Consider the following 57,671-nt stretch of genomic DNA (forward strand, 5'->3'; position numbering starts at 1 on the left):
GGTGGGTCCGGGCGAACTCGAATCGCCGACCCCTACCATGTCAAGGTAGTACTCTAACCAACTGAGCTACGGACCCAAATTTTGTGTTCTTGCATCGATATGCGTTAAAGGAGTGGTGGGTCCGGGCGAACTCGAATCGCCGACCCCTACCATGTCAAGGTAGTACTCTAACCAACTGAGCTACGGACCCATTCCTTTAGAACGCGAAGGATAATAACCAGTGTTTTTATACCGTGCAAGTGTAATTTTTCTATTTTTGAACTGTTTGGCGTACATATCGCCTAAATGATGTTTTTTTATACTCAGCAGAGCAATTTACTAACGATTGCTACGGTTGAGAAGAAGATTTCCATCGATGGCTATATAGCGATCACATGAGTCTACCAAGTTTTGTGCCGTGAGCCCCGGCACGCCATAAACTTCGACTTTTACGCCAAAACGCTCTTTTATACGCTCTACCAGCATTTCGAAATCACCATCCCCTGAAAGGAGTATCACCGTATCAACATCTTTGGCCATTTCATAAACATCGAGCGCAATACCGACATCCCAATCCCCTTTCGCACTGCCATCCTGCCGCTGAATAAAAGGTTTAAGCTTTACGTCGAATCCAATCCCTCGAAGAATATGATGGAATTGTCGCTGTTTTGGATCGGTAGTCGCAATGGCATAAGCATTTGCACTCACCACTTCTCGACCTTGCGTGGCGATATACCAAAACTCGTTATAATCAAAATTTGCAGCGTACTTTTGTCTGGTTGTGTAATAGATGTTTTGTACATCCGCAAATATCGCGACCTTTTCCATAACGAACTCTTATTTTAACCTTACTAAAAACATGCCATATGTTAACAACCCTACGCCGTTAAACACAAAAAAAAGCCCTTTAAAAGGGCTTTTATTGGACAAATTAATGATAAATGGTTAGTTAATCCGTAATAAACGTCCTGTAAGTGGCGATATCTTGAGCACACTTTGGTTGGATTCCAACACGATCTGCTCACCCGTAATGAGATCAACCAAGCCATTGGCATTGTTCAGTTGCAACTGTTCAACAGATAATTGCTGCTGCGAGGTTGAGGTATTCAACACATACAGCACTTGCTCATCTTCATAGGTCTTAAGATCCGCATAGACATGATCGTCTAACCAAAGATTTCGACGTTCCCCTGCGTATAATGCCTTATGCTCACTACGAACTTGCATCAGCTTAGCAAGGTATGTTTTGAGTGATTGCTGGTCTGACGTTAGCGTTACATCCGTCACTCCTTCAACTTTAGCACTGGTGCGAGCCACATGATCATCACATAAACCTTGGCTTACACAATCACCAGAGACTTTCTCAGCAAAGTTTTCAACCTCATCACCAATCTCTTCACCGTAATAGAATGTGATTGGACCTGAGTAAGCGGCTAAGAAGCTGAATGCCGCTTTGTGACGCTGAACATAATCACCCAGCCCACCTCGCTGGATTAAATCACCAAAGCGCACCAAGTCATGGTTACCTAACATCAAATTTGGCATGGCATGATATGGCGATTTATCTCGGCTATTCCAGTTCGCATCAAGCACACGAGCATTATTGCTTGCTCCTGACTCCTCGACTGCCAACGCTTGTACAACCCCATAACGCAGCGGGAAGTTAAAGGCCGAAGATAAACCCGGCTCTTGGTCGCTACCGTAGGTTGTGCGCGTAATTTCATCAGCACTATTCCATACCTCACCAACCATGTACCCTAACGTTCCCCATTTTTTGCCCGCCTGCTGGTTCTGCTTTGCTGCAAGCTCGACCGCCGTACGGATATTTCGCCAGTTTTCAAGCGGTACTTGGTAAGCTTGGTCTAAACGCCAACCATCGATACCGAACTCTTTAATCCAGTACGTTGCTACTTCGGCAAAGAAGGCCTCACTCTCTGCGCTTGGATAGTTCACATACATCCCTGGATAACCTGCTTCGCTACGTAAGCTTGGCTGTTTACCACTTGGTGACGTTTTCACTCCGTTAATATGTGTATGGCCGAAAACGCCATCAAGGATGACATACAAACCTTTCGCATGAGCTTTATCCACCAACTCTTTCAACTTCTCTTTGGTGCCAAAGTTTGGATCAACATTGAAGTAGTCACATGCAAAATATCCAGTCGCATCAAGTTTATCGTCTCCGCCCTCACCTGCACACGAATCAAAGATAGGCGTTAGCCAAATTGCATTCATGTTTAAGCTTGCAATGTAATCTAAGCTGCCGATAACACCTTGTAAGTCGCCTTTGTGATGCGATGTACCATAACCCACACCATAATCATGCTTGCTATCACCATCGACAAACGACTCCATCATGACTTGGTAAATACGCAGATCACACGCCGGGTTACTGTCTTGATAACATGCATAATCAAGATTTTTGTCGACGACACCAACTTGCAGTGCATTTTGATCGAGTGCATTGAGCACAAACTCATACACACCCTGGTTTGATACGGTAACTTTAATATTGCCGTTACCTGCATCTTCTAACAGCACCGAGCCATTTGCAGTGGTAAATGAACCAAAGCCAAGATTAACCGTCGCCCAATCTTCTGAAGCAAGTTTAAACTCGTAAACTCCGGGCATGAGGTACCCTTCAAAGGTATATATGCCATCACCTTGGTACTGCAATTCGTCAGAAACTGACCAACCATTCATTGAACCTCGCAGGTACAGCTTAGTTGATCCATATGGCGCAACGTCAACTGGCTTAGTCTCCACCTCTAATCCGGAACCTTGCTCACCTTGTTGCGGCTGAACAAAAACAGCGGCGGTCAGAGCAGGAATACTAAAGCGGCCTTCGGAGAACTTAGCTTGTTTGACAATCTTATCACCTGACTCCAATAACACTGGATGAAGCTGGAAGTTCTCTGCGGTTTCAATAGCGATGCTCTGAGCCATTGTATTGGCGTTAATCGCAATCACAATCGCATCGTGAGCTTTATCAAGATCTGCTCCCGCAGAAACTCCATCGTTCACAGACATCACAATCATTCCCGGTAATGCTTCTGGGCCAGTGTTGTGGAATCTGACGCGTTTAAGCACCTCTTCTTCAGAAAGTAATTTCAGCAATGGTGTTGTTGAACGAATTTTCAACAGAGCTTTAAACGCGTCGTCTGTCCACTCGATATCTTGTGCCGTTGCTATCGTGTTTGGATTGCTGATAATTGACTGAATCGCACTCCAGTTCGCTTGATCCTTATCTGCTCTCGGTAAGCCAATGTTCCAATTATTGGTTTGCTTACTGAAATCGACCTTGTTGTACCAATCCCCACTGTCATAACTATCTCGCTCCATCGATTTCGAACGCAATAGTTCTGCCCCCATGTGTAGGAATGGTACGCCTTGACCAAGCATCACCGTCGACATACCAACAATTTGCATCCGTGCACGATCTGCCGGACTAATATCCGCCGAAGCCTTGTACTGGTTGAAGTCCCATAGGGTCTGATTGTCATGCTTAGAGACGTAGTTAATCGATTCTTGCGGATCGAGCGTATAAGCCGCTCCCTGACCACCATACTGGTAATCACGACCATATACGGTTGCGCCACTGTAGGTTTCAAGTGGGTAGTTTTGCAGGTTGCCTGCCATGCCATACCGGATCAAGTCCATACGTGACTTGAGTTCTTCTGAAAAACGCTCGCCCGCATTGGCAAAGCCAGGGTTACTCAATAAAGCTTCACCACTATCGAATGGCCCGCCACCACGGACACCATCACGTAAACGGTCGTTGTAGCTACCAATGCCCGTCCCTGCCATTGGCCATTGAGTTGCATTTTCACCACGCTGCCCGTTAGCCACCTCACCAAAGTTCCAACCTTCTCCGTAGAACCACGTATCAGGATCGACTTGTTTCGCTTTGTCGTAAATGTGTAGCATGCTGGATTTCATCAAATGGCCCATTAAATCGAAACGGAAACCATCTATTTTGTAATCCTGTGCCCACATCATGACACTATCAGCCACCAGCTTTTCAAACATGCGATTTTCCGACGCGGTATTGTCGCAACATGTTGAGTTTTCGACTGCACCAGTTAGAGGATTTAAGCGGTGGTAGTAACCCGGCACGGTTTTATCCAATACGGATTTATCGTAAAGCCCAGACGAATAAGTGTGGTTGTAAACCACATCTTGAACCACTCTAAAGCCCATATCGTGAAGTTTCTGGACCATTTGTCGGTATTCACGAATACGCGAAATACCATCCGACTCAACCGCATAACTTCCTTCTGGTGCATTGTAGTGGAATGGGTCATATCCCCAGTTAAACCCATCAAGCGGTCTTACATCTGCAAGCAGCGCTTGAGCCTCACCGGTATTTGGATCCGTTTGCTCTAAGAGTGAAAGAATCGTCGCCTCACGAGACGTTCCATCGTGACATAGCTTCGCCTCTGGATTCACACCACAAAGCTTCTCAACTGTGTCAGTTAGGTTAACGGTTTTTGCTTCGTCTTCAGGAATTGAGGCTAAGTCATAACTCGGTAACAGGTGAATCGTGGTTAAGCCCGCTTCTTTCAATTGTCTCAACTGCGTCACACTGTCACGTTCGTCTTCTAGGAACGCAAGATATTTTCCGCTGGTTTGGTTGGAGCCGTTATCATCGCTGATACTGAAATCGCGAATGTGTAGCTCGTAAATAATATTGTCTTCCGGATTATCAACCTCTGGGATAGTGTGAGAATCCCACCCGAATGGTTTGCTTTGCGGTGAATCAAGATCAACCAGTTGTGAATGCAAGCTCGATGTACTGAGTGATAACGAATACGGGTCAGTCGTCATCATCCATTCAACATGGTCTGTTTTAGGATGGTAAGCTTTAACTCGATAACGATAGAATACGTTTTCAAGCGACGCATCACCTTGATAACGCCAAATGCCGGCAGTCGGGTCCAGCGTCATGGCTATCGGTGATTCTGGGAATAGCGATTTATCCTCTTGATAGAGGTACAACTCCACCTCTTGTGCCGTCGGAGCCCAAAGAGCAAACTTAGCTTGTCCCGCTTCTAACCAACTACCTAGTTTTGCTTCATCCGCATCGTTGCTACCTTGGGTATAGAGGTCATCGACAATACCCGGGATTTGTATCCGCGTGGCAACCAGAGGTTCCCCTTCAGCATCTAAAGCAACCGCAATCAGCTGGGTCTTTAACAAAGACTTGGCTGTCGCCGCATCCACATGAAGGAAGAACTCAGTACGACCTTTAAGGTGTGGGAATTCGCTGTTGTCATTTAAGCCAGCAAAGGACAAATCGTATTTTTCAAACTGTTGGGGCTTAGTAATATCACCATTTCCTTGTTGGCGACTCCAAATCTGATAGCTGGCGGCTTCACTATGGTCAAACCACGCAATTGAGTTAAGGCTCAGCCAGTGCGCAGCGGCTCCCGTTAATGCGACTACTACCTGTTCATCTGGGGAGTATTTAAGAGTCGAACTACCATGATTGGTATACAGCGTGTTGCCTTTAACAAATTCTGCTTTTAGGTCATCACCACCAAGTGCTTTATCATTACCTTTATGAACGATGAAGTTCATGCAAGCGCCATGTTCAGACTTCAAAGGAACAACGAACTTAGCGCCATGCTCAGGGTCAATCTCACTCCATGCAAATGGATTGCCCCAATCTACCCCTTCTAGCGTATTAGCATCGATCGCGTCACACGTTGCATTGTTCCATAGATGCAATCCCCAGTCTGTATAGTTTCCATCATCACGCTTGTAATAAATTACTGCTTCACTGTAAGACGGTGCAGGCTCAGTTGAGCTGTTGTCCGGGCTGGTTGGGTTTGGGTCAATGCTGTCTGGAATCCCATCACCATCATCGTCACTTGACGCAAAATCACTTAACCCATCGCCATTTGTATCAAGGTTTTCAAAGCGGTTGGTTGGGAAAAGGTCTTGGTCATTTGTAATACCATCTCCGTCAATGTCACTATCTTCAATATCTGCAGTGCCATCATTATCGTAATCCGCAGGCACATCATCGTCTGCATAAGGGTTCGTCCCTAGGCGCTCTTCGTCGATGTTACTCCAGCCATCACCATCTATATCACTATCTAGTTCATCTGGGATCTTATCTCCATCGAGATCGGAAGGATGACTCGCTGCATCATATGGATCGGTACCTAGCTTAAACTCCATGACGTCATTAAAGCCATCATTGTCGTCATCTAAATCTGCATGGTCGCCAACACCATCGTTATCTGCATCCGCCGATTCTTGAACGTCATTAGGGAAATGATCAACTAGGTCTGCTACCCCGTCGCCGTCGCTGTCATCACTGATCACTGGCTTACCTAACTCATCAAATATCAGAGTCTTACCGAGCATGTCGCTACGGTTATGTTTCAGTTCGTTGCCAATGGCAATGGCACCCAGCTCCAATGTTTGTCGAAGTTCACTGAGGTCTTCATGTTTCAGCTCAGACGGCAATAGCTGGGCAAGTGCTTTTGCACTTCGTGCCACCACCGTTTGTTTTTCTTTAATGTAATCTTTACGTAGGCTTAGCTTAGGCAGATTTAATTGTTTTCTTAGCTTTTTAAGTGCCTTTCTTGCACTGAGCCCCTCATTCATTTGCAAGGTAATGTAAGTCGAGAAAGGCGTAATATGTTCGTAGTTGCTTGGTGCCATCATCAAGTAATCACGAGTCGACGTGACTCCGGGGATATCGCTATCGATGGAAATCCCTCGTTGTACTTTGGCAACCACAATCTGCTTTTTATCGCTGCTCTGAGAACCTGAAAGTGTGAGAGTCGCTCGGCCATATTTATCCGTAGCGGCTTTTGGCTCGAGGTCGCTCTGTAAAAAGTCTTTGTTGGTATCTAACCAGACCTGAGCATCTTGAATATAACCATCCATCACGCGCACTTGTAGCTGATCGTTACAACCAGCTAAAAGTCCAAGTGAAGCCATGGCTAAACTGAGTTTTGTTAGCTTGCTATTCATCTTTATGTCCATATTCGTTCACGTTCAAAGGGAAATGCCCTCATGTGGATGTGAAACCACCACAAGCTAACGTTATAAATATGAAGCATTTTATTTCCTCATCCTATACAACAAGAGGACAAGGCGTAGAACAAAGGGAGGAGAAATAAAAACCAGCCATGACTCACACAAGGGCCATTTTTCCGATCAAAAAACTACGCAAATAAGCCTATTTACGTGAAACAGACGACAGTTTGTAGAAGGAGTTTATGGAGAAACTGTAGGATTCAAACAAGGTGTCACATTTGCGAGAAAATCGATCTTGAGCGTAAATAATGATCTCGTTAAGTGCGGTAGTTCTACATTCCGCCGACAACGAAATGATACAAAAAGGAAGAATAGACATAAAAAACGCAGCTTAATTAAGCTGCGTTTTTTAAAAGCTTACGGCTACTTAAATACAAACTTATCCATAAGATTCACCATACGACCAATTTCCGGTTTGGTGATGGTGTCATTTGCACCAAGAGCAAGGGCTTTCGCACGGTTATCATCACTCATCAAAGACGAGAACATGATAATTGGCGTGTCACGATACATATCACTCTCACGCAGGCGTTTGACTAAGTGCATGCCATCCATGCGAGGCATTTCTACGTCAGTAACAACAGCATTTACGAGTTCATGTACTGGCAAGTCTTCTTTTTTCGCAACTTCAGCAATTTCCATCAACTTCTCGTGTGCTTCGCCACCATCTTTACACGAAATAATGTTGTAGCCCGCAGACGCTAAAGTATCTTGGATTAAGCTACGGATGAACGCTGAATCATCCACCACCATTACTGTTTTCGCATTACGTTTGGTCACCATTTGTTGGTTTAGGTCGACCGTCTTATCAACTTTAACATCGTATTTTTCCATACTCAGTTCAGGGTTGATATCCGCGATGATCTTTTCGAAGTCCAAGATCATGATGAGATTGCCATCTTTACGAACAACAGCAACCACACAGTCCTGCTCACCCGCTTCCAAAAATTGGCTCGGAGACTCAACATCGTTCCATGAAATGCGGTGAATTCGGCTAATACTGTCGATTAAGAAACCGTTGGTCATTCGGTTAAAGTCAGTAACAATAACAAATTTACGTGTCAGATCTTTACTGGTAGGAACGCCTAACCATCCGGCAAGGTCAACCAAAGGCGTTAAAATGTCGCGTGAAGAAAATACCCCGACCATATGTGGCTGAGCATTTGGGTAATCTGTCGTTTCTGGCACCTGAATCACTTCACGAACTTTTGCGACATTTATCCCGTAGTAACACGTCTTAGTGCTACCGTCCGGCAATTGTTTTTCGAGATGAAATTCAATGATCTCAAGTTCATTTGTGCCACTTTCGGTTAGTATTGTGCTGCTTGAATGACTCATACTTGTTACGTCTTAATTTAGTATTATTGTTTATATTCGGGTTGGCGAGTGAAATCCAAAGTACCATCACCACACTTTAAGTAGTTTTACTCTTAACAATCTCTCGATGCAACTACTCGATCATGCCCAGAAACAAATACTTAGGTAATCTCCCTAAAAGAACCACACGTTCTGGTAACCCACCCATGTTATGCATTGGCTTAATTAATAATCTTTATTGAATACGAAACCAAAAAACATAACAGATTGTTTGTCTTTAAAATGTAGGTTCTAGCCCGAGTCTAGTCTACCCAATCTCAACTTATATTTTTATCGGCAAGCGATTCACTTCCTTGAGCAAGAATGATGAATTATTTCCATCCCACTTAGTTCCATAGTCGCACGATAGCTCGTATAGATATTTGTAACAAAAATTAACAAACAATTAGGCCATAGACATAACGCACAGAGAAATAACCTTATGTTTTATAAGGTATATCGCATTCAAATTTGCAAATAAAACCTTAAAAAAGACATATAAACCTTTTTCTAATATTGTGACATCCATTCATAACTGCTATTGAACAAATGCAAAGATCTAATACCATTGAATGATTAACAAAATACCCACTTTATACCCCACAGCGTACTCATGGATTTGGATGTTTTCAGGCCCTCAAGACAACTAAGAAAAGACGTTTTGCGTTGGAGCAGCGCGTTACTTGCTGTCGTGTCTGCTGTTCTTGCATTGGTTAACATTGCAAGCAATCAATCCTATTCAATGGCTACCTTAGAGGTTGTATTTTGTATCTTTTCATTGTGGATGTTCTATCGTACTTACAACGCACGCTACTCGTTACTTTGGTGTAACATCTATAGCTACTTCCTAATTGGTATTGTCAGCACAGGTACTTTTCTTCGTCCGTTAGAAAGTGGCTTTTTTATCTGGTCGTGTTTGTTTCCTGTCTTATTTTATCTGTTACTCGGTAAACGCTATGGCATGTTAGCGAGTGGCATTGCGTTTACTGTTCTTCTTAGCAATATTATTTTCAAAGTATGCCGATTTGATTTCAGTAACATTGAGCTGCTTATTAATCTTCTCCTATGTTACCTCTGCATATGGATCACCTCTCATGTACTTGAGATAAAGCGGAAAACCTCCGAGGCGGCTCTCGGGCAGTTAGCATCACGCGATGCGTTAACCGGAGTTTATAATCGACACGCTTTGAGCCACAACTTTGACCGCTACCGCAGAGAAAGTAAGCAAGTCCCTCTTTCTTTACTCATTCTAGATCTCGATTTTTTTAAGGCGGTGAACGATCAATACGGCCACGATGTTGGTGATAAAGTTTTAATTCAGACAGCCTCATTAATCGACGCACAATCTGATGAACATTTAGTCTATCGAATTGGCGGTGAAGAATTTTGTATTGCATTGCACAATACTGACAGTCATGAGGCACATTTTAAGGCGGAAAAAATACGTTTTGCCATCCAACAGTTTCAGTTCAACGATGCCACTACTCCAATCCAGTTAACGGCCAGCATTGGCATTTATCAATGTGATAAGTTTGCAAATCTTGATGAAGTATTGGCTCTCGCAGATAAAGAGCTCTATAAAGCAAAACAAAATGGGCGTAACCAAGTGATGGTCTACAACAAAAAAGAGCAAGCCAAAGTGACTTGCTCTTAAGATATTGCTTGAGTTTGAATCATCTACTCGTCTTCATCAAACACGACATTATAGTTTTCCGTGTAAGTACAATGAGGCTGTCGACTACAGGTAAAGAAACGTCTGCCTTTAAACTCACCTTGGCTTGCTGTTTTGATGACCATAGGACTGCCACACCGTTTGCAAAAACGCACTTCTTTTTCCGGCTCAATCAAATCTATATGTGCCGCAAGTAAGCGTCTCAGTTTTCCCACTTGATAACTGTGTTTGATGGAGGCACCAATCAGTGGAATGTTGGCTGTTTTACAAACGTGCATCAGTAATTTTTGACGCTCAACTTTGCCTTTATTTAGTTCAACACCATCATCAAGCTCAATTGCAACACGAATGTCTAGCGAGCGAGGGTCACACACTACAAATTGAAAGTAACTCTTTGAAATACGCGAGTTTGCAATAAACCATTTCTTTTTATTGGTTTCTAATGGAGTTACAACTGTCGTCATATTCACTTTTGCCATCACTACACCGTGCTCACCGACAGCAGAAATTAGTGCGTTAAGAAATGCACTCTCTTTCATTGTTAGCAACGGGCCTTTCTTTTTGTAACTGGCGTCTTTCAGTTCGTCTTGCTTTAAATAGCGATTTTGGATGAACCAAAAGAACACGATCAGCAGAAGAACGACGATAAAAATACTTTCCATTCAGGCAACTAAACTCTCAATTCTATGAAATTACCTTAATTATTCGTTTTTCCGCGCTTTCATCAAGCAACAAATGAGGTTTTTGCGATATTATGGCTTTCCTCTCTCCATCATTGTTACTTCTAGCAACAATTCATTCAGGTTGCGTTAGCTTAATAACAATCCGCTCTTCAAGATTTAAACGGTCAAACGTATTGGTCCAATACTTCTGCATTAGCTTGTCCATCAGTCCCGACTCTTGAGCTTCCTTTAATGCTCTTTCTACTATTGGCTTATACTTTGCTGCATTACCACTTAGATAAAATTTGAAGTCCTTGTTGTATTCGAGGATCAATCGCTGTTCAATCGCTAAATAACTATGAAGGTTTGCCTCGGCAATGATTTCATTCATGCCTCTAGGAAAGTAATTTACATCGCCATCAACACTTAGTTTTGGATAGATCTCACGCCACTCTCCATCTTGAGGGTAATATGCAAGCCCGCTCGCTTGCCATACTTTGACATCAAACCATTTGACGCCAAGCCCAGCGACAAGCCCTGACGCTCTCAAATCCCCAAGGGAATGAATCGTGTTAAATACGGGTTGCAGCTCTGGCGGTATCAATAGGACTCGGCGCCCAATCAATCCACCTGTGAGTGGTACATCCACTACGGTGTATTTTTGGTCGCGTTGCTTGGTAGAAATCATCCAAGCAATATCAAGCTTGTTCCGCTCTAGCATCTTGAATGCCCGCTTTTGCGGTATGTGAGCACTGGGAACTTCAATGTGGAGCTTCAACCCTTGTGCTAACAATGCTTCGTAGAGTAATTCATGATAATAGCGGTGCCCTTTATCAAGCTGAGAAGGCATGACTAATGTTAGCTCTGAAGCCAGAGTCGAATTGGTAATCAAACATAGCGCAACAATACGAATAAATTGACCCACAGCTCCAATCATTTCCTTATAGCCCTCCGCTCACTTATTACCAATATTTTTTAACAATCGATTCATATTGGCTGGTCCCATCTTCATTAATGTCATGTTTAAGTTTATTAATCGCGTTTTGTAACGACGCCACAATTTCTTCACTGATATTGGCATTAAATGCGTAATACAACTCACCTTGTTGCAAGACATAAACAACTTCAAACTGATTAAGGTCATACCCCGCTTGGCTCAACCACCACTTGGCCACATTTTCCTCATATGCCCAAAGATCAGTTCTTCCTTTGTACAATTGATTAGCCAGTATTTCTGCGTGAGAACTTTCCACCATGGAATTGCGTGGGACGCCTAATTCCAGTAGCAACTGTTCCCCTACATCATCTCGGATCACACCGATTCGAAATTTCGCTAAATCAACTGGTGAGATGATTTTTGCGCCAAGAGATTTTTTAGCTAGCACCACAATTCGAGTGTCACTAAGCGGGCCAGCCCATTGGAACAAGTGTTCTCGCAATTCAGTTCGTGTCGTTGAAAACAAGACGGTATTATTTTTAACCAATGTAGAACGGTAACCTCGTGCCCAAGGCTGAACCGAAATAGCTTCACGTTCGATCGGAGTTCCAGCGACTTCACTTGCCTCAAGTAGTAAATCAACTGCAATTCCTTGAGTGCGACCATTTTCAACATAATTGTAAGGAGGGTATTCTTCCGTGATAAAAGTCAGCTCATTTAACTGAGCTGACAATGCCTGAGTAGACAAAGCCAAGATAAAAATACATATCCACTTTACTAAGCGCATAATAACTCCGAGAAACTCGTTCTGCTTGTTATCATTAAACTGTAGGCGGCGTTCTACTTACCGTCTAGAAAATTATCGACTTACCTTTTTATAACTACGTTCAGGTCTTCCCACTGAGCCGTAGTGAAGATCCGCTTCCAGCTCTCCAGTACTGATTAAATATTCAAGATAACGTCGTGCTGTCGTCCTACTCGCACCAATTCTTTCCCCTGCTTCATCAGCAGTTAACGGAGAGGGGTCATTAAATAACGCTCTAATCTTATCCAACGTTACACCGTCTATGCCCTTTGGCAAACGTTGTGGTTGATTACTGTTATTGCTTGATTGCAGCATCTTGTCGACCAAGCTTTGGTCAAGGTTAGACATTTCTGTCAGTTGTTGCTTTTGTAATGCGTGTTTCTTGAGTGCCGCTTCTAATCGCGGGAAAATCACCGGTTTTAAGAGATAGTCAACCACACCGCCGCGCATGGCTTGTTGTAGTGTTTCGACATCCCGAGCAGCGGTTATCAATATCGCATCACCACTATAATTTTTGCTACGAAGCGCTTGTAATATATCCAAGCCAGTCCCGTCAGGGAGGTAAACATCAAGAAGCAAAAGCTCGGGCTGAAGTACATCGAGCTGGATTTCTGCCTCAGCTTTTGTTGTCGCAATTCCCACAATTTCGAACCCACCGATTTGCTCTATATAGCGCTGGTGTAGCTGTGCAATTGCAATGTCATCTTCGATGATCATCACTTTTGTTTGCGTTGTCATGCCTGATCTTCCTTAGGCAAATATACCGTCATCCTGGTACCAAATTCCTTATTGTTTACCATTTCAAGTTCTCCATGGTATCTCTGAGCCAAATTGTTCACTAAATAAAGCCCAACGCCACGTGTACTTTTGTCTTTGCTCGATACACCACGCTGCAATAAGCTTTGAGGTTCCAGTTCTGGTGGTAAACCACAGCCTTGATCGAGCACTTCTAAAATAATTTCATTGCCGTAATCACTGATCGAAACCTCAATACTCCTGCGAGTCACTGAAAACGCCTTATCATTCTTAATTGCAGTCCTTACAGCATCAAAAGCGTTATCAATCAAATTACCGACAATCGTCACGATATCTTCTGCATTAATCCTTTTCGGTAACGGTTCTAAACGCGACCCCTCTTCTACGACTATCTCCAACCCTAACTCGCGGGCTCGCTCTGTTTTTCCTAATAACATCCCCGCAATCAATGGGTCTTTAATCGTTTCTCGTAAGAACTCAATTAGGCTCTGATAGTGCGCAGTTTCTTGGCCGATCAAGTTTTGTACCGCATCCAGCTCTCCCATTTGTACCAAACCACTGATCGTATTGAGCTTGTTACGATGCTCATGAGTTTGTGAGCGCAACATTTCCGCATACTCTTTGGTTTGCGCAAGTTGCTCCGTCAGCTCATTAAGTTCATCACGCAAACGAAAACTGGACACGGCTCCCACGACTTTGCCATCAACCACAATGGGACTTCTGTTTGCAATTAACCGTTGTTCATTCAGATAAAGATTAATATCGTGATCGGTTCTTCCGGTTTGCAATACCAACTGTAAGTCACTATCAGGCAGAACCTCACTCAATGGTCGATTAATGCAGTTTTCTTTTATTAATCCTAGAATTTGGCATGCACTTTTATTGATAGATCGTAACTTACCGTCGCCATCGATACTCAAAATTCCTTCTTTTAACGTTTCTAATGTCACGTCCATTTCGACATATAAACGACCGATTTCTTCTGGCTCAAAACCTAAGATGGCTTTTTGGAAACGACGAGAAGCATAACTAGATACAACGGCATTTGCGGCAACTACAATAAACGCCATGATGATCAAAAAGTAGAGAAACGGCTCAACCCTATCTTGTAGCCTTTCGATGAGATAGCCGACTGATACAACGCCAATGATCTGACCTTGCTGATTGTAGACCGCAGATTTACCTCGAACGGAATAACCCAAAGACCCTTTTGCTAATGAAACATAGGACTCACCATGAACTAAGGCTCGGCTGTTATCTCCCCCTTTCATTGGCTTGCCAATACGCTCATCAACCGGATGAACCAATCGAATTCCGTTTTTATCGCCAATAACAATAAACGCAGCACCAATCAAATTCGTTAAATCACGATATCGCTGCTGATATTGCTCACCACTTCCTGCTTCAATCATTTCGATAACATAAGGCGACTTGGCAAGGAATGAAGCCACACCTAAGGCTTTGAGCCCCATTTCTTCTTCTTGAGCGTGTTTGACATAAAAAAAGCCAGCAGCAACAAGGATAAGCAGCTCAAACAAACCTGAAAGTGTCATGATAATCAGCATCCGTTTACGAAAGCTGATACGGCTCCATTTCATACATCTCTCCCTACTAATGCGATAAGGCTAACATCTAATTAACAAACCACCGAATAGTTGCGTTTGAATTTGTGAGAGCTATTGAAGTGAGAGTCTACGTTTTAGCCAATATTGATGCTGTAAGGATAGAGCTCCGTATTCTGGCTTGAACCTTAGATCTCGCTCACATTAAAAACAGGGATTTTTCCGGCTAGACATGCATTCTTGTTGTATATTTATTGTACAACTTTAGTATGAGCAAATGGCTTCAGGTAAGCACACAATAAAACAATACGCTTACTAAATAACGACGTTCAGAGGGAAAAGACAATGCAGCGCGACGTATTAGGAATTTGCCTTTCAAAATCTATGTTATCAAGCAACCTCAATTCTACTTTCACTCATGTCAGAGCTTATGATTCGCCAGAAATTTTGGATGACGCACAGGTTTTGGAATCATACCCTCAGCTATCAGGCAAGGAGGTGTTGAAGTCTATGAAGCACTCGCGTTCACGTGTTTGGCGTGCTGAGTTTTGTTGTCAACGAATGAAATAAGTGAGGATAAGAAAAGCATCAATCCCGCCCTATGAGTAAAGACATGATCAAATCTTTACATCCATCAAACTCACACCGTACATACAAAATAATTATATAAACACCACAATGCATATAGAGTGCTTTGTGGTGTTTTTCTGTAATCTCAAATTAACCACTTATAGTCTTTTTCACTACTGAGACAGGTAATTAGCAGCATATTTTGCTGACATTTCACTGACAGAACAGCACCCTGTCCCTTCTACTTTAGGTGCCATGGGCTCGCTGATGCTCAAAAACATGAAAGGAAAATAAAATGAAAAAGACTACTCTAGCAATCGCACTTATGCTTGCATCTGTTGGTTCTGCTCAAGCAGCGGTTCAACTGTCAGAAGGCACTCAAGAAATCTCTGTTCAAGGTAACCTAAACCTAGATTACTCTGACGAGTACCTATTGGTTCTTGATACTTCTTACGGTTACTTCCTTGCTGATGACTGGGAAGTGGGTGGTAACCTAGGCGTTAACATGTCTGACAACAACAAACGTTTTGTTCTAGGTGCTTTCACAGAGTACAACTTCACTAACGAAACTAACTGGGTACCTTACCTAGGTGCTTCTGCTCAGTTCGCTGCGCTTAGCTACAAAGACGGTCAAGGTTTTGATGGCGGTCTAGGTGAAGATGGCGAAGGTGACTCAGCTGCGCTTAACTTTAAAATGGCTGCTGGTGTGAAATACTTCATCAACCCTAACGTTGCTCTAAGTGCAGAAGTTAACTACAACATCGCAACTGACGACGTAAACGTGACTTCAGATGGCCTATCTGACAGCTTCACTAACATCGTATTCGGTACTCGCTTCTACTTCTAATAAGAAAAAGCAGTGCAAAAAAAAGGATGCCAATTGGCATCCTTTTTTAATACTTGCTCGATTAAGAAGATTGATTCTTATCATCCGATTTTCGCAAATTACTAAGATACTTAACCCAGCTTTTAGCTTGTGTTGATGGTTTGATCGCTTGTGATTTCTTTGCTTGTGCCAATGCATCTTCAATTTGATTGAGCTTATACAAAGCTCTGGCTTTAACTAATGCAACCTCAGCGTTACGTCCCTTAACCTTATTAAGCACCGTTAATGCAGTGCGATAATGTCCCTGTTGAACTAACAATTGTGCCACGTTCCAATGGTATTTACTGTCTTGTTTTGCAGCCAGTGCCCATTGATCCGTTGCTTTATCCCACTCTCTCGCCATCTGCCAATAACTGGCTTGCTCAACAATCAATTTTAAGTCGGTTTTTGACTTATCAAGTTCTTCAATTTGACGCGCAGCTCTTTCGGGAATCCCCTTTTGGGCATATAACTGAGCCATTAATCTTAACTCTTGCTGACTAAGCGCTACACCTTGGTGTTTTGCTAGTCCAAGTGTTGCAAGCGCTTGAGCATTCTGACCAGTTTGCATTTGCAGGCCAACAAGTTGACGCCACCAATTTGCTTTTTCAGGTTGTAGAGCAATAAGTTTCTTTAGAGTTGGAATGGCATTTTTATAGCGTTTTAGCTGCAGCAATGCTCCTAGCTTCAGAGATAGCGGCTGAACTTCATCTTTGCGTTGATAAGAACGATACTTGTCAACCGCGCTCACTACTTTCGCCCATTGCTCAATCTGATAATGAGATTGAGCAATGCGCAGCCAAAGTTCATCCGCTTTTTGCTTTTCAGGGACTTTCTTTGCCAATTGATAGTAATGTGGCAATGCTTGTTGATACTTCTGATCAGATAGAAGTAAATCTGCCAGCATTTTTCGGGTCACCCACGCCTGCTCATCTTCCAATAATCCAGAATCTACCGCGTACTGAATTTGCTGTATTGCTTTCTTTACTTGTCCATCTTGCCAGTAATACACGCCTAACATGCGTGCAATATACGCTTTATCGTACCCGCGCGATGTATCAATCGACGCTAGCGTTGAAATCGCTTGCTTGATCTTGTCGTTTTGAACTTGTTGATGTGCTTTTTGAACCCTGACGGCGGTATATTGGCTTAGTTCAGCGGCCTGAGTTAAGCCTGCCGTTGCAATCAGGGAAACTCCGAGAAGAATTTGCTTAATCATTTTACCAACTTAAACTCCAACGTTACGGTTTGCCCCTGTCTAGCGACAGCCTTACCTTCTTCAATCTGAGGTTGATACTTCCAACGTCTCAGCGCTCGAATTGCATCTCGTTCAAAGAAACGTCTCGGTTTGGCGTCTACCACTTCAACATCCACCGGTCTGCCCGTTTCATCGATAGTAAAACTTAACGTAACAAACCCTTCGACACCGCGTGCTTTCGCCTTAGCCGGATATGCAGGTTCCACTCGGTACAACGGCACCACTTCTTGATTGACACCAAAATCGCCGAAGGTCGGTGCATTGATGGCAATGCCGCTAATCGCTGTATTCAAACCCAATGTCGGAATCGATGACGTTGGTGACACTTGCGATACCTTAGCTTCCATTTGTTCCACTGGCTTTTGTTCAGGGACTTCTGGAATTTCAGGTTGTTCAGGCAACGCTCGTTTCCGGCGCTGAACGTCTTGCTCGTTTTCCACCATAACCATGTTAAAGCTGAGTGGCTGACTGGCTTCTGGCGTTCGTCGATGACCGTTGTCCACCATCCATGACATAAAAACAAATAGGCCCAGCGTAATTATGGCTGCTGTTGGCAGCGCAAGAATTAACCTGTTCACTACTGTTTCTCCGCAGCAAGTGCAATATTCTTAATACCTGCACCTTTTGCCGCATCCATAACTTTGACCACGGTACCATTGTAGGCGTGTTCATCCGCTTGAATGACCAAAGAAGCATCAGGTTTATCGAGCGCTAAGTGCTCCAAGGTCGCTTGTACGCGCTCTGCATCCACAACGCGTTTATCAATGTAGATGTCGTTTGCGGCTGTAATTGCGACAAAAATACCTGCATCTTTTTGGCTTACAACATTTGAAGCCTGAGGGCGGTTCACTTCCACACCAGATTCACGAACAAATGAACTAGTGACGATAAAGAAGATCAGCATAATAAATACAATATCAAGCATCGATGTCAGATCGATTTGCGCCTCATCGTTTTTCTGTTGGCGTCTTCCGAGTCTCATCGCTGACTCCTTAATGATTTTTCTAATTTGATTTCACGTAGCTGACATGCCTTCACTAAACGAGCATGCACAAACATGCCCACAAGTGCAGCAACCATACCAGCCATGGTGGGCAGCGTTGCTAATGAAATACCAGATGCCATTAATTTAGGGTTACTGCTTCCCTGATTTGCCATCACATCAAACACCGAAATCATACCTGTTACGGTGCCAAGTAAGCCCAACATTGGGCAAATCGCGACCAATACTTTGATAAAGTTTAGGTTTTGATTCAATGCAATATGAGCTTGCGCCAACCAACCTTCTCGAATGGCTCTGGCATTCCATGAATGTTGTTCTTTTCTCTGATGCCAGTGTTCAACCCAACTCTGTCGTTGTTTAGGAAACGTTAGGAATAGATAAAGTATCCGTTCAATAACTAAGACCCAATACACGGCAACAACCACTGCTAGCCACCACAAAACGGCCCCACCCTGCTCCATAAATTGCTGCAAGGCAATGGCCCAGTTTGCCTGACTGAGCCAATGTGGTAACCACGACATGACCGTATCCATTAGGCTGCATTCCCAACCGTATTGGTATTGGCCGCAACCGATTCTCGCTCAGCTTCTTCTGCCACTAAGCCGATACCCTGTTTCTCAAGAATATTTCGAATATTTTCCGCTTGCGTACTCAAGATATTGTGAGCCAGTAGCAATGGCATTGCCGCAATAAGACCTAAAACAGTGGTTACTAGTGCCATTGAAATGCCACCAGCCATCACTTTCGGGTCACCATTACCAAACTGGGTGATCACTTGGAAGGTCTCAATCATACCTGTCACGGTACCCAGTAGACCTAGCATCGGCGCTAATGCAGCAAGGAGCTTAAGCATTGAAAGGCCGCGCTCTAATCCTGTTTGTTCATCGACAACAGCCTCAAGTAAACGCAGCTCTAATGCTTCGACACTTCGGTTTTGCTCACTTTGATAAACAGATAGCACGCGTCCTAAAGGATTATCTCCTGGCTGTGCCGGATTTTTCAGCTGACTCTTAATTTTGCTTCGAGCGGTAGCTAAAGATGCTCCGCGAACCACTGCGATAATCAAACCAATAGCTAGAAGCCCAAGAATAATTTTCCCTACGACACCTCCCGCCTGTAAACGGTCCATCACACTTGGGGTTAGTGCCAGTTGCTCAAGCATGATTCCACGCGAAGGATCAAGCACCATAGTGACAGTGTCACCTAAAAATAACCCAGAGACCGTTTTGCTCGTTGGCGCATTATCCGGCTGTTTGATGTACGCTTTTGCCTCACCACGTGCACCGTTCCATTGAATGAAGCCGTCTTCCGCAATCAGTCCAAAACTACCGACTCGTGTTGCACTGATGGACTGCTTTTTACCTTCACCATTCACAAAAGGCACTTGAACTTCGGCAACCTCAGAGCTGGCTGCAATTTGTTGTTCCATTACCTTCCATAACGCCGTCAACTGAGGCATAGATGGTAGTGATTCAGAAGCAACAATTTGATCCACCAGTTGTGTATTCTCATTGTGATCAACACTGGTTACTGAATATTTAATCTCGTCACGCAGCTCTTTCGCATTTTGACGAACCACGCCAAAAAGTTCGCCTAAGCTCCCCGTCTCTAAACGTAACTGTTCTTCGAGCCGAGCTAACTGATCTTCATTTTGACTAAACTGCTCAGCCAGCTTTTCTGTGTTGGCCTGAAAGAATGCTTTTTTCGCATTAAGTTCAGCTTTTATCTTTGCTAAGTCACGTTCAACCGTTTTAAATGAGGACTCACGTACGGCATTGTGTTTTTGTTCTACAGCGGCTTCCTGCTTCGTTTTTGTGGCAAGTTCAGCCGTTGCAGATGCATTGAGAGAAAGTACCGCCAGACAAATCGCAGAGGTTATGAGTTTTAGTTTCATGATTAGTCGAACTCCACGGCATTCAGGGAAACTGGGACAGTGATAAGGCCCGGTGCAATTTGTTTATCAGCAATACTAAATGCAGTATCTAACTCGCTCTTCATTGCACTGTCGATTTCCTGCCATTGCGATTGGTCTTGCTGCCAACTCCAAAATATTGTCCCATTTAGGCTTCTGGCTACTATGGCGAGACGACCAACATATAGAATATCCGCTTCACGACTCTCACCATCAATTTGAATACTGCCTTGATAAGTACCAAGCTTAGTCCCGTAGTCCATTTCTATTTGATAAGCTTCAAGAATGCGACGGTATTTTTCCGCATCGCTGACATCAGCCCTCGGCATCAGTGCCACCAGCTTTTCAACCCGCTCTTGCCTTTGTTCTAGTTTAATCGGCTTATCTTTCTCAATGTTTTCTTTTAAACCATCGATCATTTGATACATCAAGGGCACTACGCCTTGACGGGTCACTTTGATTTCTTCAATCTGATTCAACAGGCTGGTTTGTTCTTGTTCTTGGTTCGCAACCATGCTTGTCAGGTGCTGTTGATAAACCTCGAGATTTTTCACTTCTTCTCGAAGTTGTTCTATCTCTGCTCGCATACTGACCGAATGATCAGCACTGGCACTTATACGCTTTTGACTAGCAGCAGAGGCATTATTGGTTTTTTGTTGGATAGACTGCGCCGTATCCAAGCCGGACGCATTGGCAGGAAGTATGGAAGCCGTGATCAACAAGGCTAAACTGGTTCGAATCAGATTCATAATAGTAATCAATTACTTAAGTGTTATAAGATTTTTAGTTGATAAAAAATCTCATTATCAACAAGGTCGACATACTAGCGCTTTTTGAGCAATTTGCCAACGATAAACGGGGAGCTTTACGCTCCCCTCGATCACTCATTAAAGTATTTATCATCTATGCATAACACATATCACATGGCACACATATTCCTATTTGATTCAATAAATACCTAAATGTGTCAGTTCAATTAGTACTTAACTTGTAGCGTCGCCATAAAGTTACGTCCCTCGCCAACGACAACGTTGTCGCTATCTCCACCGGCTAAGTAGTCCGTATCGAATAGGTTCTCAACATTTAAGCGTGTTGTGATGTCTAAGTTATCATCATATTTGAACGTATGAGATAGCCCGAGATCAACTCGTGTGTACGCGTCTTTCTTGAATGTATTTGCAGCATCACCATAACGTTCACCAACATGATACACGCCTAAGTTCACGTCTGTTCCGCTTTCAAATGCGTACGTTGACCATAGCGCTGCTGAAAATTCAGCGACATCTTTTGGTGTTTTGCCTTCTAGCTGAGGATCGTTTTTGTACTCGGCATCAAGGATCATAGTGCTTGCATTCAGAGATAGTGACTCAGTCAACGCACCACTTGCAGCCAATTCGATACCTTTGTGGACTTGAGAACCAACCTGTGTGGTTTGTTGCATGTCATTGTCAAGATCCTCAGTAACTTGCATGTTGTCTTGCGTAATTTGGAACGCAGCACCGCTCAGTAACAGTTGATTATCCAGCAGCTCCCATTTCGTACCCACTTCGTATAAATGGCCTTGTTTCGCTTTCTGCTCGTCGCCGTAATTAACGTCGTTCTCATCGCTAATGTTGTCCAGTGGCTCAAAGCTTTGTGAATATACCGCGTACACAGAACCATTGTCGGTTGGGTGGAAAATCACACCAGCTTTCGGCAATACGTTATTAAACGTCTCATCGCCTGTGTCCTTTTCTTTCTTATCATAAGCAAAACGAACACCTGCCAATAATTGCCATTGGTCATTTAAGGTTAATAAATCTTGAACGTAAATTCCGTAGTGTTTCGAGCTGCTTTTGTATAACGAATCGTCATTACGATAATCTAAATCAGCAGGTTTAGAAAAACCATTTCCGCACTGAGCTTGCGCTTCGGCCGAAGTCGCACTTTCACATGCATACGTAGTGTATCTAAGTTGTTTGTAATCATTGTGAAGCGCATTGGCACCCACTAGCACTCGGTGGTTCATACCTAAAGCGTCAAAATCACCGGTAAAGTCGACATATGCAGTATCAAATGTCCATTCATCGTGGCGATCATAAGCTTTATAGCCATACGTACCACTCTTGGTTTCGTCTACTTCGCTATCTGACTCAATACGTTGTCTGTCATAGAACTGACGATTTAACCCAGTATTTACTTCCCACGATTCATTCAGGTTTGCCTTAACCTTAAAACCGTAATTGCTCACGTCGTTGTCTGTCATCGCAAAACGTTGGTCATTTACGATGTTGGGCTCAATAACTTGACCTGTTGTCACGTCGACTTTTGAACCGTTGTCGAGATCTGCGGTTTCTTGGGTACGGTCGTAATACATCGACAGCATCACATCCTGATTAATGTCATAGTCGACAAACAGGCCACCAACAAAACGTTCACTTTCAACATCAGTTCCGTCGAAACGCGTGCGCCATGATTCTTTATCTTCTTTTGACAGAATCAAACGCGCTCGCATCGTTTTATCTTCGTTTAATGCGCCACTCACATCTGTGGTTGTACGCGTGTAGTTATTTGAACCAATGTCCTGACTAACACTCACTTGCGTATCGTATGTCGGCTTTTTGGTCACCATATTAACTAAGCCGCCTGGCGCAGATTGACCATAAAGCAGACCTGCAGGTCCTTTTTGAACTTCAACTCTCTCCAGCAGTTCTACAGGTTGGCGGTAATGAGACCAATGCTGAACACCGTCACGCAAATAACTGTCACCGCTATCTAAAGGGAACCCTCGTAAGGAAAAACGTTCGCGGTTAGTTGACGTAGAGCCAGCAGTAATTGAAGAATCATTTTTAAGCACTTCACCTAAGGTGCTTGCTCGTTGCTCTTCAATTACCTGTTCATCAATCACCGAAACTTGTCCCGGAGTCTCAAGCTGAGTGGCCTCCATTTTCATTGCGGTCGAGTTACTGTCAGCTTTATAGCCAAATTCTCTTCCTTCAATCACCATGTGCTCATCAGCATTCACTACATCCGCAATCGAATGTGTAGACATCAAGGCCGAGGCGATAACCAATGCAAGTCGGCTTTTTGTAAACATTTGCTTCTCCAAATCATCTTTTAGTCAGTGGCAGGGACTGCCACATCGAAAACTTGCGAGCAAATCTATATGATAACCATTACCATTTGCATTAAATTTACAATCTTTGCATTCGTAAATTTTTTGGTTAAAAAAATCCTGCGACTAGCGCAGGATCCATTTAAGTATTTTTCAGTAAAAAATAGGTTACTATTTATTAAACCACGCCAGTTGTTCATGCAGTTTTGTCACACTACCAACCACAATCAACGCAGGGCTCACCGCATTTTTCGCCATATCGGGTAATTCAGCTAATTGACCACGTAAAACACGCTGCTCTGTTCGGGTGCCATTTTCGATGATCGCGCAGTCCATCTCACTGGATAGGCCATTTTCTATAAGTTTTTGTGCAATATGACCGCTCTGTTTCAAACCCATATAAAACACCAGCGTGTTATTGGATTGCGCTAATGAGGGCCAATGAATCTCGGTGCCATCTTTTTGTATATGACCAGTAATAAACTGAACACTCTGCGCATGATCGCGGTGCGTCAATGGGATCCCCGCATAAGCAGTTGCTCCCGCAGCGGCAGTGATGCCGGGTACGACTTCGTAAGCCACATCATTCTTAGCCAATTCTTCGAGCTCTTCGCCGCCTCGACCAAAAATAAATGAGTCGCCTCCTTTCAGGCGAACCACACGCTTTCCTTCTTGTGCCTTATCAACCAAAATCTGGTTGATTTGTTCTTGCGGCACGCAGTGAAAATCGAGCTTCTTTCCAACATAAATCAGTTCTGCTTTGTCATTAGCTAAGGCCAAAATGTCTGCTGATACTAATCGATCATAAACCACCACATCCGCTTGCTGGATAACGCGATGACCTTTTACCGTAAGCAGGTCTGGGTCGCCCGGCCCTGCTCCGACAAGCGATACAAAACCTTTGTGGATTGAAGAGAGGTGATTGGTAGTCATAACAAAGCCCATCAAAAAATCTAAATATAAAGAGTAGAACTCACGTCTTGCTTGGACGGGTGACTACTGTTTATAGCCAGACAATACCCATTGTAGATTTAGGTTTCGGATTGAAAAAGCCCCCACCCGAATGGCAGGGGCCAATGAGATTATTTTGCTAATGCAGGTTCAGCATTCACTTGTTCTTCATTGCTAAGAGCAGGTGCTGTTTTCGCATGCGTTAGGTACAGTGGAATTGCTGTAAACAATAGACCACCCACAATGTTACCTAGAATGGTAGGGATAAGGTTGAAGTTCAACCATGTAGCGATACCAAAATCCGCACCTAGAATCATGCCCAATGGGAATAGGAACATGTTTACAACGGTGTGCTCGAACACCAAAGCAAAGAAGATGAAGATTGGGAACCACATCATTGCCACTTTGCCCGGTACTGTGCGTGCTGTCATGTTACCGATAACCGCTAAGCACACCATTAGGTTACAGAAAATACCGCGCACGAAACAAGTGATCCATCCGTCCATTCCCATGTTTTCAAAACCAACAGTGCGTGCAGTTGAAACCGCAATAAATTTGTTCACTACTGCGTTTGGCTCTAGTGAGAAATTACCAGTTAGAGATACGGCAACAAGGAAAGCAACAATAAGCGAGCCAATCAAGTTACCTAAACCAACCAAACCCCAGCAACGTAGGATTCGTCCCCAAGTGATGCCCGGACGGTTATCAAATTTTGCCAGTGGCGCTAGACCAAATACGCCAGTCACTAAGTCGTAACCCATGATACTAAGAATGACAAATCCCACAGGGAAGACTAACGCACCCACAACACCAACACCGGTTTGCACGATCGTTGTGATCGCAACTACCACTGCCAATGAGAGGATGATACCTGCCATTGTGCCGCGCAAAATTAAATCACGGGTACTTGTTTTTGTTTTCGCCTCACCAACATCGATCATGGTTTGTACGAATTCAGCAGGTTTTAATGCAGAAGACATATCTACGTCCTTATTCAAAAATGAAAGTTAAAAATTGAAATTGAATAGACAAAGGCTCCCTGCACTTTCCCTTCTTCTCCCTACAAAAATCCAGTTCGGAGCAAGAAGCCTTTTAGCTATTAAATCTCAATCAAAGTGATGTTCACCGTTAGCCAGAGATCTCAACCACACCTTTGGTCACTTTGGTTTTGAACATTTTCACGCTAAAACTTTCGTCTTCCATGCAAACCCCAGTTTTGAGGTTAAAGCGTTGTTTTTTTAGTGGGCTAGCAACCCATAGTTCATCACGGTGCTCAACTATTAAGCCACGAGAAAGTACATTGGACTGGTAAAACGGATCCATGTTGCTGATTGCCAATACCTCTTCTGCTTTTGTAGGGCGGAAGATGGCAACTTGCTCACCGTCAACCAACGCACATACGCCAGTTCCCGGGATGATGTCTTCGATGTTACATATTTTGGTAAATGCCATGATGCGTCTCCCTTAAACTGTCTCAACGTGAATGATGTCGCCCTGATGCTTTTCTGTAATCGCATCAGAATGTTTTTCTGTGTATGTCGCAGGGCGATGCTGGGCGCGCTCTTGAACGAATACAACATTGTCGTCACGTTTTTCTGAGTTAACGAAGTGCGCAAAACGCTTGAGCTGAGATTCATCATTAATGGTGTCAGTCCATTCGCAGCGGTACTCTTCAACCAACTTCGCCACATCAGCTTCCAGTTGTTCGTTAATGCCTAGCTTGTCTTCAACAATGACTTCACGTAGGTAATCGACGCCACCTTCGAGGTTTTCCATCCAAACTGAGGTACGTTGTAGCGGCGCTGCAGTACGGATGTAGAACATCATGAAGCGGTCGATGTATTTGATGAGTGTTTCTTGGTCTAAATCGCTAGCAAGCAAATCAGCGTGACGTGGTTTCATGCCGCCGTTACCACAGACATACATGTTCCAGCCAGCATCTGTTGCGATGATGCCGAGATCTTTACCTTGCGCTTCAGCACATTCACGAGTACAACCAGACACACCAAACTTCATCTTATGCGGTGTACGGATGCCCTTGTAGCGGTTCTCGATCATCACGCCTAAGCCAACTGAATCTTGAACGCCGTAACGACACCATGTTGATCCAACACAGGTTTTCGCCATACGCAGTGCTTTTGCGTAGGCTTGACCTGTTTCGTAACCTGCTGCGATCAGCTTTTTCCAAATTTCTGGTAGGTCATCTTTCTGCGCACCAAATAGACCAATACGCTGAGCACCTGTTACTTTGGTGTATAACTTGTATTCAGCTGCAACTTCTGCCAACACTTTCAGTGCTTGTGGTGTCACTTCACCACCCGCCATACGAGGGATTACAGAATACGTACCGTCTTTTTGCATGTTTCCGAGGAAGTTGTCATTGGTATCATGCAGCTTAACCAGCTCAGGTTTTAGAATGTGCTCACCCCAGCAAGACGCTAAGATTGAACCTGCCAGAGGTTTACACACTTCACAGCCGTAACCTGTGCCGTACTTCTCGAGTAGTTCTTCAAAGCTTTTGATTTCTTCGATACGAATTAGGTGGAACAGCTCTTGGCGAGAATAAGCAAAGTGCTCACAAACATCGTTTTTCACTTCCACGCCAGCTTTAGCGAGTTCGGCATTAAGCACAGATGTCACCAGAGGAATACAACCGCCACACCCTGTGCCTGCGCCTGTTACCGCTTTGATATCTCCAATCGTGTGGTGACCTTCAGCAACGGCTTGAGCAATCTTGCCTTTTGTTACGTCAAAACAAGAACAGATCACTGCTGATTCAGGAAGTGAATCGGCGCCAAGTGTTGGTTTCTCAGCACCAGCGTGAGTAGGTAGGATCAATGTATCCGGATGTTCTGGCAATTCAATTTCATTCAACATCAGTTGAAGCAAGTCACCGTAGTCCGATGTATCGCCAACCATTACCGCACCAAGCAGTGTTTTGTTGTCTTCAGAGACAATCAAACGCTTGTAAACTTCTTGCTCTTCGTTCTGGTAAACATAGCTCTTACAGCCCGGAGTACGACCGTTTGCATCACCAATCGAACCCACTTTTACGCCAAGTAACTTCAGCTTGGCAGACATGTCTGCACCTTCAAATGTGCTTTCATTACCGACCAAGTGGTCAACGGCAACTGTCGCCATCTTGTAACCCGGTGCAACCAAACCGTAGAACGTATTATTCCAAGACGCGCATTCACCAATCGCGTAGATATTTTTGTCCGTCGTTTGGCAGTTATCGTTAATTTCAATACCACCACGCGGTGCAATGCCCAGCCCCATTTGGCGAGCAAGCTTGTCTTGCGGACGAATACCAGCAGAGAAAACAATAAAGTCGGTTTCCAGCTCAGTCCCATCGGCAAAGCGCATCACGTTACGTGCATTTTCGCCTTCTGGTGCAATTTCTAATGTGTTTTTGCTGGTGTGAACTTTCACACCCATGCTTTCAATTTTTTGACGAAGCTGATTCCCACCTGCTTGGTCAAGCTGCTCTGCCATAAGTTTTGGGGCAAACTCAACCACATGGGTTTCAACACCAAGCGCTTTCAATGCGCCAGCTGCTTCAAGACCAAGCAAACCACCGCCAATTACCACACCGACTTTACTCTTCTTCGCACATGCTTCGATGGCTTTCAGATCTTCAATCGTGCGGTAAACAAAACAATCTTTGCTTTCACGCCCTTTAATTGGAGGAACAAATGGGAATGAGCCCGTTGCCATGATCAGCGTATCGTATTGGATCTCGCGGCCAGTACTGGAATGCACAATGCGTTTTTCACGGTTGACGTTAATGGCACGTTCGCCAATTAACATGTTCACGCCATGTTTTTCGTAGAAGCCTTCTTTAACTAGAGATAACTCGTCCGCTGTGTGGTGAGAAAAGTAAGAAGAAAGGTGGACACGGTCGTAAGCAACACGTGGTTCTTCACAGAAAACAGTGATCTCATACTGAGAGGCATCTGTCTTCTCAACTAGGTCTTCGATATAACGGTGTCCTACCATACCGTTACCGATAACGACCAGCTTCAACTTGCTCATAATACTTCCTAAGGGTTAGGTTCTTTATCTGAGCGCATTGTTAATTATGAAAGAAAATGAAGAAATGATGTAAATCAATTACAAAATAGAACTACCCTAAAGGGGTAGAAGGTGAATAGAGGTCACAAAACATACAAACCTCAATGAGTTGAGACACAGTTAACGAAAAGAGGCTACCCATTGCATGGTTTAAATCATGAAACCTAATACTAATTGTGTAAAAATATTACACAGATAGAAAGATCTTGTTACGCAATCGGAAAATGTAGCGTGATGACTAACCCACCCTCTTGACGGTTTGCGGCAGAGACAGCCCCATTCATAATGCTCATCGACTCCTTCACAATCGCAAGCCCGAGCCCATAACCTCCCGATTGCTTATCACGCGCAGATTCCAACCGAGTAAAAGGATTGAAGACACTCTCAAGACTGGCTTCATCAATACCAGAGCCGTTGTCACTGATTTCAAGTAACAGCCATTTTTGACCTTGGTTTTCTATTTGACGGATTGAAACATCAATTTGCGCAGCTTCACCTGCATATTTGATCGCATTGCTGATTAAGTTTTGCAGCACACGTTGTAATAAACGCTCGTCCACCAAAATTTGTGGCACATGATCCGAGCCATGAAATGTAATGCTCTGTTTATCCCCTTTCGGTAATGCACATAGGGGTAATTGCTGCTTGACGGACTCTTGTAAGTCGACCATCACAAATTGCGCTTCATAGCGCGCATTCTCAAGTCGGCTGAACTCAAGAATTTCTGTCACTAACGTTTCCATCTGATCGACTTCTCGTTCAACTCTGTCCAATAGATGAAAATGGGTCGAATCCGTCTGCTTGCGCAGCAGATGTAACGCGAGATTCTGCCTGGCGAGTGGCGTTCTTAGTTCATGAGACACGTCACGTATCAGTTGTCTCTGTTTTTGTGCCAAGTTATGAATTTCAGCAGTCATCTCGTCAAAATCTTGTGCCAGCTGATTAAACTCGCGCACGTTTGATTTCACCTCAGAAGCGACATTAATGTTGAAATTCCCTTTTGCTAACTGATGACTCGCTGCGCGTAAACGATCCAGAGGCTGCTTTAGCTTTCTCGCAATGATCACTGAAAATAGCACCAAGATGATCACCACAATCACCACCTTACTGATCGCCAGATAAATCAAAAATTGGTGCGCTGGATGACGCTGTCGTGGTAATTGAATCACCAGAACATTGCCATGTTTCAACGGAATACCAATCAGCGGCTGACTGACTTCGTCATTTAACGGCCCATCTAATTCCCGCAAAAACCTGAGCTTAAATTCAAAGTGGGGATGCATCTTCCGGTTAGAGAGTGGCTGATTACTCGAATCAAGCACGAACAGGTAATAAGGCTGCTGATTGGCCCAGTTGGCGAGCTGCGCCATGTCCCCGCGTTCAACCAGCATCTCCGCTTTCTCCGCCAACTCGCGCATTTCAGCTTTCATCGTAGGCGGCACTTTTAACATACTGGTCATTAATGCTTTTTCAACCACACCTTGGAGCAAAACAATGCTGATGATGACCGCAGACAAGTAACTAAACAGCTGGAACGGCAAACCATCTTTACGCTTCAGTATGGAAGCCGGAAGAAACCAAGACACAGGCTATACTCCAATTCTTGGCTGGTAGGTGTAACCTTTGCCACGTACTGTTTTGATATGTAATTTAGACAACCCAGCTTCAACAAACTTTCGCCGAATATTACTAATATGCATATCGAGATTACGGTCAAACGGACTCAGTTCTTTCTTAAGTACGTGGCTCTGTAAATCCGCTTTCGACACCACCATACCTTCGTGGCGTACCATGTATTGCAGCAATTCCATTTCAGTGCCGGTTAACGGTAACGATGACATATGCTCGGCATCTGGCGTTTGACAATCATCAAAGGTTTTTCGCTGTTTCTCTAACCCAACGCGACGCAATATGGCTTTAATGCGCACCAATAACTCCGGCACCTTGAATGGTTTGGTAATAAATTGATCCGCACCAGCATGCAGCCCTTCCAACATCGACGTTTCATCGTTGAGCGCGGTTAACATTAAGATTGGAGTAGCAAAGCGCTGACAAATTCGCTTCGCAACTTGCATCCCATTGAGCTTGGGTAACATGACATCCAGTAATACCAAATCCACTGGTTTTTTTTCGATATGGCTTAACGCACTTTCACCACAATGAACACAAGTTACGTGATAACCCTCTTCTACAAGGATTTCACTGAGCATTTCACAGATGAGAAGATCGTCATCAACAACAAGAATATGAGCCATTAGCATTTGAAGTAGGAATGGGAAGGATTCGCATTCTATATACACACCCACCTCAACACAACTCATATGCAGCGCTTAACGTATATAATTAACTTAAAGTTTTCATTTTATGAGGGTTCAATAATGATGAGAATATTTGTGCTCGTAACGTGGTTATTTTCTCTCACAGCTTGCATTAATGTGCCTGTGAACCTCTCCCCGGTAAAAGATTTTGATCTCGAACGCTATAGTGGTACTTGGTATGAGCTTGCGCGTTTAGATCATGACTTTGAAACAGGGTTATCTCACGTTCAAGCGCATTACACACTGAACGACGACAATACTGTCACGGTCATTAACCGTGGTTGGAATGAGCAAGAACAACAATGGAAAGAAGCACTTGGGGTAGCAAAATCCGTCAAGCATCCTGACCTTGGCCACTTAAAGGTCTCTTTTTGGGGGCCATTTTATAGTAGTTACGTGGTGTTTTATCTTGAACCTGATTATTCAGTTGCTTTGGTCAGTGGCTACAATCTCGACTATTTCTGGATTTTATCGCGTAGCACTTCCCTACCAGCGTACAAATTTAGAAAATATCTCCGCATTGCGCAGCAAGCCGGGATTGACACGTCAGCGCTTATTTTTCCATTTAGCGAAGCTAAATAACCTTACCGATACAGTTATTTCTTTAACATCTCCACATTATCCAACAATAGACTATTAAGCTTGGAAGCATCACTGTATGCCTCAAAATCGGCTACGCTTTGACCGCGACAGGCTAGAAATTCTAAATTTCATTACACTCGCTGTCTTATTTCCTGAACCAGTTGAACATTTTTAATCAACAATGAAATTCATTACATAATTTTGCGTGTCTATTCACGGAATTTATATTTGCCAGATTTCACACTGCCATGGATTTTAACCATAAGTCTGAAAACAGACAGGATTATCCAATGAACAAGAACATCCTCGCCGTTACATTAAGCAGCATTATTGCGCTTTCTGCTGCCCCTACTTTTGCAGATACTCAAACTAATTCCACCGTCCAATCCAGCGTGGAATATGGCCAGTTACTGACAAAACGTCAGGTTGTCGACCAGTTATTAGCTGACGCAGTGAAAGCGTTTAAATCTCCTGCACGTATTTCTCATGCTGGCTTTACCGCTAAAATGCCAAGCAATATGGAAATAGTGACTCAGCGCCTGTTAGAAGCTTATGAAATTGAGCCTTACCGTACGGATTTACTTATCTCCGCAGCGAACGCTCAAATTTACAATAAGAATGTCGATCAAGCCGTTCAGCTTTTCGAGCAAGCATTAACTGTGGCGCCTGAAGATACCGATTTGCATGCTTATCTTTCGGTGTGGAAGCGTTTCCAAGGAAAAACAGGTGAGTCAGAGAAGCACCTGAAAAAGCTAGGAATGTTAGATAAAGGTAAGTCACAAGATATTCAACGTATCTTCGATACCATCGATCGGATCTTAAAAGCGCCTTTAAAATCCGTCGCTGAGAAAAAGCTGACCAACCAAGATGCGATTGTCACTTTAGGTTACGCGTTAAATCCAGATGGCAGCATGCATGAAATCTTGATCAAACGCCTAGAAACCACATTGGCTATGGCAAAAGCGAACCCGACCGCTCTGATCGTATTAACTGGCGGTGTTCCGAAGAACCATAAAACAGAAGGCAAGTTGATGGCAGATTGGTTGATCCAAAACGGTGTCAGCAAGAACCGCATCATTGAAGAAAACTACGCCACCAGCACGGTAGACAATGCCTTATTCAGTAGCTATGCTCTCGCTCGCCATAACGTCAAACACGCCACGATCATCAGCTCAGCAAGTCATGTTAGACGCGGGCAAACCTTGTTTGAAATCGCAAGCTGGCAAACTGGTCCAAGAGACATCACGTTTGATACCGTCGCGTACCCCGATAAGCCATTAGCGGATCTTGCTACCGCAAGTGACAAAGAACTACTGGGCATATATCGCGACGCCCTCCGAACTTACGGCATGCGAAGCTACCGCTCTTATCCGCTAGATGCGAGATAAGAAATATAAAAAACCGCGCAAATGCGCGGTTTTTTATTGTTTATGGGTTTGGAGAAGAAGCAGTGATAACATGCATAAACGCTTTCAACGCTTGTGCTTCCTGATAAGTCAGATTCAACGGCCTGATCTTGTCAGACAAGTTAGGGTAATTGGGGTCGTATTTATCCCATCCAAATGGGGCATTACTTGCCATTCCCTCAGAATACATCGAAATGACACCATCCATGGTGTGTACCAAACCATTATGGAACCACGGCCCAGTGTTCATCACGTCACGTAGTGACGGTGTTTTAAAGCGCCCCACATCATCACTTTGTCCAGACACATTAAACTGGCCTAAGTCTTCATAAAACGCCTTATAGTAAGTCAATCCAACATTTTCAAACTTGTGGTTAGTCAGTTCTGGCCCCATGTGACAATTGACGCAACGCCCATTACGCCGATAAATATCCAGCCCCCAAAGTTCTTGATCACTTAACTCATCGGTTTGACCAGTTGAGGCCTGTTTAATGAACCGATCTAACTTACTTTCATTGCTGGTAATTGTGCGCTGAAATGTCGCTAACGCCATCGCTAGCTCATCTTTAGTAATGATGTTTTTACCAAATGCTCGCTTAAACTGATTCGGATACTTCGGATGGTTTTGCAACTTCTCAACCACGTTGGGTAATGTTTCGGCCATTTCCAATGGATCTTGTATCGGCATCAAGGCTTGTTGTTCAAGCGTTGCTGCTCGACCATCCCAGAATAAAGCAGGAAGAAACCCACTGTTTACAATGGTTGGAGCATTACGTTTTCCTCGCTGCTGCGCATGGCCGATAGAAACCTCTTGTTGGTCGGTCCAACCCTTTTTCGGGTCATGGCAACTGGCACACGCAACATCTTGATTTTTGGATAATAGTGGATCAAAAAATAACGCCTTACCCAGTTGAGCCTTTTCTGCGCTGTATGGGTTTTGACTTGGGTACGCCACCGCCGTCATTAATCCAATTTCCTGATAATCAGACATATCATCCACAAATGGTTGTGGCCAGCGATCTGGCGTCGTCGCGTAGTCTTGTCTCAATCGGCGCATATCGGGCTTGGTGTGATTGCCTATAGAGCGAGGATCTTCTTCCTTTCTCGGCTCAGCCTCAGTTGCAATCAACAAAGCTCTAGCTTGCTGATCAGTTACTGGTGTCTGAACAGATAAACTCGATGAAAAAGGCAAAGTAACCGTGCCGTATCCATATTCAGTTTTCACCCAATACTCCCCTGCTTCAGGGTTGTTGAGAGAAGATTTATACAAGAGTTCATACCCTCCGCCATTCACCTGTTGATGCATGAGCATCGCAAGCTCGTCTACGGTGGGTACTCGCCAGCTCGATTTACCGCATTGGCTGGCAAGGTTTACCTGATCGACATAACCCTTCAAGCTACAATTTGCCTGCTGACAGGCTGCACCTGAATTGCTCAATGAATATAAATTAGCCGTTGTGGTGATATCAGATTGATTTGGTGTTAACCAATACACATAAGAGAAATGCTTGTCCCGCAGAAACAAATTGTCACGAACCAAAGGGCGAACATCATCTAAGCAACGCCAAGGCGAGGTATCATAACTCTCCTGCTGAGATATTTTATCTAAAGGCTTCCCTCGTTCATCTAACCGGATGAAGCTATTACTTTCAGCCTCTGGCGTTACAGCCTCAACGGGTAGTGATGGGTCTCTGAATTCACCGCTGACGAGCATAACCGACGCTGGCTTACGTTTGTTTGCATTCACAACACCATAACGCTTAGTACCGAAGCTATAACGATGTGCCAAGTTATCTGCCATTTGGCTGCTCGCATTTGTTGCTAACCAATACTCTTCAAAACCAACTGTAGCGAAGTAATAAGGGTCAATTGCTGGTTGGTTTCGGTCTAATGCGTAATCGCGCTCACTCTTGATACTTTTCATTTCATATTCAAAAGGTAAACGCCAATCAGAGCGGCCACACCACTGGTGCTGATTCGCATATTCAATCAGTGCGTCGGTTGTACACGCTTCATGACCAAGAAAACAACTGGCTTCCAGATTGGGTAGTGTCGCCTGCCAATCTTGCCAAGAGAACGTCTCAGAAGTTGGCTCCTTGGCCATCACCCAACGAACACCTAGGTGCGTTTGATTGTCATCAATGCACTGCCATTCGTGTTCTTCCGCCATGGCTTTGCCGTCCAACAGAACAAATCTAGGCTTTTCTCCGGTCACCCGCACCATCCAATTAATCATGGTTACAGAATCAAGTTCAACCAATTCCAACCTAAACGTGTCTACGCCTTCGTGCTCTGGCCCGGCTTGGTATTGCAACATGCCATTATCTAATTTAACGATACCGAGTTTCGCAGGTTCAACAATACGTACAATGCGTTCGTCATTCACAGAATATTGATACGAGAAATGCCCACCCTTGGTGATTGCTTTTCTCGGGTTAGTATCTAATGGTTTAATTGCTGGCTTAGATTCATTTGGAGATGTACCTTTGGCTGGCGTTTGAGACTCATCAGCCCCCCCGCAACCAACCAAAGTCAACGCACATACCAAGAATACAGAAATGACTCGGATCATGGTGCCGTAACCGATGTGGAAATTAGACGAACACGGTACAAATTATTGTTATCTTCACCGCTACTTTCTGACCATTCTTTTTGGAAAGCGACCGCCATATGTTTGGTATCTGGGAAGTAGCTATCTTTCGTTTGTGTCCAGTAATAGCTCTCATCTGCAACGACCGTATCATCAAAGACAGACTTGGTGTAACCAGCTCTAAATGACATGCCTTCTGTATCAAACGTAACATTATCAACCAGCAGGGACTTCAACTCATTTTCACTCGGTAAACGCCAGTTTGTGTGCCCGCATAATGCGGCAGCATTTACCTTTTCCACATACTGCTCAGCTTGTGAATAGGTCATTTGTGGGGCAACCTTACTGACTCGCTGCCATAGGATTTGCGTAGTTGGCAACTCTGATTGGTATAACTTGTCTTGCGTACATACCCAATCCGTATTCGTTTGATCTTGAATTGGCTGTCCCATAGCCCCAATTTTACTGAAACGATTTTGCCAGTGAGCATCTTCATCACCAGCTTTATTGACTTCGCGTTTTAACTCAACAGCAACCACCTCTTTACTTTGAGTGATGTCATCAATGATCATGTCCCCACTGATCAACATTGCAAACCAAGGTTCATTCGTGGAGCGAGGGGGCATTCTCTCATCTGCGAAGTCATTACCCATCCACATCACGTACGCATCCCCAACTGTGCTATTAGATCCTTGCCAATCTCCCACTTTGGCATCCGCATCATGGCCTTTTGGGTACTGGGTAAAAGCATTGGTCCAGTATGCTTCGTCAAAGTTCGCATCTACAAAAGGGAAAAAGAACGAGTCGATTGGAGAATGTTTTCTCTGCTCATCAAACATCTTTGTGGTTAAAAGTGATTTCCATTCATTCTTAGTGGGTACACGCCAGTCCATTTTTCCGCATAGATTCATCTCATTTGCTTTCGCGACTAATTCAGCCGTATTACACGCACGGCCTAGTGAACATTGTGCTTCACCAAAATCTCGATGGTTAACAACACGATCACCCCAGTAGTACCTCGAATCAAAAGCAAATACACCAGAGGGTTGCAGTACTTGCCAAGTCAAATTGGTCTTATTGTCTGTTACACATGCCCACTCTTGCATTCGATAAGTCATTGCCTGCTCTTGCTCTGTTAACACCCCGCCATTGGCATTGAGCTTTACGTAATGTGGAACAATTGTTTTATCATCTCGTTTCACTAGAGGTAACGCGTGACCTGATAATTTGTAGTTCACACCATCAACACGGTAACTAATGATGAATTGATAATCATTGATTGCCGCTTGCAGTTCATCAGACATTCCATCATCACTTTTTCGAGCTCGTTTCGCTGCAGTATTTTGGGTTAGCTGAAAGACAAATTTCATGGAAGCTTTATCGAGAACAACATGACCAAAGTTGCTTTTTAGGTCTTCTATACGATCAACCGACTCACGCGTAAGCCCTGGAGTTGGCAGCAAATAACTGTGTTCATCAGAGATTTCTACATCTGATGTTGAGAGTAAAACCGTAGAATCCCCTGTCTCCCCAGTAACCACATTATCAGGCTTTGGGTTCGTTACTGGGGCATCTGAACCTGAACCAGAGTTACACCCCGAAAGGACGATGAGAGAAGCAAGCGCAAAAGAGAGTTTAGTATTTGTCATAGTAATTTGTTGAGCATTTTATAAAAAGGATGCTGATACTACTGACAACTCACCATAAATACTAGTGCGAATCATTCTCATTTATGAAATGTTAGATTTAAAACTCTAATTGAAACGTTTGCGGCTCAGTTAGCATCCATATGATGCTGAACCTTCATTAAAGTACAAAAAGGAACTGGCTACATTAACTGGGAAAATCGAGATTTTAATTCAAATAAATCAATACAGACAGCAAATCAAACCAAGAAATAAGAATTAAGCAAAACAAATAAAAACACACTTTAATTTAATGATAGTGTTTTGTAATCAATATAAGCAAGGTTGCATATTATGACTAATAACACTTCTAGCATTAAACACTACGATACCGTTGCTACAATGCGCTCAGATTCCACGCTCTCATTCGGGAACTTTGTCAAAACACACGGCTACCATCACATCACTGATGGCGGTGGTAATTTATATACAATTACAAACAAAAATGAGTTTGCTTCGATCAAATTAGATAATGGACTCTATGCAGAACCCAAAGTTTCCGGACAACGTGTAAACGTTCGCGCATTTGGTGCTAAAGGAACAGGATATGGAAAACCAAGAGTCAATGACACGGAAGCTTTTAATCTTGCCTTCAACTATGCTAGTAAAAACAAGCTCTCTATTTATGTACCGAATGGGCAGTACTACATCACTCCGATTTTAATAAATGAAGTAGACTCCATGACTGTAGAAGGCGATGGCCAATTCTTATCGCAAATTGGGGTACATGAAGATGTAAAAGTATTGTAATAGACCAATGCGCCTTCCTTGGTACTGATAAAAGTAAGTATCCAAGTACCTCAGCTCCATTGATAGACTTCCCACAAGGAGGTTTAGAGGTCAATATACGAGACAATAAGTTTTATCTCCAGCAATCTAAAGACCCGATGCCAGAAATGAATTCACTACAAGCTTATGAGGAATACAATTCGCGTACTGCCATCAATATGGCAGGCAATACGCAAGGTTGGGAAATTAACGGAAACCATTTTATTCCGGGAATGAATTGTGCTGTGATTCGTATTCATGATGGTCAAATGCACCGTATTTACGGCAACTCATTTGAACGTTTTGGTCAGTATAATGAAGTGTTAACAGAAGACGATAAGAAAAATATTGGATTGATAGTCTGGGATAGTATTGTTGCCATAGATCAAATAACAGGCGGTTTGATTGAAAACAATCGTATGGTGTATAAAATCACTTTAGATAAAAAGTACCGGATCCGTGCAGATCATATCAATATCCGTGAGTTTGCGGTAGAACCCGCTGATGTTTGCCTTCATCATGCTAAAAGGTGCTACTGCGAATTCACGTATGATCGAATCAGAGAGAATCTCGGCAATGAAGCAGATAAAAATACAATAGTGAACCATTCCGGTTCGATATCACAATTTGCAAATATGCTCTCAGTAACAAGGAGAAATGATGTTTGTACAACACTAGATTCAAAGCCAGGAATTAAGTTTGATTGGGGGTTTGATGCAAGTGGAAAACAAAAAGACAGGGCATACATCCACCAAGACGAAGAAGATAGAATTACCATTTCAACAAGAAATGACACAGATCTAGATTATGTTAGAGCAGCTATATTTTCTCAAGGCTGCACTATATTGCCACAATACTACGACACCGAAGGCGTAAGCCTAAATGGTGCTTTACGTTATGTAGACAGAAAGTTGTTGTTTAGAACTAACAATGAATGGAAAGTAGTGACTCTTACAGACCTTTAACCCTATTTAAGGTTACAAGTTCTAATTTGCAAAAAAGCGCCGAAATCGGCGCTTTTTTAAACAATTTTTTACGTAAGTTAATAGAATTGCTTATAACGTGGCTCTATGAATTATCGTCCGTTAAATGCTTAGCTAAAAATTCGTACAAGTAACACATCATAAAGAAGACTCCAATAGGAGATCGATAGGGTCCAATTCTGACAACTCAGTAGGACGCCACCAATTTCCACCTTCTACCAACACAGATTTGTCCTTAAATTGAGTCATAAATTGGAAGTATGAAGTGTATGTATTCTCAACCTCCGTATTTACAGAAGGAGAATATTCTCCCCATCCCCCCTTCGTTCCTTCATCTGTAAGCGCTAGAAAAGACTTCCATGCTGGTTTTACTGAAGTAATGTCATTGTTTACAAGTGTACTAGTTCGCTGATTAATATCACCACCGTCAGGCGCACTACCCCACGCAATTACAGTCCCATCATCAATTAATGCTGTAAACGCGCCACTATCATACGAAGAACCTGTCGATGATTTTGTTGCATAGATTTCTTTTACATTGGCGATGGAAGGAACAGGTGGTACAGCTCCCCAACTTACTACCTCTCCGTTCTTCTTTAACGCAGTAAAAGCTTTAGGAATTGCGACAATATTAGATACACCACTACTAAAATCTACTGAGCTACTATCACCGCCATAAGGAGCATTACCCCAAGTTACAACGCTGTCATCCTGTTTTATAGCGGCAAAAGCAAATCGACTAGCAATGATTGTTTTCACTCCGCCACCACTTAAAAAATCTACGCTAGAAGAGTCTGAGCCTGTCCCTTCCCCATTTGAAGGATAATCGAGCTTGGAGTAGCCCCAAGTAACAACTGAACCATCATTTTTCAACGCCGCAAATGCAACTTCATTAGCAAATATATCTTTGATATTGCTGTTATCGGTAGTAGTGATACTGCCTATGTCTGTATTACCCCATGAAAACACTTTTCCATCTTTTCGCAGTGCCGTAAAAGAATAATCGCCAGCCACAACCTTCGTTATGTCATACAACTCAGCTTCAATAGATGCTGGGACGATTCCTCCATATGAATCCGAACCAAACGTGACAACCTCTCCTGTGGACTTTAACGCTGCTGCTGCTCCTCTGTTGCCAACAACGGATGTGACATCCGCATCTATTCCTGTAACACCGTGGGAACTGATATATGGACCTGAATAAATTAACTTCCCAGCCTCCGTAATAGCATAGTTATACCATTCCCATGCAGAACCAATTGTTACAAACTTATCTTCAATATCTAATTGATCGCCACCATGATTGTTGTCATAGACACCAAGTCGAACTATGTCACCAGTATTGAGTAAAGCCCAAAACCCACCATATGTTCCAACGGCATCGACTAAGAATCTACGCTTATATATGTTGTATTCAGAAGCACTGTAGACCCGACCATTCGGGGAAGCCGCCTGAGCGGATAGTTTAATTTTAGCCCCGACCTCTGAATCTAGAATCGAGATCTGGTCAGCTTCAACTTCGCGATCTTTAACTAACACACCATCTACTGTGATCGAATCACCAAAAATACTATTGCCATTCGAATCAATTACCCATTGATAGACAGTTTTTGACGGGTCACAGTTTTCACAAACTGAAATAGCAGAAATTGTATTGCCTGATGTTAAATCAGAAGATTTAGCTAAACGTGTAATTAATGGGGGATTACTATAAGTTTCATTCCCACCTGAATTATCTTCATTTATTTGTTTTTGAGACGGCAACCCACTATTTTCACCACCACAACCAAATAGCACAGTGGATAATCCGAGTAACACATAACTGGCTTGTTTTGACTTCACTACCATCTTTATTGCTCCTCAGTCTGTTGAACCACAGATTCCATTGTGTGTATTTCTACACGGCGGTTTTGCGCACGTCCTTCAGCAGTAGAATTGGTCGAGACTGGAAAACGTTCACCTACCCCTTCTGCAACAATATGACTGGCAGATACACCTTCTGATTCTAGGTAACGCTTAACAGCTTCTGCGCGCGACTGAGATAGCTTCAAGTTGTAGTCTTCAGCTCCCAACGAGTCAGTGTGTCCGGTGATCTTCACTCGAACATCTGGGTAACGGTTAAGGTGCTCTAATATAGGAACTAGTTGAGTTTTAGCGAATGGCGTTAGTACAGAAGAATCAAATTCGAAAAGAGAAGAACCATCTTGCGCTTTAATTGTAATCATGACAGGTTTTGAAGGCGTTTTTGTCTCTGTCTTTTTAGCAACAGCTGTAATTACAGGCGGTTGAGCAGAGTCTTTACCAAATTTATATGTGAGACCAAGAGTGGTAAAGTTTACATCTGAGCCACCGGTGTCATTGTCTCCAACATTATCAAACCACTGATATTCTAGTCGTGCGCTTAATGCTTGGCTTATTTGGTATTCTATTCCAGCACCAAGCATCAAAGATACGCCGTCATCGCTCTCTTCAACTAAGCTGCCTATCTCTTGTCCTGTTTTATCTGCTTTCCAACCTAATGCGCCAACTTTTCCAAATAGGTTCCATGCAGAACTTATTGAATAATCAGCTTTTAACCCCAGCTCTACCCCTTGAACATCTGCTTCATAAGGAGCATCGATAAGGCTATTATCCAATGCCGGGTATACGGCTTTCGCTTTACCAAAATAGTCGTATCCCCCTTCCAAAGATAACCAATTATTAAATTGGTATCCCAGAAGAACACCTGCTCCAATTGCATCTCTGTCACAACTAGTTTCATGGGCTTCGCAACCATGAGCAAAATAGCTCCAACCGACTTTACTTCCTATATATAAACCCTCTTCGTCAGATGCATATCCATTTAAAGGAAGAGTACATAGACAAAAAAAAGTGAGATAAACACGCATAAACACCTCAACAAAACGACAACAAACAATATAAAAACAAGTAACAAGCTATTACTACTCTAATAATAAAAGTCCATAACTTTATGATTCGGATAATAATAGAATTAAGAATTGCTCACAATTAATTGAGAAGGAATATAAACAAGAAAAAAATAATACTCCTATAATAAATTATTATATTCATATTTTAACTTACAAAATAACATGAAAATCAATATATTACGAGATAACACCAAAGTAGTACTTTTAAAACAAAAATAAATATAAAAAGACTTTGATGCATATATTAAAATGTCATTTTTATTTTATTTGTTACGTTTATAGAAAATAATCACCATGCTATAAAACCATCTTTATGAATAATGGAAGCATTTAAAATATGAAATAAAACATCATGCATATGAACAATTATAAAAAAAGCGCCGAAATCGGCGCTTTTTTATATTATCTAAGTTGAGCTAAACAATCATACAGGTTCCGAGACTAACGGCTCCACTTTGACTGCTGCGACTTTGAATTCTGGGATTTTTGCATGTGGATCCGTCGCCGTTGTCGTCAACCTATTGACTGGTGACTCAACAAAATGGAACGGAATGAAAATAACCCCTTTCTGCATTCGCTTGGTCACAAACGCGGCGATTTCAATTTCCCCACGTCGGGTTGATACGCGTAGCATCTGACCGTTATTGATGCCGAGTGCTTCTGCATCTGCGACACTGATCATTGCTCTTGGACCGGCAAGGTTATTCAACCCTTGTGTTTTACGCGTCATGGTTCCGGTGTGGAATTGCTCCAATACTCGACCTGTGGTTAGAACAAGTGGGTATTCCTCATCAGGAAGTTCAGCGGCATAACGGAATGGAATCGCCTCCATCTGCCCTCGCCCACGAGTAAACTGAGTTCGGTGCATGATGCGCGTTCCTTCAGGGTTGTTCTTGTTGCTTGGCCACTGCACACCATCAATCGTAATGTTTTCCCAACGTAAGCCCCCATACTGCGGAGTGACTCGTGCAATTTCATTGGTAATTTCTGAAACATGCTTGTAGTGCCAGTCACTGCCCATTGCAACCGCAATTGACTGGATTATCTGCCAATCCTCTCTCGCCTCACCCGGTGGATTTACAGCGGGGTTAACGCGCTGAACGCGGCGCTCTGTATTGGTAAAGTGGCCAGATTTTTCTGCAAACGAGCAAGATGGTAAAACAACATCCGCATATTGCGCCGTTTCAGTTAGGAAAATATCTTGCACCACCAAGAAATCTAACGCTTCCAATCCTTCAATGACGTGAGCTTGGTTAGGATCACTCAATACTGGATTTTCACCCATCACGTACAAACCACGAACATCACGCTTGCACGCCGCATCGATGATTTCAGTTAAAGTTAGACCCGATTCGGCAGGCAAGTCAGGCGCATCCCACTCCATCGCAAACTTTTGGCGAATAAGTGGGTTATACACTTTCTGATAACCCGGATAGTTATTTGGCAATGCCCCCATATCACACGCGCCCTGCACATTGGATTGACCGCGAAGTGGGTTAATACCACCACCTTCAATACCAATGTTGCCACACAGCAATTGCAGGTTTGCAATCGAACGTACGTTGTCATGCCCCGTTGTATGTTGGGTTATGCCCATAGAGTAATACACGGCGGTGCGCTCGGCGGTGCCAATCATGCGCGCCATGGCAAAAATATCTTCGGCTTTAACGCCAGTCACCAATTCAACTTTTTCCAATGAATAATTCGGTGACATTACTTCTTGCAGCAAGGTATCGAAGCCATCAACACGCTCCTCGATATAATCTTGATCGTACCAACCATTTTTGATGATCTGTTGCATTACACCGTTGAGCAGCATCACATCCGTACCGGGTCTGTGCGCCATATAAAGCTCAGCATGATCTGCAATATCAATCCGTTTAGGGTCTGCAACGATCAAACGTGCGCCATGATGACGCACTGCTTGTTTAATGTGTGAACCGATGATGGGATGAGCGGCAGTCGTATCTGAGCCAATGATAAAAATGACATCCGAATGTTTGATGCTTGGAATATCATTGGTCATTGCTCCACTACCTAATGACGCTTCTAACCCTGTTACTGTAGATGCGTGGCATAGACGTGCGCAGTGATCAACGTTGTTGGTGCCAAGTTCACGACGAATAAATTTCTGGAACGCATAGTTATCTTCATTGGTCGTTTTTGCTGATGAGAAACCGGCTAATGCATTGCCGCCGAAACCTTGTTTAATTGCAGTAAACTTTTCTGCAATCAAACCAATCGCCTCATCCCAACTGGCTGGTTGCAACCAACCATCTTTTCGAATTAGCGGCGTAGTGAGACGGGCATCACTACCAATAAAGTCAAAACCAAAGCGCCCTTTCACACACAGCATGCCTTCATTAACTGGTGAGTCTGCGCCTTTCACGTAACGAATTCGATTATCTTGCTCATCCACATACATGGTGAGTTTGCAGCCCACACCACAATAGGTACATATCGTATCGACGGCTTTTAGGTGCTCTATACGACCTTGCGCTCTGTCGCGCGCATCGGTAATTGCGCCCGTTGGACAAACCTGCACACACGCGCCACATTGAACACAGTTGGAGTCACCCATTAAGGTCCCATTGGCACCGAAGTTTGGACGACATTCAGGACGAGATGCTGGGCGACCGTTTTTATCGGTCATAAAGCTTAAGATGCCATGCACCGATTGATCGCGACAAGCCTGAACGCACTGGCCACAACTGATGCAGCGGTTAGCGTCAAATACGATAAACTCTGAGCTGCGGTCAATTTCAAACTTCTGGCGTGTTTCTTTACTGCGATGCGCTTGCCAATACTCGTTGGACTGAATTTCAACTGCGTGATTGAAACTTTGCTCAGCGCCGTATTCCGTGGAATAGTCACGCAAATCACAGGCAGTATTCGCTTGGCAACCACACTCTAAACAGCGGGCAGCTTCTGCCATGGCTTCTTCATTATCAAAACCAAGCTCAACCTCAGCAAAGCTTTGCGCTCTTTGCTCTGGCGTAAGCTCAGGCATAATTTTGCGTTTGATTTTCTGAATGTTTTCAAATTGGATAGGATCAAGCTGCTTTAGCTTTTTCTCTTTGCGCGCATTGAAAGGTGTGACTGGAATATTTTCCATGTCGCCATTAAAGAATCGGTCGATGGCACCAGCCACAACACGGCCATCACCGACAGCTTCTACTGCGGTAGCCGGACCACGACGAAAATCACCAATGCTAAAGATGTTTCCGACACCACTGTGCATGGTATCTGGGTTAACGTCTGCGGTATTCCACCGAGTCAGCGGGATCTCCAATGCTTCATTCTCCATAAAGCTGAGATCAGGCTTTTGTGAAACTGCGGCAATGACGGTATCAAACGCTTCAGTAAAGAATTCACCTGTGGCCTGAGGGCTACGGCGACCAGACGCGTCCGCAGGACCAAGCTTCATGCGTTCTAAACGCACCTCTTTTACTCGGCCATGTTCGTCTGCAATGTTTTCGACAGGATTAGTCAAGAAGTGGAACTTCACACCTTCGTGTTCCGCTTCTTCAATCTCGTAATCTTCAGCGGGCATCTCATCGCGCGTACGACGATAGATCAATGTCGTATCTGCACCATCTCTGACAGCGGTTCTGGCACAGTCGATTGCTGTGTTACCACCACCAATAATGGCTACTTTCTTGCCTGTGACATAGTGATGTTCGGTCACATAGTCTTTTAGGTAATCCACACCAAGATAGCAACCTTCTAAATCACTACCGGTATAGTGCATTTCAACCGCTTTTGAAGCGCCGACGGCAAGGCAAACGGCATCGTAATCTTCACTCAAACTAGACAGTGTAAAATCGACACCCAGCTTTTTGTTACACTCAACAGTCATGCCATTGCGGCACATCAATTCAATTTCTTTATCAAGAATGCTTTTCGGTAAACGATACTCAGGAATCCCGTAGCGCAGCCAACCACCCGCTTCTGGCATCGACTCAAACACCGTGACATTGTAACCTTCATTAGACAGGTAATAACCTGCCGTCAAGCCACCCGGTCCGCTACCGATAACAGCGATTCGCTTCCCTTTATCGGCTTTTTTCGGTGGGATATAACTCTCTTGCATAGCGAGATCAGCATCGGCGGCATGACGTTTTAGCTGACGAATGGCGATGGAGTCATCCACTAAGCCCCGACGACATTCAGACTCGCAAAAAGCAGGGCAAACACGACCAATAGAAAGCGGCATCGGCAAGGTACGCTTAATGACTTCTATCGCTTTCTGATGATCGTTTTGGGCAATGTGATAAAGATAAGACTGAATATCAACGCCAGCCGGACACGCGGTTTTACACGGCGCTTCACAGTCAGCATAGTGGTCCGTCATGATACGATTCAACGCTTTTCGCCTGCGCTCACTCAAGGCTTCTGACTGTGTAATCACACTCAAGCCACTGTAGACTTGCAGCTCACACGAACGTTGGATGCCCCCGCTTTCCACTTCGACAACGCATAAATCACACGGCACTTTATCGGCCGTTTTATTTAGTCCACACAACGACGGTATTTCAACACCACAGACCTTAGCCGCTTCCAGTAACGTCTGGCCTTCTTCGATGATTCTGTATTTACCATCTATAACTATCTGAACCATTTCTTCCTCGCAAACTGGTCGGAACAGCACACGCGCAAACGTTGTCAGTTATTGTTTTGTCGTTATATGTTACTAACAACACCAAACATGCACCGTTCTTTAGAGTTACACCCTTATAACCATAGTAAAATAAGGGAAATTTACGTGTGACATTACCCTCAGTATCCATAACTTGTCTAGGGTTAAATTTGCGATTTTGTCGTGTCGGACAAAGTTAGTTATAGAAAAATCATTAGGCATAAGCCCGTAGAACCTAAACCATCGTATGATTCACGACTTACCCCGAAACCAAGGTTAAATTGGCTGTAGGCAAATGATTAATACTTGTTACTCATTGCTCTTAGTCATTGCATCTAAATCCGTTGTCGATAAAATTCCACTCTTAAACACAGTCACGCTTTACCTTTTTTGCAGTTACGGCGCGTTTATCATGAGGTTATAAGATGAAAAATATCGTATATATCGCAATCAGCTTGGATGGTTATATCGCTGGCGAAAACAATCAAATGGACTGGCTGCATGACGTACCAAACCCTGATGGTTCGGATTTTGGCTTTGCAGACTTTATGGATACTGTCGACGCACTGATCATGGGAAGAAATACCTTTGAGATGGTATTAAGCTTTGGTGTTGCGTGGCCTTACAATAAGCCAGTGTTTGTGTTAACTAATACGCTAAAAACAGTACCTGAAGGTTATGAAGACAAAGTCTTTTTAATCAACGGCGAATTAAAGACCGTTGTCGACCGTTTGAACCAGCAAGGTTACCAATCCCTATATATTGATGGTGGAAAAACGGTTCAAAGCTTTCTTAAAGAAGACTTGATTGATGAAATGATCATTACCACCATTCCGACCATCCTTGGTAAAGGCATTCCTTTGTTTAGCGAGCTAGCCGCTCCACTGAAATTCAAACATGTTCACGCAGAACGACTCGCCGACCACTTGGTTAAAAACCACTACATCCGCTTACGATAAATGGAAAAGCCGGATTAAAACAATCGACGTTTTAATCCGGCTTTTTCGAGTATTCGTGTTGAAATTTCTTCGACCGACAATGATGATGTGTTGATGTACGGAATCGCTTCTCGGCGAAACAACGCTTCTACACTGGCAAGTTCATGTTCACACTGCTCTGTGCTTGCGTAATCGCTCCCAGCCAAACGGTTTTCACGTATTTCCGTTAAACGCTCTGCATCAATAGTCAGGCCAAAGAGTTTGTATCGATGAATCTCAAATTCAGGCAATAACTTAAGCGCTCTTAAATCATCATCGATAAACGGGTAGTTAACCACACGTAAGCCAAATTGCATTGCCATATATAAGCTAGTTGGCGTTTTTCCGCTGCGGGACACTCCTAGTAAAATAATATCGGCCTCTTCAATCCCTTTTAACGACACCCCATCATCATGCGCCAAGGTATATTCGATGGCGGCAATACGATCAAAATACGTATCCGTGTCCTTTCCTACACTTCGTGAACGCTGAAGCTTAGGTTTCGGCTCCATCTGAATGTCGTCTTGAACGCGTTGAACTAAGCTTTCCAACACATCGTAAAAGTGCGCAGGAGCAGCCAAAAGTTGTTCCCGAATATCTGGAACAACAATCGAAAAAAACACCAAAGGCTTTATTCCTGTCTTTTGAAATGAAGCCTCTATTTCTTTCAGCAGCTCAGACAACTTGTCTACACTTTCGATAAATGGAAAGGTTTTCTCGTTTGCCACAAAAGGAAACTGCCCGAGAACAACGTGACCAAGTGTCTCACATGTGATTGCTGTTCCATCAGAAACATAGAACACATCACGACTTTGAATATCCATTTGCATTTTTTATTTAATTTATAAAATTATTTTGAGTAGGATGGCAACCATAATATCGATAATAAAACCCGGCATTCAATTGCGTCCCCCACAGGTTTGAAAAATAGTTCTCTATTTTTTTAATCTTTAACGCAAACGTTTGCCTTTATCCCTACAGCTGCAATGTTTCTGGAGAAAGACATGCAAAAGAACACCCTCTGGTTCAATAGCCTATCAATGGAAGATGTCGATAAAGTCGGCGGCAAAAACGCTTCTCTTGGTGAAATGGTATCTAACCTTGCTAACGCAGGCGTTTCTGTTCCCAATGGTTTTGCGACCACTTCCTATGCGTTTAACCAATTCCTTGATTACGAAGGATTGGACAATCGCATTCACCAATTGCTTGATGAACTGGACGTTGATGATGTGGAAGCTCTGCGTAAGACAGGTGCCATCATCCGTCAATGGGTTTTAGAGGCCCCCTTCCCTGCGGATCTTGAGCAAGATATCCGTGACAACTACCAAACACTTAATGAAGGTAATGAAGCTCTTTCTGTTGCGGTTCGCTCATCCGCAACAGCAGAAGATTTACCCGATGCCTCTTTTGCCGGTCAGCAAGAGACGTTTCTCAACGTAACAGGCATTGATGCAGTCTTAGAAGCGACCAAACACGTATACGCATCTCTATTTAATGACCGCGCTATTTCTTATCGCGTCCACCAAGGTTTTGATCATCGTGGTATCGCCTTGTCGGCGGGTATTCAGCGTATGGTACGCTCTGACAAAGCGGCCTCTGGTGTCATGTTCACCATCGATACTGAATCCGGGTTTGATCAGGTCGTCTTCATCACCTCTGCGTGGGGTTTGGGTGAAATGGTGGTGCAAGGTGCAGTTAACCCCGATGAATTCTATGTCCATAAACCGCTTCTTGAAGCAGGCCACAACCCTATTTTGAAAAAGACATTCGGTTCAAAGCTAACCAAAATGATCTATTCAGACCGCCAAGAAATTGGTAAGCAAGTGGAGATTGTCGACACTGTAGCCGATGAGCAAAACCAGTTCTCGATTACAGAAGACGAAATCAAAGAGCTGGCAAAACAAGCAGTGATCATCGAGAAGCACTACCAACGCCCGATGGATATTGAATGGGCAAAAGACGGTATCGACGGCAAGCTTTATATTGTGCAAGCTCGCCCTGAAACAGTCTGCTCCCAGTCGGAACAAAATGTCATCGAACGTTATGAGCTCAATAACAAAGCTGAAGTCCTGATTGAAGGCCGAGCCATTGGTCAGCGTATTGGCAGCGGCGTTGTCAGACTGGTTGACTCATTAGATCAAATGTCGTTAGTACAAGAAGGTGATGTTCTTGTCACCGACATGACCGACCCTGACTGGGAACCTGTCATGAAAAAGGCTTCTGCCATTGTCACAAACCGTGGCGGGCGAACTTGTCATGCCGCTATCATTGCGCGTGAACTGGGTATCCCAGCCATCGTGGGCTGTGGCCATGCAACCTCAAGCTTGAAAGATGGCTCTGTTGTCACGATTTCTTGTGCTGAAGGTGAAACAGGTTACGTTTATCAAGGCAAACTGGATTTCGATATCCGCCGTTCATCGGTTGAAGAACTGCCTGTACTTCCAACTAAAGTCATGATGAATGTGGGTAACCCAGATCGTGCTTTTGATTTTGCCCAAATTCCAAACGAAGGGGTTGGTTTGGCTCGACTGGAATTTATCATCAATAAGATGATAGGCATTCATCCCAAAGCACTGCTCAATTATACAGAGCAAAGTGAAGAGCTTCAGGCTGAAATTGCCAAACGCATTCGTGGTTACAAAGACCCTATCGACTTCTACGTAAGTAAACTGACCGAAGGCATCGCAACTATTGCGGCAGCTTTTTGGCCTAAGCGTGTCATCGTTCGTATGTCTGATTTCAAATCAAATGAATACAGCAATTTGGTTGGCGGACAAGGTTACGAACCTCACGAAGAAAACCCAATGCTGGGTTTCCGCGGCGCTTCTCGCTACATTTCCCCAGTATTCGAAGACTGTTTTGAGCTGGAGACACAGGCGATGAAACGTGTTCGAAATGAAATGGGCCTGAAAAACGTTGAAGTGATGATCCCATTTGTTCGTACCCCAAGTGAAGCGGCATCTGTTATTGATCTGCTTGCGAAGTTTGGTTTACGTCGTGGCGACCAAGGTTTGAAAGTCATCATGATGTGCGAGCTGCCTTCCAATGCTGTATTAGCCGATGAGTTCTTAAAGTATTTTGATGGTTTCTCCATTGGTTCGAATGACATGACACAACTGACACTGGGGCTTGATAGGGACTCAGGTGATGTCGCTCACCTCTTTGATGAACGTAACCCCGCCGTGAAAGCGATGCTCAAAATGGCCATCGACGCAGCAACCAAAGCTGGTAAATACGTAGGGATCTGCGGCCAAGGGCCATCGGATCACGAAGATTTAGCAGAATGGCTGATGGAACAAGGCATCAGCTCGGTATCTCTCAACCCTGACACAGTGATTGATACTTGGCTGCAGCTTGGAAAGAAGCAGTAAGATAATACTGAAAAAGCGCCGTAATCGGCGCTTTTTGTTTCACTTTGAAGCTAGTAACGACTATTCATTCCACGGTGGTGTGACAAATAATCCTCCATTTTTCCACCATGCCATCCTCTAGCCTTGGAAACATTAAGCACATCCATGGCGGTGTAATCGTCATTGTCAAAATAGTCTAAAGCAATACAACTCCTCAACTGGTTCAACACTTCTTGCGCCACTTTCTGCTCAGCAATAACAGCACTTGGCGCACAATATAGCGCTAACGCAACTCGGCGTTGGCGAGATGACAACACGCGACTCACAGTTCGGACTTGACCAAGTGAGAAATACTCTCGGCTGCCATAACTTCTTACCAGTTCCCCAGACATGTATTTCATTACTTTTTTTGATTCTTCTACGCTTGATATACCTTAACACACAGGCTCCTTATCGACTGGCCACGTTTGCCAGCGTCTACGCATTTTTTCTATCGTACATTGAGGTACACCATGTACATTAGGATAGCTTCCTGTACATTCCATGACCTTTAATTCAATACCCACTTGTCGGGACAAGTGGATGTAAGACTCCATCTCCCACAGCCGGACAAACGTATTCGAAACAACGACGCTCTGCCCTTGATGCAGGGCCTTTTCTGTCATCGTCAAACACCAAGCATGAGCTTGTGGCAAACAGTTTGCATCAAACCGATATGTACCTTGCTCATCCATAAAGTACATATCCGCTTCAAAATGCCGCGCATCCAGCGTTTGTGCTAGCGTACTTTTTCCCGAGCCTGGTAGACCACGGATAAGTGTTAGAGTCTGCGCCATAAAAAATAGTCGCTAAGAATAAAGAACGGATATTACCTTAAAATCGAAAAAATATGCTATCGACATCTCACTCTGATTGAGTTAACTTTGGATGTATAGACGTCCATAAAGCTTAGGGAGAAAGCTGTGCCTATTAAGATCCCCGATCAATTACCTGCTTCTGATGTATTACGAGAGGAAAATATTTTCGTAATGCCCGAATCTCGTGCCTCTACACAGGAAATTCGACCGCTTAAGGTTTTGATCTTAAATCTTATGCCGAAGAAAATTGAAACGGAAACGCAATTCTTACGTCTACTTTCTAATAGTCCGCTGCAAGTCGATATTGAACTACTGCGGATTGATAACCGTCCGAGTAAAAACACACCAACAGAACATTTGGACAACTTCTATCGCCAATTTGAAATGGTAAAAGGACGTAATTTCGATGGTCTCATTATTACAGGAGCACCATTAGGTTTAGTGCAGTTTGAGGATGTGATTTATTGGGACCACCTTAAAACCATCATGAACTGGGCCAAAGACCATGTAACTTCAACCCTTTACGTATGTTGGGCCGCTCAGGCGGGATTAAAGTTATTGTACGACTTGCCTAAACGTACTCGTAAAGAAAAATTGTCCGGCGTATACCATCATGAAATCCATCACCCTTACCATCCCATCTTACGTGGATTTGATGATACGTTTTTAGCACCTCATTCGCGCTATGCTGATTTTTCTCATGAGTATTTAGAAGAACATACAGATCTCGATATTCTTGCGACTTCAGACGTAGCTGGCGTATATCTCGCCTCAACAAAAGACAAGCGTAATGTCTTTGTGACGGGTCACCCCGAATACGATTCCCACACGCTGCACAATGAGTACATTCGTGATTTAGGTGAAGGGATGGAACCGGCAATTCCTGTCAACTACTATCCAAACAACAACCCGGACAACAAACCAAATGCAAGTTGGCGTAGTCATGGTCATTTGTTATTTGCGAATTGGCTCAACTACTGTGTTTACCAGCAAACACCTTACGATCTCGATCATTTCAGTGAAGCAAATTTCACTAAAGACGACTAATTCATAAACCTTCTTTTAATTCAGCAATCCTCATTGCAATTTGAGGATTGCTGAATTTATTTCTAACAGCCTTCAAGCACTCTAGCGATAAATGGATTTAGTAGACTGTCGAACGATAAGCTCAATAGGTGGAAGCTTAGCATTATGCTGCGCGCCGCTCAGTAGGTTAAGAATGGATTCAGCACAAACACGGCCAACTTCTTCTACAGGCTGGCGCATTGTAGTCAGTGCGGGGGTGAAATAGCAGGAAACAGGAAGGTCATCAAACCCGATCACAGAAATATCTTCAGGAACGCGATACCCATGATCATGAAGTGCTTTGATTGCACCGTAAGCCGTTTGATCATTGGCGGCAAAAATTGCACTGAAATGCTTTTTAGAATCAATCAGGTTTTTTGTTAACTCATAGCCACACTCACTGCTGAAATCACCCTGCTTAATGAGTTGGGGTTGAACCTTAATTCCCGCTTCTTGTAACGCTTTTTTGTAGCCGACAAATCTCGCAACCGCATCCGGCTGGTTCAGTAATCCTTTAATATGAGTAATATTAAGATGCCCTTGCTGGAGTAAATGTAACGTTGCCATATAACCACCAAGCACGTTATCTACGTTGATGCAGCGGACTTGTTCAGCTATGACATCATAACCAACGGCAACTACAGGAATTTTCATCGCGTAATCTAGGATCTGCTTTTCAGTTAGACTGCCCGTCACAATGATGACGCCATCGACATTGCTTTTCTTCAGATACTCCAGAGCATGAGACTCCAGCTTATTTTTCCAATGTCCGGTTGCAATAACCAACGCATAACCTTGCTCATTCAACACCTTTTCCATGTCATTCAAGATGCGGCTTGTATGAGGACTTTCTGGGTTTTGTACCAATACGCCAATGGTCATCGAACGTGTGTTCGTGCCCTGATTCATGTGGTAGTTAGGCTTGTAGTCGAGCGCTTTGATCGCTTCCTCTATCGCTACTGTTTTCTCTTCTGAAATAAATGTTGTGCGATTAAGAAAGCGAGAAACCGTACTCGGAGAAACACCAGCGAGTTTAGCCACATCATAAATAGAGGGAGAGCGTTTTTTCTTTTTCATAATGACCGATATACAAGCTAGTGACAGAAATATATTTAACTAGAACAAATACAGCAATGCACATTGCAAAGAAATGAGACGTAAGTGATTCGCCAGTACGCAAGTACGTACTGGCTTTGATATCTCTCAATTAAAAAGTGGCAAGTGAATTTTCACTCAACGCATCAAACAGATGAATTGCATCTAAATCTAGGTATAACGTCAGTGATGTCACATCCACTTCTGCAGCTTGCGTTTCCACCATTAGAGGCTGGCCTGCAATTTCAGTTTTAAGCAGAATGCTTGCACCAAGCAGCTCTTTATCTTTAATTGTAACAGGCACTGGCAACACGCGAGCATGATCCACTTGTTCTGCACGAAGGTGAATGTCCGTCGGACGAACACCAAAATGCAGAGCAAGATTTTTTGATGCATGAGCTTTGAAGCGTTCCGGCAAAGGTATACGGACATCACCTAGTTCCACTTCCCAATCACCTTCTTCACCCACCAGCTTCGCATCCAACATATTCATAGACGGGTTACCAATAAATTGCGCGACAAACTTATTTGCCGGACGCTGAAAAACTTCCGTTGGTGTACCCACCTGAGCCACATAACCGTCTTTTAGAATCACGATGCGATCAGCCAGTGTCATCGCCTCTATCTGATCATGTGTCACGTAGATGGTGGTGGTTTTCAACTCACGGTGCAGTTGTTTGATCTCTTCACGCATCACACCACGCAGCTTAGCATCAAGGTTTGATAATGGTTCATCAAACAAGAATACTTTTGGTGTACGCACCATCGCACGTCCCATCGCCACACGTTGACGTTGGCCACCAGACAGCTCTTTCGGCTTACGTTCCAACAGCGCATCCAGCTCCAGCATTTTTGCTGCCTTACGTACCTCAACGTCAATTTGGTCTTTTGCCATACCTTTTAACTTCAATGCAAAAGCAATGTTCTCGTAAACTGTCATATGGGGGTACAGAGCATAACTTTGAAACACCATCGCAAGATCACGATCTTTAGCGTCAATTTTATTCATTAGGTTGTCGCCCACATAGATCTCGCCAGACGTAATGCTTTCCAAGCCGGCAAGCATACGCAGAGTTGTGGACTTTCCACAGCCTGATGGACCAAGAAAAACCACGAATTCGCCATCTTGCACAATGAAGTCAAAATGCTTTACTACCTCGACATCATCATAAGATTTTTTAATATTCCTGAACTCAACTTTTGCCATTATTGGTTCTCCTCTCTGCGTTCAAGCAACATGTTCCGGTATGCAATCGCACTTTGTTTTAGCGTTCGTGTTTGGGTTTGGTAATCAACATGAATGATGCCAAAGCGTTGCTTATAACCGTATGCCCATTCAAAATTATCCATTAGGCTCCATGCAAAATAGCCATTCACATTAACGCCGGCCTTGATCGCCCTATCCAACGCTTCAAGATGCGTCTGAAAATACTGTGCACGTTGGTTATCATTTACTTCTCCATCTATACAGCTATCTTCGCCAGCGGCCCCATTTTCTGTAATGTAGAGCGGAGGTAGATTGTCATAACGATCATTGAGGCGGATCAGTAAGTCAGTCAAAGCTTGTGGGTAGATTTCCCACCCAATGAATGTGTGCTCAGCATTCGTTTGAGGAACATCTTCTATTGCTCCATTAGCATCGAACCGAACCACACAACGGGTATAGAAGTTAATGCCAATAAAATCTAAATCGGTACGAATAATATCGAGGTCACCTTCCAGTATCATTGGCATATTATTGGCCTGCCGTTTTAACACTATTTCCGGATACGATCCTTTCAGGACCGGATCCATAAACCAGTGATAGCCCTCCGCATCGCTGTAGACTGCGGCTTCTAAATCAGCTTCAGTATCCGGGTAAGCGGGTGTGGCGTTGAATACACAACCATGCATCGCATTAGGTGCATTTCTGCGCATGTGGGGAATAGCTAAGCCATGAGCAAGCATCAGATGATGAGCGGCTAAAAATCCTTCTCGTTCCCCTTTGATACCCGGGGCATGAATTCCCCATCGGTACCCTAAATATGAAGCACAAAATGGTTCATTTAAGGTCGCATATGAGTCAATTTTGTCACCAAAATAGCCACTTACTACGTTGGCGTATTGTTCAAATTTATAGGCGGTTTCTCGATTTAACCACCCACCTTTATCTTCTAGGTATTGAGGCAGGTCCCAATGGTAAAGCGTTACGAAGACTTTCAAGCCACGAGCATGGCACTCATCAATGATTTGTTCGTAAAACTTCAAGCCCTCTTGATTCACTTTTCCATCTTCAGGAATGATACGTGGCCATGCCATCGACAAACGATACGCATCCACCCCCAACCCTTGAATCATCTCGATATCTTGTTTCCATAAATGAAAATGGTCACACGCGACATCACCATTGTCTGCATTATCGACCGCTCCTGGCTGATTGCAGAACGTGTCCCAAATGGAAGGCGTTCGTCCACCAAGCTGCGCTCCACCTTCAATCTGATAAGACGAGGTGGCAACGCCAAATACAAATTCTGGACTACGTAGTTTGGAGTCTGTAGGGAGTAAGAATTTATTCATTGTTATATAGACCTTTTAACCTTTAACAGCGCCTGACGTCAGGCCGCTGATCATTTGTTTGGATGCAAATAGATAAGTCACGACAAGAGGGAGAATCGAAATGGTTGTCCCCAGCATTACTGCTCCCCATGGTGTATTTGGAATGCCCTGCACGCTTCGCAGTGCCTGAGTAATCACATAGTTTTCTGGGGTTGTTAGCACCACTAACGGCTGCATAAACATGTTCCAGAAGAAGACGAACTGCACAATAGCAAGCGTTGCCAGAGCTGGTTTCATCAGCGGAAGCACCACGCTCCAGTAGGTTCTGAACTCACCCGCACCATCGAGCTTCGCCGCTTCTAATAGCTCTTTAGGGATAGAAGCCACCACGTGCTGACGCATCAAGAAAATACCAAATGGCGTGGTGGTGAACGGGAGCCATACCGCGAGATGGTTATCGAGCAAGCCGAGGAACTTCACAATCATAAAGTAAGGAATCAAGCTCAATACTGGCGGAATCATCATCGAGCCAACCAACATACCAAACAGCACTTTTTTGCCTTTGAACTTGTACACCGCAAAGGCATAGCCACCCATGCTACAAAACAGCAGTGAAATCGTAGTGCCTAGGAACGCGATGTAGATGGAGTTAAACATTGCCTGCCAGAAAGGCATGATTTCCAGTAGTTTTGCGTAGTTGACCGCTAAGCTGTCGCCAATGGCAAAGCTAATCCCAGAGCCAAAGATTTCGGTACGATCACGGGTTGATAGCAACGCCGACCAAATAAACGGGAATACCGTCATGATGGCAGAAACAATCAGGATTGAGCCGAGCATCACCATCAATACTTTGGTGAAGATCTCGATGCTGCGATCGCTAGGACGCCAACGCTGCGCTGCAAGTAAAGTGTTAATACGCATCTTATTGCTCCCCTAGACCTTTCTTACCGAAGAAGAAGAATTGAACCGCTGTACAGCCTGCAATCAAAGTAAAGAGCAGCCATGAAATCGCTGATGCTGTACCCATCTCTAACCATTCCCAACCTACTTTGTAGAGGTACATAGAGATGGTTAAGCCAGACTGACCCGTACCACCCGTACCGCGCGTTAGAACAAATGGTTCTTCGAACAGCTGCAAGTTACCGATGATGGTCATAGTGACCGCAAAGAAGATGAATGGACGAATCATTGGCAGCGAAATGCTCCAGAATCGACGCCATGCGTTTGCACCGTCCATACGTGCCGCTTCTAGGATGTCTTTAGGAATCGTCATTAAACCAGTGGTGTAAAGCACGATGTTGAAACCGGTGTATTTCCAGAACACCATGATGGCGATGGAAGGCTTAACCATGGTCGCATCATCTAACCAACGGATTGGT

Annotated in this window: 44 protein-coding genes and 2 tRNA genes (1 of these 46 running past the window's edge); 10 read left to right on the forward strand and 36 right to left on the reverse strand. The window is 43.8% G+C overall.

Annotation, left to right across the window (positions count from 1 at the left end; all coding sequences use genetic code 11):
* Positions 1–2: 2 nt before the first annotated feature.
* The 5 genes from ACQEXU_RS06105 to ACQEXU_RS06125 all read right to left on the reverse strand — a co-directional run bounded on the left by ACQEXU_RS06105 (position 3) and on the right by ACQEXU_RS06125 (position 8,373).
* Positions 3–76 (reverse strand) — tRNA-Val (locus tag ACQEXU_RS06105).
* A 37-nt stretch (positions 77–113) separates the two neighbouring features.
* Positions 114–190: transfer RNA gene (locus ACQEXU_RS06110), tRNA-Val, on the reverse strand.
* A 128-nt stretch (positions 191–318) separates the two neighbouring features.
* A complete protein-coding gene (locus ACQEXU_RS06115) occupies positions 319–807 on the reverse strand; it encodes an NYN domain-containing protein (RefSeq protein WP_427010081.1) in 489 nt (162 codons plus the stop codon).
* Positions 808–924: 117 nt separating this feature from the next.
* The gene (gene pulA, locus ACQEXU_RS06120) at positions 925–6,969 is read right to left on the reverse strand and encodes a pullulanase-type alpha-1,6-glucosidase (RefSeq protein WP_427010082.1); all 6,045 of its coding nucleotides are present in this window, start codon (positions 6,967–6,969) and stop codon (positions 925–927) included.
* 429 nt (positions 6,970–7,398) lie between these two features.
* The gene (locus ACQEXU_RS06125; RefSeq protein WP_367989019.1) at positions 7,399–8,373 is read right to left on the reverse strand and encodes a chemotaxis protein CheV; all 975 of its coding nucleotides are present in this window, start codon (positions 8,371–8,373) and stop codon (positions 7,399–7,401) included.
* Positions 8,374–9,004: 631 nt separating this feature from the next.
* On the opposite strand from ACQEXU_RS06125, the gene ACQEXU_RS06130 reads away from it, so the two are divergent.
* Positions 9,005–10,045, forward strand: a complete 1,041-nt coding sequence (locus ACQEXU_RS06130; protein WP_427010083.1) for a GGDEF domain-containing protein — start codon at positions 9,005–9,007, stop codon at positions 10,043–10,045.
* Positions 10,046–10,068: 23 nt separating this feature from the next.
* Here the strand turns inward: ACQEXU_RS06130 and ACQEXU_RS06135 are convergent, their stop codons facing one another.
* The 5 genes from ACQEXU_RS06135 to ACQEXU_RS06155 form a co-directional block, all read right to left on the reverse strand.
* On the reverse strand, positions 10,069–10,725 hold the full coding sequence (locus ACQEXU_RS06135) for a DUF2726 domain-containing protein (RefSeq protein ID WP_427010084.1): 657 nt from the start codon (positions 10,723–10,725) through the stop codon (positions 10,069–10,071).
* A 133-nt stretch (positions 10,726–10,858) separates the two neighbouring features.
* Positions 10,859–11,662, reverse strand: a complete 804-nt coding sequence (locus ACQEXU_RS06140; protein ID WP_427010085.1) for a hypothetical protein — start codon at positions 11,660–11,662, stop codon at positions 10,859–10,861.
* Between the two features lie 25 nt (positions 11,663–11,687).
* Positions 11,688–12,449 carry a substrate-binding periplasmic protein gene (locus ACQEXU_RS06145; protein ID WP_427010086.1) on the reverse strand — a complete coding sequence of 254 codons (762 nt, stop codon included), beginning with the start codon at positions 12,447–12,449 and terminating at the stop codon, positions 11,688–11,690.
* A 72-nt stretch (positions 12,450–12,521) separates the two neighbouring features.
* On the reverse strand, positions 12,522–13,205 hold the full coding sequence (locus tag ACQEXU_RS06150; RefSeq protein ID WP_427010087.1) for a response regulator: 684 nt from the start codon (positions 13,203–13,205) through the stop codon (positions 12,522–12,524).
* The gene (locus ACQEXU_RS06155) at positions 13,202–14,821 is read right to left on the reverse strand and encodes an ATP-binding protein (RefSeq protein ID WP_427010088.1); all 1,620 of its coding nucleotides are present in this window, start codon (positions 14,819–14,821) and stop codon (positions 13,202–13,204) included. Before ACQEXU_RS06155 ends, ACQEXU_RS06150 begins: the two co-directional genes overlap by 4 nt.
* A 309-nt stretch (positions 14,822–15,130) precedes the next feature.
* Between ACQEXU_RS06155 and ACQEXU_RS06160 the strand changes: the two genes are divergently transcribed.
* Together ACQEXU_RS06160 and ACQEXU_RS06165 are read left to right on the forward strand one after the other, a co-directional pair.
* On the forward strand, positions 15,131–15,355 hold the full coding sequence (locus ACQEXU_RS06160) for a hypothetical protein (RefSeq protein WP_367989012.1): 225 nt from the start codon (positions 15,131–15,133) through the stop codon (positions 15,353–15,355).
* A gap of 295 nt (positions 15,356–15,650) precedes the next feature.
* The gene (locus ACQEXU_RS06165) at positions 15,651–16,202 is read left to right on the forward strand and encodes an opacity family porin (RefSeq protein WP_367989011.1); all 552 of its coding nucleotides are present in this window, start codon (positions 15,651–15,653) and stop codon (positions 16,200–16,202) included.
* 61 nt (positions 16,203–16,263) lie between these two features.
* On the opposite strand, the gene ACQEXU_RS06170 is transcribed toward ACQEXU_RS06165, so the two are convergent.
* The 13 genes from ACQEXU_RS06170 to ACQEXU_RS06230 all read right to left on the reverse strand — a co-directional run bounded on the left by ACQEXU_RS06170 (position 16,264) and on the right by ACQEXU_RS06230 (position 30,767).
* A complete protein-coding gene (locus tag ACQEXU_RS06170) occupies positions 16,264–17,439 on the reverse strand; it encodes a tetratricopeptide repeat protein (RefSeq protein WP_427010089.1) in 1,176 nt (391 codons plus the stop codon).
* Positions 17,436–18,056 (reverse strand): energy transducer TonB, encoded by a 621-nt coding sequence (locus tag ACQEXU_RS06175; protein WP_367989009.1) that lies wholly within the window; start codon positions 18,054–18,056, stop codon positions 17,436–17,438. The genes ACQEXU_RS06170 and ACQEXU_RS06175 overlap by 4 nt, the downstream gene beginning before the upstream one ends.
* The gene (locus ACQEXU_RS06180) at positions 18,056–18,460 is read right to left on the reverse strand and encodes an ExbD/TolR family protein (RefSeq protein WP_367989008.1); all 405 of its coding nucleotides are present in this window, start codon (positions 18,458–18,460) and stop codon (positions 18,056–18,058) included. The genes ACQEXU_RS06175 and ACQEXU_RS06180 overlap by 1 nt, the downstream gene beginning before the upstream one ends.
* Positions 18,457–19,014 (reverse strand): MotA/TolQ/ExbB proton channel family protein, encoded by a 558-nt coding sequence (locus ACQEXU_RS06185; RefSeq protein WP_367989007.1) that lies wholly within the window; start codon positions 19,012–19,014, stop codon positions 18,457–18,459. The genes ACQEXU_RS06180 and ACQEXU_RS06185 overlap by 4 nt, the downstream gene beginning before the upstream one ends.
* Complete coding sequence (locus ACQEXU_RS06190; RefSeq protein WP_427010090.1) at positions 19,014–20,375, reverse strand: MotA/TolQ/ExbB proton channel family protein; 1,362 nt, start codon at positions 20,373–20,375, stop codon at positions 19,014–19,016. Before ACQEXU_RS06190 ends, ACQEXU_RS06185 begins: the two co-directional genes overlap by 1 nt.
* Before the next feature lie 2 nt (positions 20,376–20,377).
* Positions 20,378–21,142 carry a DUF3450 domain-containing protein gene (locus ACQEXU_RS06195; protein WP_427010091.1) on the reverse strand — a complete coding sequence of 255 codons (765 nt, stop codon included), beginning with the start codon at positions 21,140–21,142 and terminating at the stop codon, positions 20,378–20,380.
* 227 nt (positions 21,143–21,369) lie between these two features.
* Complete coding sequence (locus ACQEXU_RS06200) at positions 21,370–23,469, reverse strand: TonB-dependent siderophore receptor (protein ID WP_427010092.1); 2,100 nt, start codon at positions 23,467–23,469, stop codon at positions 21,370–21,372.
* A gap of 189 nt (positions 23,470–23,658) precedes the next feature.
* Positions 23,659–24,420, reverse strand: coding sequence for a uroporphyrinogen-III C-methyltransferase (cobA, locus tag ACQEXU_RS06205; protein ID WP_427010093.1), 762 nt, complete (start codon positions 24,418–24,420; stop codon positions 23,659–23,661).
* A gap of 149 nt (positions 24,421–24,569) precedes the next feature.
* A complete protein-coding gene (locus ACQEXU_RS06210) occupies positions 24,570–25,418 on the reverse strand; it encodes a formate/nitrite transporter family protein (protein ID WP_427010094.1) in 849 nt (282 codons plus the stop codon).
* Between the two features lie 148 nt (positions 25,419–25,566).
* Positions 25,567–25,890, reverse strand: coding sequence for a nitrite reductase small subunit NirD (gene nirD, locus ACQEXU_RS06215; protein ID WP_427010095.1), 324 nt, complete (start codon positions 25,888–25,890; stop codon positions 25,567–25,569).
* Positions 25,891–25,902: 12 nt separating this feature from the next.
* A complete protein-coding gene (gene nirB / locus ACQEXU_RS06220; protein WP_427010096.1) occupies positions 25,903–28,473 on the reverse strand; it encodes a nitrite reductase large subunit NirB in 2,571 nt (856 codons plus the stop codon).
* A gap of 248 nt (positions 28,474–28,721) precedes the next feature.
* A complete protein-coding gene (locus ACQEXU_RS06225; RefSeq protein WP_427010097.1) occupies positions 28,722–30,098 on the reverse strand; it encodes a histidine kinase sensor domain-containing protein in 1,377 nt (458 codons plus the stop codon).
* 3 nt (positions 30,099–30,101) lie between these two features.
* The gene (locus tag ACQEXU_RS06230) at positions 30,102–30,767 is read right to left on the reverse strand and encodes a response regulator transcription factor (RefSeq protein WP_427010333.1); all 666 of its coding nucleotides are present in this window, start codon (positions 30,765–30,767) and stop codon (positions 30,102–30,104) included.
* Positions 30,768–30,890: 123 nt separating this feature from the next.
* On the opposite strand from ACQEXU_RS06230, the gene ACQEXU_RS06235 reads away from it, so the two are divergent.
* Together ACQEXU_RS06235 and ACQEXU_RS06240 are read left to right on the forward strand one after the other, a co-directional pair.
* Complete coding sequence (locus tag ACQEXU_RS06235) at positions 30,891–31,412, forward strand: lipocalin family protein (protein WP_427010098.1); 522 nt, start codon at positions 30,891–30,893, stop codon at positions 31,410–31,412.
* 290 nt (positions 31,413–31,702) lie between these two features.
* Positions 31,703–32,800 carry an ElyC/SanA/YdcF family protein gene (locus ACQEXU_RS06240; protein WP_427010099.1) on the forward strand — a complete coding sequence of 366 codons (1,098 nt, stop codon included), beginning with the start codon at positions 31,703–31,705 and terminating at the stop codon, positions 32,798–32,800.
* Positions 32,801–32,840: 40 nt separating this feature from the next.
* Here the strand turns inward: ACQEXU_RS06240 and ACQEXU_RS06245 are convergent, their stop codons facing one another.
* Positions 32,841–35,390 carry a cytochrome c peroxidase gene (locus tag ACQEXU_RS06245; protein WP_427010100.1) on the reverse strand — a complete coding sequence of 850 codons (2,550 nt, stop codon included), beginning with the start codon at positions 35,388–35,390 and terminating at the stop codon, positions 32,841–32,843.
* Entirely contained in the window at positions 35,387–37,057 is a 1,671-nt protein-coding gene (locus ACQEXU_RS06250; RefSeq protein ID WP_427010101.1) for a DUF1566 domain-containing protein, read from the reverse strand. Before ACQEXU_RS06250 ends, ACQEXU_RS06245 begins: the two co-directional genes overlap by 4 nt.
* A 330-nt stretch (positions 37,058–37,387) precedes the next feature.
* Here ACQEXU_RS06250 and ACQEXU_RS06255 point away from each other — a divergent pair, with 330 nt between their 5' ends.
* Entirely contained in the window at positions 37,388–37,843 is a 456-nt protein-coding gene (locus tag ACQEXU_RS06255) for a glycosyl hydrolase family 28-related protein (RefSeq protein ID WP_427010102.1), read from the forward strand.
* 146 nt (positions 37,844–37,989) lie between these two features.
* Positions 37,990–38,826, forward strand: a complete 837-nt coding sequence (locus ACQEXU_RS06260; RefSeq protein WP_427010103.1) for a hypothetical protein — start codon at positions 37,990–37,992, stop codon at positions 38,824–38,826.
* A 156-nt stretch (positions 38,827–38,982) separates the two neighbouring features.
* Here the strand turns inward: ACQEXU_RS06260 and ACQEXU_RS06265 are convergent, their stop codons facing one another.
* The 3 genes from ACQEXU_RS06265 to fdhF all read right to left on the reverse strand — a co-directional run bounded on the left by ACQEXU_RS06265 (position 38,983) and on the right by fdhF (position 46,395).
* A complete protein-coding gene (locus ACQEXU_RS06265) occupies positions 38,983–40,692 on the reverse strand; it encodes an RCC1 domain-containing protein (RefSeq protein ID WP_427010104.1) in 1,710 nt (569 codons plus the stop codon).
* A gap of 2 nt (positions 40,693–40,694) precedes the next feature.
* Positions 40,695–41,732, reverse strand: a complete 1,038-nt coding sequence (locus ACQEXU_RS06270) for an OmpA family protein (protein ID WP_427010105.1) — start codon at positions 41,730–41,732, stop codon at positions 40,695–40,697.
* 466 nt (positions 41,733–42,198) lie between these two features.
* The gene (fdhF, locus tag ACQEXU_RS06275; RefSeq protein ID WP_427010106.1) at positions 42,199–46,395 is read right to left on the reverse strand and encodes a formate dehydrogenase subunit alpha; all 4,197 of its coding nucleotides are present in this window, start codon (positions 46,393–46,395) and stop codon (positions 42,199–42,201) included.
* Positions 46,396–46,838: 443 nt separating this feature from the next.
* Between fdhF and ACQEXU_RS06280 the strand changes: the two genes are divergently transcribed.
* On the forward strand, positions 46,839–47,372 hold the full coding sequence (locus tag ACQEXU_RS06280; RefSeq protein WP_427010107.1) for a dihydrofolate reductase family protein: 534 nt from the start codon (positions 46,839–46,841) through the stop codon (positions 47,370–47,372).
* A gap of 14 nt (positions 47,373–47,386) precedes the next feature.
* Here the strand turns inward: ACQEXU_RS06280 and ppsR are convergent, their stop codons facing one another.
* Positions 47,387–48,220, reverse strand: coding sequence for a posphoenolpyruvate synthetase regulatory kinase/phosphorylase PpsR (gene ppsR, locus ACQEXU_RS06285; RefSeq protein ID WP_367988983.1), 834 nt, complete (start codon positions 48,218–48,220; stop codon positions 47,387–47,389).
* A gap of 156 nt (positions 48,221–48,376) precedes the next feature.
* Here ppsR and ppsA point away from each other — a divergent pair, with 156 nt between their 5' ends.
* On the forward strand, positions 48,377–50,761 hold the full coding sequence (gene ppsA, locus ACQEXU_RS06290) for a phosphoenolpyruvate synthase (protein ID WP_427010108.1): 2,385 nt from the start codon (positions 48,377–48,379) through the stop codon (positions 50,759–50,761).
* 50 nt (positions 50,762–50,811) lie between these two features.
* On the opposite strand, the gene ACQEXU_RS06295 is transcribed toward ppsA, so the two are convergent.
* Both ACQEXU_RS06295 and ACQEXU_RS06300 read right to left on the reverse strand, forming a co-directional pair.
* Positions 50,812–51,141: a DUF6559 family protein gene (locus ACQEXU_RS06295; RefSeq protein ID WP_427010109.1), complete on the reverse strand. Its 330-nt coding sequence runs from the start codon at positions 51,139–51,141 to the stop codon at positions 50,812–50,814.
* Positions 51,142–51,174: 33 nt separating this feature from the next.
* Positions 51,175–51,576 (reverse strand): AAA family ATPase, encoded by a 402-nt coding sequence (locus tag ACQEXU_RS06300; protein ID WP_427010110.1) that lies wholly within the window; start codon positions 51,574–51,576, stop codon positions 51,175–51,177.
* Between the two features lie 126 nt (positions 51,577–51,702).
* Between ACQEXU_RS06300 and metA the strand changes: the two genes are divergently transcribed.
* Positions 51,703–52,644 (forward strand): homoserine O-acetyltransferase MetA, encoded by a 942-nt coding sequence (gene metA / locus ACQEXU_RS06305; protein ID WP_367988976.1) that lies wholly within the window; start codon positions 51,703–51,705, stop codon positions 52,642–52,644.
* A gap of 81 nt (positions 52,645–52,725) precedes the next feature.
* On the opposite strand, the gene ACQEXU_RS06310 is transcribed toward metA, so the two are convergent.
* From ACQEXU_RS06310 to ACQEXU_RS06330, 5 genes are all read right to left on the reverse strand, one after another.
* Positions 52,726–53,739, reverse strand: a complete 1,014-nt coding sequence (locus ACQEXU_RS06310) for a LacI family DNA-binding transcriptional regulator (protein WP_427010111.1) — start codon at positions 53,737–53,739, stop codon at positions 52,726–52,728.
* A 130-nt stretch (positions 53,740–53,869) separates the two neighbouring features.
* Entirely contained in the window at positions 53,870–54,964 is a 1,095-nt protein-coding gene (locus ACQEXU_RS06315; protein ID WP_427010112.1) for an ABC transporter ATP-binding protein, read from the reverse strand.
* Positions 54,964–56,313, reverse strand: coding sequence for a GH1 family beta-glucosidase (locus ACQEXU_RS06320; protein WP_427010113.1), 1,350 nt, complete (start codon positions 56,311–56,313; stop codon positions 54,964–54,966). Before ACQEXU_RS06320 ends, ACQEXU_RS06315 begins: the two co-directional genes overlap by 1 nt.
* Before the next feature lie 15 nt (positions 56,314–56,328).
* Positions 56,329–57,213 carry a carbohydrate ABC transporter permease gene (locus ACQEXU_RS06325; RefSeq protein ID WP_427010114.1) on the reverse strand — a complete coding sequence of 295 codons (885 nt, stop codon included), beginning with the start codon at positions 57,211–57,213 and terminating at the stop codon, positions 56,329–56,331.
* Between the two features lies 1 nt (position 57,214).
* Positions 57,215–57,671: the final stretch of a carbohydrate ABC transporter permease gene (locus ACQEXU_RS06330; protein ID WP_039840761.1), read on the reverse strand. It continues 533 nt past the right edge of the window; only the last 457 of its 990 coding nucleotides appear in the window; its start codon lies beyond the right edge, outside the window; its stop codon occupies positions 57,215–57,217.

This window comes from Vibrio sp. TRT 21S02, assembly GCF_050113675.1.
Taxonomy (GTDB): Bacteria; Pseudomonadota; Gammaproteobacteria; order Enterobacterales; family Vibrionaceae; genus Vibrio.

What these genes read in the sequence shown, in the direction of transcription:
- nirD (WP_427010095.1), bottom strand. Translation starts at nt 25,890, where the DNA reads ATGGCATTTACCAAAATATGTAACATCGAAGACATCATCCCGGGAACT.
- ACQEXU_RS06165 (WP_367989011.1), top strand. Translation starts at nt 15,651, where the DNA reads ATGAAAAAGACTACTCTAGCAATCGCACTTATGCTTGCATCTGTTGGT.
- ACQEXU_RS06310 (WP_427010111.1), bottom strand. Translation starts at nt 53,739, where the DNA reads ATGAAAAAGAAAAAACGCTCTCCCTCTATTTATGATGTGGCTAAACTC.
- ACQEXU_RS06260 (WP_427010103.1), top strand. Translation starts at nt 37,990, where the DNA reads ATGAATTCACTACAAGCTTATGAGGAATACAATTCGCGTACTGCCATC.
- ACQEXU_RS06135 (WP_427010084.1), bottom strand. Translation starts at nt 10,725, where the DNA reads ATGGAAAGTATTTTTATCGTCGTTCTTCTGCTGATCGTGTTCTTTTGG.
- ACQEXU_RS06200 (WP_427010092.1), bottom strand. Translation starts at nt 23,469, where the DNA reads ATGTTTACAAAAAGCCGACTTGCATTGGTTATCGCCTCGGCCTTGATG.
- ACQEXU_RS06230 (WP_427010333.1), bottom strand. Translation starts at nt 30,767, where the DNA reads ATGGCTCATATTCTTGTTGTTGATGACGATCTTCTCATCTGTGAAATG.
- ACQEXU_RS06170 (WP_427010089.1), bottom strand. Translation starts at nt 17,439, where the DNA reads ATGATTAAGCAAATTCTTCTCGGAGTTTCCCTGATTGCAACGGCAGGC.
- ACQEXU_RS06240 (WP_427010099.1), top strand. Translation starts at nt 31,703, where the DNA reads ATGAACAAGAACATCCTCGCCGTTACATTAAGCAGCATTATTGCGCTT.
- ACQEXU_RS06125 (WP_367989019.1), bottom strand. Translation starts at nt 8,373, where the DNA reads ATGAGTCATTCAAGCAGCACAATACTAACCGAAAGTGGCACAAATGAA.
- ACQEXU_RS06250 (WP_427010101.1), bottom strand. Translation starts at nt 37,057, where the DNA reads ATGACAAATACTAAACTCTCTTTTGCGCTTGCTTCTCTCATCGTCCTT.
- ppsR (WP_367988983.1), bottom strand. Translation starts at nt 48,220, where the DNA reads ATGCAAATGGATATTCAAAGTCGTGATGTGTTCTATGTTTCTGATGGA.
- ACQEXU_RS06160 (WP_367989012.1), top strand. Translation starts at nt 15,131, where the DNA reads ATGCAGCGCGACGTATTAGGAATTTGCCTTTCAAAATCTATGTTATCA.
- ACQEXU_RS06265 (WP_427010104.1), bottom strand. Translation starts at nt 40,692, where the DNA reads ATGGTAGTGAAGTCAAAACAAGCCAGTTATGTGTTACTCGGATTATCC.
- nirB (WP_427010096.1), bottom strand. Translation starts at nt 28,473, where the DNA reads ATGAGCAAGTTGAAGCTGGTCGTTATCGGTAACGGTATGGTAGGACAC.
- ACQEXU_RS06150 (WP_427010087.1), bottom strand. Translation starts at nt 13,205, where the DNA reads ATGACAACGCAAACAAAAGTGATGATCATCGAAGATGACATTGCAATT.
- cobA (WP_427010093.1), bottom strand. Translation starts at nt 24,420, where the DNA reads ATGACTACCAATCACCTCTCTTCAATCCACAAAGGTTTTGTATCGCTT.
- ACQEXU_RS06325 (WP_427010114.1), bottom strand. Translation starts at nt 57,213, where the DNA reads ATGCGTATTAACACTTTACTTGCAGCGCAGCGTTGGCGTCCTAGCGAT.
- ACQEXU_RS06300 (WP_427010110.1), bottom strand. Translation starts at nt 51,576, where the DNA reads ATGGCGCAGACTCTAACACTTATCCGTGGTCTACCAGGCTCGGGAAAA.
- ACQEXU_RS06245 (WP_427010100.1), bottom strand. Translation starts at nt 35,390, where the DNA reads ATGATCCGAGTCATTTCTGTATTCTTGGTATGTGCGTTGACTTTGGTT.
- ACQEXU_RS06185 (WP_367989007.1), bottom strand. Translation starts at nt 19,014, where the DNA reads ATGGATACGGTCATGTCGTGGTTACCACATTGGCTCAGTCAGGCAAAC.
- ACQEXU_RS06210 (WP_427010094.1), bottom strand. Translation starts at nt 25,418, where the DNA reads ATGTCTTCTGCATTAAAACCTGCTGAATTCGTACAAACCATGATCGAT.
- ACQEXU_RS06180 (WP_367989008.1), bottom strand. Translation starts at nt 18,460, where the DNA reads ATGAGACTCGGAAGACGCCAACAGAAAAACGATGAGGCGCAAATCGAT.
- ACQEXU_RS06295 (WP_427010109.1), bottom strand. Translation starts at nt 51,141, where the DNA reads ATGAAATACATGTCTGGGGAACTGGTAAGAAGTTATGGCAGCCGAGAG.
- ACQEXU_RS06195 (WP_427010091.1), bottom strand. Translation starts at nt 21,142, where the DNA reads ATGAATCTGATTCGAACCAGTTTAGCCTTGTTGATCACGGCTTCCATA.
- pulA (WP_427010082.1), bottom strand. Translation starts at nt 6,969, where the DNA reads ATGAATAGCAAGCTAACAAAACTCAGTTTAGCCATGGCTTCACTTGGA.
- ACQEXU_RS06255 (WP_427010102.1), top strand. Translation starts at nt 37,388, where the DNA reads ATGACTAATAACACTTCTAGCATTAAACACTACGATACCGTTGCTACA.
- ppsA (WP_427010108.1), top strand. Translation starts at nt 48,377, where the DNA reads ATGTTTCTGGAGAAAGACATGCAAAAGAACACCCTCTGGTTCAATAGC.
- fdhF (WP_427010106.1), bottom strand. Translation starts at nt 46,395, where the DNA reads ATGGTTCAGATAGTTATAGATGGTAAATACAGAATCATCGAAGAAGGC.
- ACQEXU_RS06320 (WP_427010113.1), bottom strand. Translation starts at nt 56,313, where the DNA reads ATGAATAAATTCTTACTCCCTACAGACTCCAAACTACGTAGTCCAGAA.
- ACQEXU_RS06140 (WP_427010085.1), bottom strand. Translation starts at nt 11,662, where the DNA reads ATGATTGGAGCTGTGGGTCAATTTATTCGTATTGTTGCGCTATGTTTG.
- ACQEXU_RS06145 (WP_427010086.1), bottom strand. Translation starts at nt 12,449, where the DNA reads ATGCGCTTAGTAAAGTGGATATGTATTTTTATCTTGGCTTTGTCTACT.
- ACQEXU_RS06270 (WP_427010105.1), bottom strand. Translation starts at nt 41,732, where the DNA reads ATGCGTGTTTATCTCACTTTTTTTTGTCTATGTACTCTTCCTTTAAAT.
- ACQEXU_RS06280 (WP_427010107.1), top strand. Translation starts at nt 46,839, where the DNA reads ATGAAAAATATCGTATATATCGCAATCAGCTTGGATGGTTATATCGCT.
- ACQEXU_RS06115 (WP_427010081.1), bottom strand. Translation starts at nt 807, where the DNA reads ATGGAAAAGGTCGCGATATTTGCGGATGTACAAAACATCTATTACACA.
- ACQEXU_RS06130 (WP_427010083.1), top strand. Translation starts at nt 9,005, where the DNA reads ATGGATTTGGATGTTTTCAGGCCCTCAAGACAACTAAGAAAAGACGTT.
- ACQEXU_RS06235 (WP_427010098.1), top strand. Translation starts at nt 30,891, where the DNA reads ATGATGAGAATATTTGTGCTCGTAACGTGGTTATTTTCTCTCACAGCT.
- ACQEXU_RS06155 (WP_427010088.1), bottom strand. Translation starts at nt 14,821, where the DNA reads ATGAAATGGAGCCGTATCAGCTTTCGTAAACGGATGCTGATTATCATG.
- ACQEXU_RS06190 (WP_427010090.1), bottom strand. Translation starts at nt 20,375, where the DNA reads ATGAAACTAAAACTCATAACCTCTGCGATTTGTCTGGCGGTACTTTCT.
- ACQEXU_RS06315 (WP_427010112.1), bottom strand. Translation starts at nt 54,964, where the DNA reads ATGGCAAAAGTTGAGTTCAGGAATATTAAAAAATCTTATGATGATGTC.